This window comes from Demequina sediminicola (genome assembly GCF_000975055.1).
In the GTDB taxonomy this organism is placed as follows: Bacteria; Actinomycetota; Actinomycetes; order Actinomycetales; family Demequinaceae; genus Demequina; species Demequina sediminicola.
On sequence record NZ_BBRB01000003.1, the window covers coordinates 110854 to 168524 of the forward strand.

Sequence of the window (57671 nt, forward strand, 5' to 3'; positions counted from 1 at the left end):
GGCCCAGCCTGCGATCTCATCGTTCAATGCCACGTCGTCCGTCGCCGCCAACACAAACCATGCTCCGTCGAGGTCCTGAGGAACAATCCCCCGGCGCTCCACCGTGATGTCACCGTGGATAGCAAGGCGCTCGATGTCCTCACACACCTCCGGCGCGACAACGGTCACGAGGGCACCATCGCCCACAAAACGACGTACCCGCCGTGCGGCAACGGTGCCAGCTCCAACGATCAGGACAGGGCGTCCTTTGAGTTCGAGTCCGAACAGTACGGTCATTCGCCACCAGCCAGGTTGATCATCACCTGGCCATTGTCGATGCTGACCTGGTAAACCGCCAAGTCGGGTCCGCCTGCGACTGGTTCTTTGTCCATCGTCACTAAACACTTGCCAGTGAGAAGTGAGAACACCTGCTTGTAGATGGGTGAGGCGATGGTGGGTTCGTCTCCACGGTCCCCCGTGATGCCACGACTCATGACGTTGGCGCCGGAAAACGGGCACAAGTTCTGGACAGCATGCACAGAACCGTCGTCGAGCCGGAAGATCGCGACTTGAGTGTCGCCAACGAGGGCAGCGACGCCCAGGTCGGTGACCAAGTCATCGAGAGAACAGACAGGGACGAGGCCGTGACGGGTGCCGGGGACAGTGGCGGTCATGAGGGGGACTCCGTTTCTGAGGTGCTGGTTGATGAGGCGTGCACCAGTGCGGTGCGTTCCGCTGTGGTGGCGGGACGACGTTGGCCACGTTCGGTCACGTAGGCCAGCGAGGGGTCGGGCTCTTCAGGAGCGTTGACGAAGCTCGTGAACTGAGCGAGACGCTTGGGGTCGTTGAGCACGGCCTTCCACTCGTCTTCGTAGGTGTCGATGTGGTGGGTCATGTGCTCGTCGAGGTCCGCGCAGATGCCGAGGGAGTCGTTGAGGATGACGTCCTTGATGGCCTCAAGCCCGCCCTCATACTCCTCCTGCCAGGGCGCGGTGCGCTGCAGACGGTCGGCAGTGCGGATGTACAGCATGAGGTAGCGGTCGATGACCTGGAACACGGTCTCGTCGTCAACGTCTTCCACCAAGAGTTGTGCGTGCTTGGGGGTAAACCCGCCGTTGCCACCGACGTACACGTTCCAGCCCTTTTCCGTAGCGATGACGCCCACGTCCTTGCCACGAGCCTCAGCACATTCACGCGCACAGCCGGACACTCCGACCTTGAGCTTGTGGGGGCTGCGCAGACCGCGGTAACGCTCTTCGAGCGCAATCGCCATACTGGTGGAGTCTTGGACGCCGTAACGGCACCACGACGATCCCACGCACGACTTCACCGTGCGCAGCGACTTGCCGTAGGCGTGACCCGACTCCATTCCGGCGTCGACGAGGCGCTGCCAAATGTCAGGCAGTTGCTCGAGCCGCGCACCGAAGAGGTCGATCCGCTGTCCGCCGGTGATTTTTGTGTAGAGGTCGAATTCCTTGGCAACCTCAGCGATCACCAGCAGTTTGTCTGGGGTGATTTCGCCACCGGGGATGCGTGGAACTACCGAGTAGGTGCCGTCCTTTTGCATGTTCGCCATGTAGCGGTCATTGGTGTCCTGCAGCGCGGCACGATCGTCCGAGAGGACGTGGCCGTTGTAAATCGACGCGAGGATCGATCCCACCGTGGGCTTGCAAATGTCGCAGCCGTGACCCGAACCAAAGCGCTCAATGATCTCGGTGAAGGTCGTGAGCCCTGCCACCTGGATAGCGCTGAACAGTTGCGTGCGCGACATGGCGAAGTGCTCGCACAGTGCTTCCGAGACCTCGATACCGGACTTTTCAAGTTCGGTGTTAAGGATCTTCTTCACCAGCGGCAGGCACGAGCCACAGGCAGTTCCTGCCTTGGTGTGGGACTTGAGTTCTCCGAGATCGTGAATGCCGTCATCGTTCACTGCGCTGCGGATTGAGCCCGCGGTGACGTTGTTGCAGGAGCACACGTTGGCGGCGTCGGGCAGTTCCAGATCTGGGCGCTCGGCCTGACCTTCGGGAAGGATCCAGCTGCTCGGGTCACCTGGGAGTGCCGCTCCGACCATGGGCCGCAAGGTCGCATACGAGGAGGCGTCGCCCACGAACATTCCGCCGAGGAGGACCGAGGCGTCGTCCGTCATCACGAGCTTCTTGTAGGAGCCGGAGAATGGGTCGGAGTACACCACTTCGAGTGCGCCGGGCGTGGTGGCGAACGCGTCACCGAAGGACGCGACGTCGACACCAAGGAGCTTGAGTTTGGTTGCGGTATCAGCGCCAAGGTAGACCTCGTCGCCACCTAGCAACCGGTGTGCGGTCACGTCAGCCATGGTGTTGCCAGGAGCAATCAGGCCGATGGACATGCCCTGATCCGATTCCGAGGCCGCGCATTCACCGACGGCCGAGATGGACGGATCCTCGGTGCGGCACGCGCTGTCCACCAGGATTCCGCCGCGCTCACCGACGGGCAGGTCCGCCTCACGTGCAAGATCGTCCCGCGGCCGAATGCCGGTGGCGAAGACGACGACATCCACCAATTGCTCGCCGCCATTGGAGAACTTCAGTGTGCCCGCGTTGCCATCGGCATCGGGTGCCACCTCGGACGTGGCCACTCCGCACTTGACTTGGACTCCGAGGCGTTGGATGAGGGACTTCAGGGCCTCACCACCCGAGTCATCAACCTGCAGCGCCATGAGTCGATTGGCGAATTCGACGACGGTTGCTGTGGCGCCCATGCTCTGCAGTGCACCGGCGGCTTCGAGGCCCAACAGGCCGCCACCAATGACGGCACCGCGGACCGGACGGCCAACGATGGCTTGCCTAGCGCGAACCCAATCGCGAAGTTCCGCGACGTCATCGAGGGTGCGGTACATGAACACACCCGGCAGGTCGACACCGGGGACAGGTGGCGCCCAGGCGGAGGAGCCCGTGGCCAACACCAGGTGGTCATACGTGCGCTCGACATCGTTGTCGAGCGACACAGTCTGTGCCTTGCGGTCAATGCGCTGCACACGCGTGTCGCGGTGCAAAGTGACCAGCGGATCGTCCCAGAGTTCAGGTGCGCCCAGCAGGAGTTCCTCGGGGCCCGCCTTGGAGAAAAAGCTCGTCAGGGCGACCCGGTCGTAGGGGGCGTATTGCTCTTCGCCGTACACCTCGATCTCGAAGCGCCCTGCCTCATCCTGTTCGCGCAAAGACTGCACGAAGCGCTGGGCAACCATGCCCGCTCCGACGACGATCACGCGTTCCGCACCCATGGTGCGCCTCCTCCCCTGGAGTCCGCAGCATCGGCCGTCATGGCGTAGTGCGCCGCGCGGCCGTCGCGCGTTTCCAGGTGCCATAAGTCTAAAAACCGCCTGGCAGTTCAACCCGTGACTTTGTCCCTACAAAGTGACGTCCAGGCCGGGCCGATGCCGTCCCAGTCACGCTCGAACCTCCAGTTGGGCGGGGGCGATCAGCACTGCCCCGTTGGCGCGCTCCGCAGGGGTCGCAGGGCGACGTTGGCCGCGCTGTTCGACGTAAGCCAGGCTGGGATCGCCCTCGGCGGGTGCGTTCACAAAACTGGTGAACTGGGCCAGGCGCTTGGGGTCGTTGAGAACGGCCTTCCACTCGTCCTCGTAGGTGTCGACGTGACGGGCCATGTGCTCGTCGAGGTCAGCGCAAATCCCAAGGGAGTCGTGGAGGACGACCTCGCGGATCGCATCCAACCCGCCCTCGTACTCTTCTTGCCACGGCGCGGTCCGCTGCAAACGGTCCGCGGTGCGGATGTAGAACATCAGGTAGCGGTCGATCACTTGAAACACTGTCGCGTCGTCCACGTCCTCGACCAGCAACTGCGCGTGCTTGGGGGTAAAGCCGCCGTTGCCACCCACATAGACGTTCCAGCCCTTGTCTGTGGCGATGACGCCAACGTCCTTGCCGCGCGCCTCAGCGCATTCGCGGGCACATCCAGACACGCCCAGCTTGATCTTGTGGGGGCTCCGCAGCCCCCGGTAGCGCATCTCCAGCGCGATCGCCATGCCCACGGAGTCTTGGACACCAAAGCGGCACCAGTCGGAGCCGACGCACGACTTTACGGTGCGTAGGGACTTGCCGTAGGCGTGACCTGACTCCATCCCGGCGTCCACGAGTCGGGTCCAGATGCTGGGCAACTGATCCAAACGCGCACCGAACATATCAATACGCTGGCCACCCGTGATCTTCGTGTAGAGATCGAACTCCTTGGCGATCTCGCCGATGAGGATCAAGTGTTCGGGCTTGATTTCGCCGCCAGGGACACGAGGCACAACCGAGTACGTGCCGTCCTTCTGCATGTTCGCCATGACGCGATCGTTGGTGTCCTGCAAGGCGGCACGGTCAGCGGCGAGCACGTGTTCGTTGTAGAGGGACGCGAGGATAGAGCCGATGGTGGGCTTGCACAGGTCGCATCCGCGTCCCGTGCCGAAGCGCTCGATGATCTCCGAGAATGTCCGGAGTTCCGCGACTTTGATGGCGTCAAAGAGTTGGGCGCGGGAGAGATCGAAGTGTTCACAGAGCGCGTTGGACACCTCGATGCCGGATTTCTCCAGTTCGGTGCCCACAAGCTTCTTGACGAGCGGCAAGCACGAGCCGCACGATGTTCCGGCCTTGGTGCAAGCCTTCACGCCGGCAAGGTCCGTGCAGCCTTCCTCGGTCACGGCGCTGCGGATGGTTCCTGCCGACACGTTGTTGCAGGAGCAGATGTTGGCCTCGTCGGGAAGTTCAACGTTCGGGCGTTCGACTGAACCTTCGGGCAGCAGCCATCCAGCTGGGTCGCCGCCGAGTTCCCCGCCCACAAGCGGCCGCAGCGACGCATATTGCGACGCGTCTCCGACGAGGATTCCACCCAACAGCGTGCGTGCGTCATCGGTCACCACAAGCTTCTTGTAGACGCCAGCGACGGGATCCGCGTACGTCAGTTCAAGCGAGCCGGGCGTGGTGGCGAACGCGTCACCGAAGGAGGCGACATCGACTCCCAGCAACTTGAGTTTGGCGGCGGTGTCGGCGCCCGGGAACGTCGAGGTACCGCCCAGAAGGCGGTCCACCGCAATCTCCGCCATGGTGTTTCCCGGAGCGATCAGGCCGATGCAGGCTCCCTGAATGCAGGCCACCTCACCGATCGCTGAGACGTGCGGGTCATCCGTGAGGCACGTGTCATCGACCACGATCCCGCCACGCCCACCGATGGCGAGCCCTGATTCGCGCCCCAGCTCGTCGCGAGGTCGTACACCGGTCGCGAACACGACCACATCCGTCAGTTGTTCACCCTTGTCCGCGAAAACGAGGCGTCCGACGCGTCCAGTCTTGTCAGGCTTGATGGCCTGCGTGGCCGTGTCGCATTTGACTGAAACTCCCAGTTGTTCGATAAGCCGTGCCAAGGCCTGGCCGCCGCCCTCGTCGACCTGGAGATTCATCAGACGGTCAGCAAACTGGATGACCGTGGAGTGAGCGCCGAGTTCCTGCAGAGCACCCGCTGCCTCCAAGCCCAGCAGCCCACCGCCAATCACCGCACCGCGGACGGGACGGCCCAGCTCCTTGCGGCGTTCCTCGACAAAGATCCGCAGTGCTGCGACATCGTCAATGGTCCGGTAGACGAACACGCCGGAGAGATCTGCCCCCTCGGTGGGAGGCGTCCAAGCGTACGAACCCGTCGCCATGACCAGGTGGTCGTAGGGATACACCACATCGTGCGCATCGGTGACCGTCTGTGCTTCCCGGTCGATCGAGACCACGCGAGCGTCGCGCTCAAGTGTCACCAGCGGGTCCTCCCACAGCGACGGGTCCCCCAACGCAAGGTCCTCTGGGTCGCGCCCGGTGAAGTAGGACGTCAGCGCCACGCGGTCGTACGGCGCGCGGGGCTCTTCGGCGAGCACTGTCACGGAGAAAAGGGAGTCCTCATCCCGGGCACGCAACGCTTCAACAAATCGATGCGCCACCATGCCGCCGCCAACAACGACGATGCGAGTGGTATCCGTCATGATCATCCTTCCCCACGTCCCGCGAGCGCGGGAACTTTGTCGCCTGACCCCGCATCAGCGGTGCAGACCTGAATCAGTTCGCCGACCACGGAGCGGCAGTCGCCGCACCCGGTTCCAGCTCGGGTGGCGCGGGCGACGTCATCGACGCTTGCGCAGCCGTCGTGGATGGCAGCGGCGATGGCGCCCTTCGTCACGGTGTTGCAGTTGCACACGGTGTCCGCATCGTCCATGTCCGCCGGAGCTTTCGCGGTCGAGGACGTGCCCATCGACGCGAGCGGGCGAACAATGAGATGGGCCGGGTCCGCTGGCACCGGCAGCATGCGCGTGTACATCGCAGACAGCTCCGTCGCACACGCCTTGTCGCCCACGACGGTGGCCCCGACCAGGAGCCCGTGGGAGACCACCACCTCGACAAATCGGCCAACCGCAGGGTCGGAGATACGTACGGCGCGCAGGTCGCGCTCCCCGTGATCGAACTTCCCCGACAGCCCCATCGTCACAAGTTCCAACCCCGGGGCCTTCACGCGAACCACCTTGGTGAGGTCATCATCGGCCTCACGCCGAGCATCGGCGCGGCGCGAGCCATCACTGCCGCCGGAACCGTCAACAGCGCCAGCCCACGCGGCCACCACGCGGGATGCCTGATCCCAGCCTTGGGCGACCAGACCGGTGCCGCCCTCGGGTGGTTGTGCGCAGTCGCCGACCGCAAACACACGGGGGTCTGCGGGGCTCGCACAGGTCTCATCGACACAGATTCCGCGCTCACACGGCAGGCCAGCCCGGCGAGCGAGCGACGTCTCCGGCAGCGTGCCCGCACACATGACGAGCAAGTCGGTCAGTATCTGCCGGCCATCCGTGAGGCGCACCGCGTTGAGGTTGCCGCGCTTGTCCAACGCTTCAGCAATCGAGGTTTCCGTGATGACCGTGACCCCGAGTCGGTGCAGCGACCCAGACGCGATCTGCGACGCCGCATCGCCCAGTTGGCGTTCCATCAGGCGCGCCGCGTGATGCACCAAAGTGACCGATAGCCCACGTGCCGCAAGTCCCGTCGCCACTTCAAGGCCCAAGACTCCAGCCCCGAGCACCACCGCGCGCCGCGCCTTCGGCAGTCGCTCAACAATCCCCGTGGCATCCGACAGATCCTTCAGCACGCTCACTCCAGGGATGAGTCCCCGGTCAGTCGCGATGCCGTGAATATCTGGAATGCGCGCCCGCGAACCAGTCGCAAAGACGAGCCGGTCATAGCGGTGAAGTTCGCCCGCAGAGTCCGTGACCAGGCGCGCTTCCCGATCAACCTCGACTGCGGCGACACCTTCAAGAACACGCACGCGATCACCACTCGCGGCTGTCATGGCAAGCATCGACGGATCAGTCTTGCCCGCCACCACCGAGGACAGCAGCACCCTGTTGTAGGGCCCCGTCGCCTCACGCCCGAGCACAGTGACGCGAACGTAGGGGTCGGCAGCCACCAGGTCCTCCACGAATCGCGAGCCCACCATGCCGTGGCCGATCACAATGACATTCATGCTGTCGCTACCTCCTGGCCGCGCGAGACCGCAGCCGAGACATCGACGGCAGTCACCTTGAATTCCGGCATCCCACTGATGGGGTCGGTGACGTCGTTGGTCAGACGGTTCGCGCTTCCGACGCCAGACCAGTGGAACGGCATGAACACGGTGTCGGGCCGAATATCCTCAGTGACGCGCACCGCCGCAAGACCTTCGCCACGAGCCGTTGTCAGTGCAGCAATGTCTCCCGCCGCGAGCCCCAGTCGGTCTGCCAACAGCGGGTGCATCTCCACAAACGGCTCGGGCTGCGCCTCTGCGAGTTCCGCCACCCGCCGCGTCTGGGCGCCAGACTGGTAGTGCTGAAGGACGCGACCCGTGACGAGATACAGCGGCGCAGCCTCGCGAACATCGTCCGCGGGATCGTGATGGTTCACGGCGACCATGCGCGCCCGCCCATCGGGAGTGGGGAACCCGTCGAGAAAGACGCGAGGTGTCCCCGCGTGTTTGGAGCTCGGCACCGGCCAGAACAGTTCCTCACCAGCGTCGAGGCGCTCATACGTCACGCCCGAGTAGTCAGCCTTGCCCCCAGCCGATGCTCGCGCGAGTTCCGCAAACACCTCACCGGGGTCATCGGAGAACCCCTCGGTCACACCCAACCGTGAGGCAAGTTCGCCAAGAATCCACAGTTCGCTCCGGGCATCACCAGGTGCGGGCACTGCCGCGCGCCGACGAATAATGCGGCCTTCGAGGTTGGTCATCGTCCCCGACTCCTCCGCCCATTGCGTGACCGGCAGGATCACGTCAGCCTCAAGTGCCGTCTCGGAGGGCACCATGTCGCACACGACCAACAGGTCCAACCGCGCCAGGCTCTCGCGCACTCTGTCCGCGTTCGGCGCCGAGACCACCACATTCGATCCGTGAACCAGCAATGCACGCGGCCCACCGTCGGTACCGAGCGAATGCAGCAGTTCCATCGCGGGAACTCCCGGCCCTGGGAGGTCGTCGGCGTCGATACCCCACACGGCAGCGACATGCTCACGTGCCGCAGGGTCGGTGATCATGCGGTAGCCAGGGAGTTGGTCTGACTTCTGTCCGTGCTCGCGCCCACCTTGGCCGTTGCCCTGACCCGTGACCGGACCGAATCCCGAGCCTTCGCGCCCGATCAAACCCAGCAACAACGCCACGTTGATCGCAGCTGTCACACCATCGGCGCCCTGGCTCATCTGCTCGAGCCCTCGGCCAGTCAAGACATACACACCCCGCCCGCCGCGCGCAGGAGACGCGGCGGCCAACAGCCGGGCAGCGCGACGCAGTTCCTCTGCCGGGACACCGCAGACCGATTCAGCACGCTCGGGCCACCATGCGGCCACACTGCGCCGCACATCGTCCAGGCCAGTCACACGCTCAGCGAGATAGCCCGTGTCCGTGAGGCCCTCGGCGAGCAACACGTGGGCAATCGCGAGCAGCACCACCAGATCTGTGCCAGGAACGGGCGCCATATGAATGCCCTTGCCGTCCTGCGTGAGCTTTGCAGTCGCCGTCACCCGAGGGTCCGTCACGATCAGCCCGCCGCGCTCGCGGACACCCGCAAGGTGCTGAACAAAGGGCGGCATAGTTGCGGCCATGTTCGAGCCCACGATGAGCACCGCGTCGGCCCCATTGAGGTCGGCGAGCGGGAATCCCAGCCCTCGGTCCATCCCCAACGCCCGGTTCGAGGCCGCCGCAGCAGACGACATGCAAAAGCGCCCGTTGTAGTCGATGTAGGGGGTCTTCAGCGCTACTCGGGCAAACTTGCCGAGCGCGTACGCCTTCTCGTTGGTGAGCCCCCCGCCTCCAAAGACCGCCACCGCATCGTTCCCGTGGCTGCCCTGAATGCGCCGCAACTCCGTCGCGACCACGTCGAGGGCCTCGTCCCAGTCGGTTTCACGGAAGCCACCATCGGCCATGCGGATCAGCGGCGACACAATACGGTCACTCGCACGAAGCACCTCGGCGGACGTCCAGCCTTTCTGGCACAGCCCTCCCCTGTTGGTGGGGAAATCACGACCTGACACCTCCACGGGCAGAGCGCCCGTCGGTGTCGACTGCAGCGTTTGCGCGCACTGGAGCGCGCAATACGGGCAGTGAGTCGCGACCGTGCCGCCCGAGATGATGTCCGGCCCGGGCGATACGGTCCTAGGCGACACCACCCCAGACGGCACAGCGCCGTGCGATGCGGGCACGTTCACACCCCTGCCATGCGTGAGCCCTTGCGGACGTAGAAGACCCACGTCAGCAAAGCCATGACAAGGAACACTCCGACGTAGAGCTGGAGAGCAGGCACAATCGATCCGTCGAACATCTCGCGTGACCACTTGTAGACGAACGGGATCGCAAACCCGCCAAAGGCACCGATTGCGGAGATGATGCCGACTGCGCCTGCACTTTGACGCTTGTAGTCCAGGTCTGAGGCCTCGGTGCCGTCTCCCTCGGTGTCGCGCAGGCGGGTGAAGATCGACGGAATCATGCGGTACGTCGACCCATTGCCCAGGCCCGTAATGAGGAACAGCGCAAGGAATGACGCAAAGAACAGGCCCAGGTTCTCTTGCCGTACGCCCTGCACGGCCATGAGACCGGCTCCCGCCATGAGGATGAACGCCGCAATGGTGATGCGCGAACCGCCAAAGCGATCGGCGAGCTTCCCGCCGTAGGGACGCGCAAGAGATCCCAATAGCGCACCGAGGAAACCCCACGTCAGGGCGATGTCGGGACGGTCATAGACCACGGTGAGCAGCGTCGGAAAGGCCGCGGAGTAGCCGATGAATGATCCGAAGGTTCCGACGTAGAGGAACGCCATCATCCAGGTATGTCCGTGACGGAGCGACCGGGCGGTGGGCTTGGGATCTGCCTTGGCCTCGCGCAGGTTGTCCATGAACAGGAAGGCAAGCACCGCTGCCACCACAGCGAGCGGCAGATAGACCAGGCCCGCCATCGCGAGGCCGATGCCACCGATGCCGATGACGACCGGCACGAGCTTCTGGGCGACAGCAACACCGATGTTTCCGCCGGCCGCGTTGAGCCCGAGTGCCCACCCCTTTTCCTTGTCCGGGTAGAAGAAGGTGATGTTGGCCATCGACGAGGCGAAGTTTCCGCCACCAAAGCCCGCAGTGGCCGCGATCGCGAGCAGCACGCCAAAGGACGTATCCGGGCGTCCCACCACCCACGCGAGACCCAACGTGGGGATCACCAGTAGCAGCGCGGAGATAACGGTCCAGTTGCGGCCGCCGAAGATTGGCACGGCGAAGGTATAGGGAATGCGGAGGAACGCTCCGACACCTGAGGTGACGGCGAGGAGTGTGAGGCCCTCCTCTGCAGTGAGCGCCCAGCCGTTGGCGCCCGCCGAGACCAACACGCCAGCGTCATCGTAGGTGCCGTACATCCGGACCACGACGATGGACCACAGCATCCAGATGGAGAACCCGATGTGCTCGGCCACGATTGAAAAGATGAGGTTCCGGAAGGCGATGGCCTTGCCTTTGGCCTCCCAGAAAGCGGAGTCTTCCGGGGTCCAGCGCTCAATCCACCGGCCTGGGCCAACGACGCCGGGCTCCACGAGTCCCGATTCAGGCACTGCAGGCTCAGTTGATGCGGCGGCAACGGATACTTCGTGATCCTGAACGGCCATGACCCCTCCCGAGGGTTCCTTGAGTGACTGGATGTCCGGGCCATCGTTGGCTCAGGTGCGTCCCGCATCGACGCCCTTGCGGACAACTCTCAAGGTAGAGAGGGGGTGTTTCGCCTATCGGCGGTTTGTGTGAACCTCCTGCGAACTCTTTCTCACAGGCGAGCGCTCAGCTCTGTGAGAAGCATGACCTCAACTGCGCGCTAGCGGTGCGTGAGTGCCCATTCCGGCCAGCAATGGGCACTCAGACACCACTGCAGCGCAGCGTCGTGGCGCAGCGCGGGGTGAAACGGCGGAGCGCTACTGGCGCTGCGCCCAAGACGCGACAGCCGCGATCGTGGCGTCAATGTCGGCATCGCTATGGGCATCGGACACGAACCACGTCTCGAAGGCACTCGGCGGCAGGTACACACCATCCGCATTCAACGAGTGGAACAGGCGTGCAAAGGCGTTTGTGTCTTGCGCGGCTGCCTGCTCGAACGTCACGGGAGCCTCGGACAGCCCGAGGAAGAACGATGCCAGGGTGCCCGCACGACCGACCGCGTGGGTGATACCCGCGGAGGTGAGGGCACCGGAGACTCCCTCGGCCAACGCATCGGCCCGGCGAGAAATGCCTGTGTACACGTCATCAGTCAGCAGGCGCATGGTCGCCAGACCAGCGGCGACTGCGACGGGGTTACCGGACAGCGTTCCTGCCTGGTACACCGGACCCACGGGAGCCAGATAGTCCATCAGTTCGGTACGTCCGCCCAGTGCGGCCACCGGCATTCCACCACCGATGACCTTGCCGAAGGTCACCAGATCGGGCTGCCAAGGCTCGACTCCGGCCGCGAGGTCCAGGTCCCGCTCGACGCCCCAGTATCCGGAGGCGCTCGCACGGAAGCCCGTCAGGACTTCGTCGACGATGAAGACGGCGCCCTCGTTGCGGCACAGGGTTGCGATGAGCCGGTTGAATCCGCGCGGAGGCGTCACCGTGCCCATGTTGGCCGGTGCGGCCTCGGTGATCACGGCCGCGATGCTCTCGCCGTGTTCAGCGAATGCGGCGGTCAGAGCGTCCTCGTCGCCGTAGGGCAGCACCAGCGTGTCGACAGCTGCCCCGGCGGTGACACCTGCAGAGTCCGGCACTCCTGCGGTCGCGAGTCCGGATCCGGCGGCTACCAAGAGGGCGTCGGAGTGTCCGTGATAGCACCCCGCGAACTTGATGATCTTGTCGCGTCCAGTGGCGCCACGGGCCAACCGGATCGCGGTCATCGTTGCCTCGGTACCGGTGGACACCAAGCGGACCCGCTCGGCAGGCGCATAGCGGCCGCGGATCTCTTCGGCGAGCTCCACTTCGCGTTCAGTCGTGGCACCAAAAGACAATCCCCGTGCGGCCGCTTCTTGCACAGCCTGCACCACGGTGGGGTGCGCGTGCCCCAGAATCGCTGGCCCCCACGAGCCGACGTAATCGATGTACTCGCGGCCATCAGCGTCAGTGACGCGCGCTCCAGAGGCAGAAGCAATAGGTGTGGGCTCTCCCCCGACGCCATTCCATGCGCGTACCGGTGAGTTCACACCGCCAGGCAAGATCGCAGCTGCACGTTCACTTCGCACACTCATGAGTCCTCCTTCAACCACCGGGCGACTTCAATCGCCGCATACGTCAACACGATGTCTCCCCCGGCGCGCACAATCGAGGTCACGGCCTCCACGTGCGCTGCACGGCGATCAATCCAGCCACGCTCGGCGGCCGCTTCAATCTGTGAATACTCTCCAGAAACGTGGTACGCCGCCACGGGCACGGCCGATGCCGCGGCAACATCCGCGAGCACGTCCAGATACGGCAAGGCCGGCTTCACCATCAGGAAATCGGCACCTTCGGCCTCATCGATGTTTGCCTCGACAGAGCCCTCGCGACGGTTCGCGGGGTCCATTTGATAGGTCTTGCGGTCGCCATCGAGTTGGCTCTCGACTGCTTCACGGAATGGCCCGTACGCCGCAGAAGCGTACTTAGCGCTATACGCCAGGATGCTGGTGTCGATGAAGCCTTCACGGTCCAGCGCCGCACGCACTGCTGCGACCTGGCCATCCATCATTCCGCTCAGCCCCAGAACATCCGCACCGGCGCGAGCTTGGGCCACACCCATGCGCGCGTAGAGCTCCAAGGTCGCATCGTTGTCGACTGAGCCGTCATCCGTCAGCACACCGCAGTGGCCGTGGTCAGTGAATTCGTCCAGGCAGAGATCTGCCATGACCACCAGGCGCCCGGCAGCCGCTTCGACGGCGCACTCGATGGCGATGTTGAGGATCCCCTCGGGCTCACAAGCCTGGGAGCCCGTTGCGTCGCGAGTCTCCGGGATCGCAAACAGCATCACACCGCCGACGCCCGCTTCAACCGCGTCCTCGATCACCTGCGGCAACGTCTCGAGTGCGTGCTGCGAGACCCCGGGGAGTGAGTCGATCGGCCGCGACACTGTGAGGCCCTCTCGCACGAAGACTGGCAACACCAACTGTGCGGGCTGGGGACGTACCTCACGCACCAAACGGCGCATTGCTGGGCCCGTGCGCAAGCGGCGTGGGCGGCGCTGCATGGCGGTCATCGGCTCTCCGGGTCTACGGCGTCCTCGTCTTTGTCAGCGGGGCTCGCTGCACTGGCTGAACTGGCTACGCTGCCGGGGCTGGCGGGACTCACCACACTGCCGGGGCTGGCTGAGCTGGCAACGCTACGGGCGCTCGGCGCATCGGCTGCGGCGTCGTGGTTCGCGACGTTGTCCTCTGCGACGTTGTCGCTCTCGACGGACTCATCGGATTCACCTTCAGGCGCCAGCGCTTCAATCAACCCAGCCACAATGCCGTCATAGGACGGCGCCTGCGCCACGGCTGCAACCGTCAGGCCTGCGCCCCGTGCCGCAGCAGCTGTCATGTCACCGATCGCGATGATGGTGGTGTCAGGGTGCATCTCTGGGCACGTCACCGCGAGACGCTCTGCCACGGAGCCTGAGGTGAGCAACACCCCATCGAATTCTCCGTCGGCGAGCATTTCTCGAACGTCGGGGTCTGGGCCGTCACCGTCGACGGTGCGGTAGGCCTCAACCACGTCTACATGCCAACCCTTACGCTCCAGGCCACGCTCCACCACAGGCGAGGCAAGGTTGCCGAGCGGAGCCAGCACCCGACCTGTGCCTTCGGGGAAGTCCGCAACGATGCCGCGAGCATTCTGCTTGTCAGTGGGGACCAAGTCGATGGCGAGTCCCACTTCTTCGCAGACGGCTCGGGTGGCTTCTCCCACGGTGGCGACCTTGGCGTCCGGTTGGGGGTTGCTCAGCCGCATGCCGCGGGAGCGAGCAATCCTGTCCATGGCCAGCACTGCATTGCGGCTGGTGACCACCATCCAGGAGTAGTCACCTGAGCACCACGCGAGGGTGGCATCTTCCAAGTGCTCGGGCGAAGCGGGTCCGGAGATCGCGATGAACTCCACTTCCTCGACCAAGGCGCCCGCATCGGCAAGGCGTTGCGCGAGGTGACGACGCTGGGCCGTGACGGGAATGAGCAGGCGCTTGCCCTGCACGTGTGACAGGTCCATCAGTTAACTACCTCCCATGAGTCGCCCGGCACCGCGGCCAAGCAGCGTGAACCCGGTGCTCCGTCCGAGCGAAGCCGCTTCGGTGGCGGAACCGGTGGTGGTTTCGTTCAACGACAGTGTGCCGTTTCCGTTCACGACGCGCGCCTTCAAGGTCATCACACCGTTGGCAATCGTGGCGTATGCGGCCACAGGTGCCGCGCATCCGGCGTCAAGCACACCCAGGACGGCGCGTTCTGCATTGACAGCTCGACGGGTGTCGATGTGGTCGAGGCTACGCACTACGTCAGCCCACTCGGGGTCGGCGTCGGGCAGCACCTCGACGGCAAGAGCGCCTTGCCCGGGCGCGGGAAGCATTTGCGAAGGATCGAGAAGTGTCGTGGCCTCGTCACTACGGCCGATGCGGTTAAGGCCCGCAGCAGCGAGCACGACGCCGTCGAGGCCGTCGTGTAGTTTTCCGAGCCTCGTGTCGATGTTCCCGCGCAGTCCCTCGACTGTCAGGTCTGGACGCAGCGCGAGCAGTTGCGCCGCACGGCGCGGGGAGCCTGTGCCAATGCGCGCGCCCGCAGGCAAGTCGTTGAGTGAGTGGCCGAGCGTGCACAGTGCGTCACGCACGTCCTCACGTTCAGGAATCGCAGCAATCTCAAGGTCTGGATGAGGCTCGACGGGGATGTCCTTGAGCGAGTGGACCACGAGGTCACACACGTCGTTCTTGAGTGCGTCGCGCAGTGCATTCACGAACACACCGGTCTGACTCAAACCGACGAGCGAATCCCGCGAGACGTCCCCTTCGGTCCGGATGCGCACCAACTCGACGTCAAGGTCGATACCGCGTTCCTTGGCCGCATCGATGAGTTGACGGGCCACCATTGACGACTGCGTGCGAGCAAGTTGAGACGCACGAGTGCCCAGGCGAAGTTTCATGAGGACAACTCTTTCACAGAGCGGACATGGCGATAGCCCGGGCCAACGAGCGCAATGACAAATGCCACACCCGTGAGGACGAGTGCCGCCCAGGCAGGCGCTCTAAACCCGAGTCCCGCGCCAATGATGATCGCTCCCATACCGGCGCCAAGAGCGGACGCCGCATTGAGTGCGGCGTGGGACAACGCGGAGCCGAGGGAGGGAGATTCGCGCAACGTATCCATGAGGTGCACTTGCGAGGACTGCGAATAGATCTGCGTCGCGACTCCCAGCAAGAAGAGCGCTGGGATGGTCACGCCGGGCTGATCGCCGGCTGCACCGATGGCAATCAGCGCAATGGCAGTCAGGACTAAGCCGATTTTGCCAGCACCGAGGTGCGAACGGTCGGTGAGCTTTCCGCCCACGATAGCTCCGGTGGAGGTGGCGATACCCCACATCATCAGCACCCATGTCACCGTTGATGGAGTCAATCCGTTCTCGACCTCGAGGAGCGGCACGATGTAGGAGAACACCGCACCGAGGCCGGAGAATCCGACGGTGATGGCGACGATGGCTGTCCATACGGGGACCGAACGCATGGACTGCATCTCAATGCGCGCCGTGGTCGCCGCGTTGCCGGGTACTGCCGGCGTGAAGGCCCATACGGCAGCCAGTGCCATGACGGAGAGGACTGCCACCACCGCGTAGGACACGCGCCAGTCCGTGACGTTGGAGAGCCACTGCATGCTCGGCACGCCGACAATCTGCGAAAAAGTCAGGCCAAGCATGATGATCGCTACGCCGAGGCCACGACGCGATTTTCCAAGGACCGTCATCGCCACATACGAGGCAACGCCGAGCAGGGCACCGTGAGGAAGTCCCGCCAGGAATCGGATCGCCATGAGCGATTCGACGGTGGGGGCAACGACTGTCGCGATGCTCATGAGCGCGAACGTTCCGGCCAACACCACAAGCAACGGGCGCCGGCCCACACGCCCAAGGCCCACCATGATGAGCGGCGCACCCACAACGACTCCCATGGAGTACGCGACCATGGTGTAACCCAGGATGTCGACGGTGGTGTCGAGGTCGGCTATCTGGCTCTGGACAACTGCTGGAGCCGAGTTTTGGCTCAGGCCAATAACAAAGCCCACCAAGGCGAAGGCCGCCAGCACCATCCGTGCTCGCGGCGCGTGCGCAGTCCGCGGAAACTTCCACTGGGGGCGGCCAGCGGGAACGGTTGAGGGAAAGTCAGTCACTTTCGGCGCGACTGTGCAATCAATGCGGCACCGGCGGTACCGATCACCGCAATTGCGACAACAATCCAGACCCATGCCTGGATCCCGCCCTCCTCGTCGGATGCAGCAGGGCTTGCACTGGGTGACGGCGACGGGCTTGCCTCTGCGATCAGACCACCTGTGGTGACGGCCGATGCTGTGGGCTCGGGCGATGCGGAGGCGCCTCCCGCTGTAGGTGACGCCTCGGCTTCAGTCATCGCGGCATCGGCCGGGCTATAGGTGAAAGGGATGGTGCCTTCGATGGGGTGGCCGTCTTCAGCGACGATGCGCCACTGCAATGTCACTGCACCCGCTGTGAGGTTGCCGGGAACGGGCGCACTCACACTGTTGGTGGAGGGATACGTGGCCTCAAGCGCGTGGCTGGTGCCTTCTGCGTCGACAAGGGACAACTCGGTGCCAATGTCGAGGATGTCGGACGAAAACTCCAGGACGACCTCGTCAAGCACTTCGACCGTCGAGTCCGCGGCGGGTGTCGACGACCTCAACTCGGTGTGAGCAGAAGCACTGGGAGCAACGAGCGCAGTGGCAAGTGCGGCAAGGACCAATGCGCCCACGGCGCGCAACGAAGCAACACGAGTAATCACCATGCCCCCATTGTCACACTGCCGCGAGCCATCTCGACACTCCTTTGCTGTCTGGGGTTGCCGTCTACACATGTGCACACAACACATGTGCACACAACGCGGCAGGGCGCCCACGGCGTGAACCGTGGGCGCCCTGCCGTCAATGTACGTAGATCAGATGAGCCAGCGCTGCTTCTGAACGATGTCGAGGCGCTTCCACCAGCTGCCTAGACCGATGGCCTGGTAGCGGACCTCCAGCAACACGGCCGCTGCAATGGCAACAATCATGATGATGTGGTCGTCGACGAAGGGGTTGGTGGCGTTGCCACCCTGGTTGGGCCAGGAGTGCGAGATCCACATCATGGCCAGCATGGCGATTGCCGACCACATGCCGATGCGAGTTCCGATACCGAGCATGAGTGCCAGACCGATGCCGAGCAGACCAAGCATGAATGGCCAGTCAGTCCAGGCCTGGGTGCCCAGGTTGGCGAAGAAGTCAGCGAACGGTCCGGACGACGAACCCAGGTAGCCCTCGGTGATGCGGGCGCCATTGGCCCACGCACGTTCACACATCACCTCGATGGTGCCGTCGTCCTGGCGGCACGTCGAGAATCCGAGGCCGAACATCTTGTCGAGGAAGGCCCACAAGAAGTAGAACCCGATAGTGATACGGGTAATGCTGAGCATCACCCAACCGGCTTTAGATCCCACGGGGCCGGTCAGCTCCCGAGTCGTTGTGTCGTCGGCAGTCATTTGCGTCTCCTTTGATGATACTGACCCAAGGCATCCTTTTGGATAAATGCCTTGACACGACTGTACCGTGAAATGAGGCTCAAATGCCCGGTAGAACAGGGGTTTTTACAACGCACGTCACACCTCAATAACGACTTCACCGACCGGGACTGAAGGCCTACAAAAGCGATCAATGAGCACCGATACAGTGGGCACGGATTTGTACGAAAAACCAATTCATGCGCACCACGAGGACACCTCCATCTGCAATCCTCGGGCGAAGGATCTGAGATCCGGCTAACGACACGCAAACCCTCACCTTTGAATCGCGCGTCGTACCATCGGCACTATGGAAAAACTTACGCCCCTCGCACTCCCCGCTCATGACAGCCCCTCGTGGAGGGACTTCTGCGAGAACTACGTGGGCGAACGCTTGGATTCGGCGACTGTCGCGCTCGAGAGCATTCGCTCCGGCACATCTGGCGACGTGATCGAGGCGTGGAACGAGAGCGACATCGCGCTCGACTATGCCGGGGGGTTGATGGCCTCGCTGTCGGAGGTCCATCCTGAGGCGGACGTTCGCGACACCGCCTCGACACTGATGCAGCGCGTTGACGCGTTCAGGTCGGCGCGCAACGGTGACCCAGTGCTCTATCAGGCATTCCAGACCACGGTTGAGACGCCAGAGACCCGGTATCTACGCGAACTTGTGTTGCGGGACTTTCGCTTGGCGGGAGCACATCTCGACGACGAGACTCGGGGGCGCGTGGCCGAGCTCTCCGAGCAAATCACCGCGACCTCGACGGAGTTCTCGGACAACATTCGGGAGGATGTGGCATCCATCTCGGTGCCAGCACGCGCGCTCGCGTCCATGCCTGAGGACTACAGGGATGCTCACCCAGCGGATGCAGACGGCAACGTCACCATCACGACCGACTACCCCGACATGGTCCCGGTCTTGGATCTATGCTCGGACCGCGAGGTGCGCGAGGCTCTCATGAGGGCCGACTACGAACGTGCTCCCGCCAATGACGACGTCTTGAAGCGACTGCTCGCGTTGCGCCAGGAGAAGGCCCAACTCTTGGGGTTCGACACGTGGGCCGACTTCGCGACGGCCCCCATGATGATGTCGGATGGCCCAGGAATCGAGGCGTTTCTCGATGAGGTCACGGCCGCTGCACGTCCCGCAGGACGCGCGGACGCTGCCATGCTCCTGGGCCGAATGCGAAAAGACCACCCGGACGCCGATGAGCTCCTTGTCTCAGACTCCAGGTACTACCTCGAGGTACTCAAGGCCGAGCGCTTTGGCGTCGACGCACGCGAGATCCGCCAGTACCTCGATTACAGCCGTGTGCGCGATGGGATCTTGTCGTTGGCAGGTCACCTCTTCGGGCTCACGTTTGACGCGGTGTCCGATGCTCCGCGATGGCACGAGGACGTCGAGGTGTACGACGTCACTTCTGGCGACCAACGCATCGGCCGTATTCACCTCGATATGCACCCCAGGGCGGGCAAGTACGGCCACATGGCCTGCTTTGATGTCGCGGGAGGCATCGCAGGTCGTCACCTCGCGGAAAGCGCCCTTGTCTGCAACTTTTCCCGCGGCAAACTGACGTTCGATGATCTCGAAACGTTCTTGCACGAGTTCGGGCACTTGATGCACTCGATCTTGTCCGGAGACGCTCACTATGCACGCCTCGCAGGCCTGAGCATCTTTGGCGAGTGGGACTTCGTTGAGGCACCGTCACAACTCCTTGAGGAGTGGGCATACTCGCACGATGTCTTGAAGCGGTTCGCGGTCAACGACGCGGGCGAGGAGATTCCACGCGAGCTCGTCGCGGCCATTCGTGCTGGACGAGACCTCGGTGCCGGATTACTGACATGCCGCCAGCTCACTTACGCGAACCAGTCCTACCGGCTCCACCGCGACGTGCCCGACGACCTCGCTGAAGCATCGGCTGCAATTGAGCGAGAGTTCGATGTGCGTACACCGCTGACAGGGACTCACCAGTACCGGTCATTCGGCCACTTGACGACATATTCTGCCTGCTACTACACGTATCAATGGTCGCTTGCGATTGCGAAGGATCTCTTCACGGGCTTTGACCCCGATGACCTGCTGAATTCGAGTGCCACGATGCGCTACCGCGACGCTGTCTTGGTTCCAGGGGGTTCGAAGCCCGCAGCAGCCCTCATTGAAGACTTTCTCGGGCGGCCGTTCTCTCCGGATGCGTACGCGGCATGGCTGGCCTCGTTGTCTGAATAGCCAGTTGACGCTCGCAGGCCTTGGCGCCTGCGAGCGTCATCTGTGCGTCTAGTCCTCGACAACGAGGGGAACAGTCATCTGCGACTCGAAGTGCAGGCGCAGGACCTCGCTCATGGGGGTCGAGCGCACGCCAAGGAGCCACTGCACCTGTAGTCCATCCATGATGGCAACGGCTTGCTGTGCGGCAGCGGCGGCATCGATTTCAGGGCGCACGTCGCCGGCCTCTTGGCCCTTGCGGTAGGCGCTTTCAAGCTTTTTCACCAGCGCGTCGTAGCGATCGCGGAAGAAGTCATGGGCGGGGTGGCGCGACGAGGTCGCTTCCGCGGAGACGACGGCGAAAAGTTCCACGACACCTGGGCGGCCTTCGTTGACGCGTGCGCTCCGTACGAGGTTCGCCAGAGAGACGATGCCGCCCTCGGGAACCACAGGATTCACACTGGCGTCTTGCTCATCACGACGCTCGAGCACCGCCATCAGCAGCGCCTCTTTGGTCGGGAAGTGATAGAGCAGGCCGGGATGCGACATGCCCGCGCGCCCAGCGATATCGCGCAGGGAGCTACCGCGGTAGCCGTTCTCGGCGAAGGTCGTCATTGCGACGTCGAGGATGTGCCCCTTGGTGGCACGGCCGCGCGCGTAGGTGCGCTCGGCGCTTGCGTCGTCCGTTTCGCTGGGTGCGGGATTCTCGGGAGCGGCGTTCTGACCGGGGGAAAGTTTCTGGTTCACGCGACGAACCTACCACACGGTAAGAATCATGCTAGCGTCAATCCACCACATTCATCGAAAGGATTCGTGTGAGCACCGCAGCCTACCTCGACTCCCACCGGCCCACCGCCGAACGCGTGACCGACCTCATCGCCCGAATGACACTGCCTGAAAAGGTCGGTCAAATGATGCAGTTGACCGCAACGGACGGGGTCCGCCCGATTATCGAGGACTTCCACGCCGGGTCAATTCTGCATACGTCCCCAGAGCGCATGATCGAAGCCGCAGAACTAGTCAAGAACACCCGGCTAGGGATTCCGCTGCTCGTCGGAGAGGACTGCATCCACGGCCACTCGTTCTGGGAAGGCGCAGAGATCTATCCGACCCAGCTCGCCCTCGCAGCATCCTTCGACCCCGACCTGCTGCGTCGGGTGGCACGCGCCACCGCAGTTGAGGTAGCTGCGACCGGAATCCACTGGACCTTCTCCCCCGTCTTGTGTATCGCTCGAGACCTGCGCTGGGGGCGCGTATCCGAGACCTTCGGCGAAGACCCCTACCTCCTGGGAGAACTTGGTGCCGCCATGGTGGAGGGCTACCAAGGCAATGGGCTGAACGATCCTGACGCTATCCTCGCGACCTCAAAGCACTTCGCCGGATACTCCGAAACTCAGGGCGGCCGCGATGCTTCAGAAGCGGACATCTCCCCGCGCAAGCTGCGCTCCTGGTACTTGCCAGCGTTTGAACGTGTCGCCAAGGCGGGTTCCGCGACGTTCATGCTCGGATACCAAGCGACCGACGGCGTCCCCATCACCATCAACGACTGGTTGCTCAACGATGTTCTCCGTGGTGAGTGGGGCTACCGGGGCACGCTCATCACCGATTGGGACAACGTCGGAAACCTGGTGCGCGAGCAACGACTGTTCCCTGACTATGCCCAAGCGTCAGCTGCGGCAGTCAACGCCGGCAACGACATGATCATGACAACTCCAGCCTTCTTTGAGGGCGCACAGGAAGCGGTGCGCCAGGGGCTGCTGAGCGAGGCGCGCATTGATGAGGCAGTCGCGCGAATTCTCACACTCAAGTTCGACCTGGGCCTGTTCGAGGATCCGCGACTCCCCAATCCAGAGCGGCAACGGGAGGTCATTGCACAGCCCAGCCACCGGGATCTCGGCCTTGAAGCATCGCGCCGCTCGCTCGTACTTCTCCAAAACGACGGCGTCCTTCCGCTCGATCGCGAGCGCCCCACCACCATCGCTGTCGTGGGTCCGAATGCGGACGATGCGCAAACGCAGTTGGGTGACTGGGCAGGCTCCTCCGGTCAGGCGGACTGGCTTCCGCACGGCCAGCCACGCGACATGATCACCACAGTGCTCGATGGCGTCCGAGCAGTGGCACCTGCCGGCTCGGACGTTCGCTACGCCCGTGGCGCTGACATCATCACGACTGGCCCCGACCCACGCGGTGCTTTCTTTGCCGATGGCCAGCCACGCCCCCACGTTGCGGTCCCAGTTGATCCCGATGCGGACCAGATTGCCGAGGCAGTCCAGGCCGCACAGAGCGCCGATGCTGTGGTGGCGGTCGTGGGTGACCGCATTGAACTCATTGGCGAAGGACGCTCCACGGCCACGCTGGAGCTGTTGGGTGGCCAGAACGCACTCATTGAGGCACTCGTTGACTCTGGCACTCCAGTCATCGTGGTGGTACTGGCCTCGAAGCCTCACGTTCTGCCTGCCTGCGTTGAACGCGCAGCGGCGGTGATCTGGGCGGGCAACCCTGGCATGCCGGGCGGCCAGGCTGTTGCTGAACTGATGTATGGCGTGATCGAACCCTCGGGTCGCTTGCCGATCTCGTGGCCTCGCCACGTGGGTCAGCAACCCACGTTCTACAACCAGATCAACGCTCAGCACGGTGATCGGTACGCGGATCTCACTCAGGAGCCGCAGTGGGTCTTTGGCGATGGCCTGACGTACTCGACGGTCGAGTACAGCGACCTATCCATTGAGAGCCGCACGGTGCCCGCGAATGGCGTGGTGCGCGCCACCATCACGGTGTCGAACACTGGGGCCCGTCCGGTGCGCGAGACGGTACAGGCCTATGTTCGCGACAACGTCACGTCGGCAACGTGGGCTGACCGTGAGTTGAAGGCGTTCACCCATGTAGACCTTGAGCCGGGCGCCACGGCCTCCGTGTCGCTTGAGGTTCCGGCATCGGCATGTTCCATCGTCAATGCGCACGGCGTCCGCATTGTCGAGCCCGGCGAATTCACCCTCCTCGTAGGCCCCTCGTCGCGTCTTGCCGCACTACTCGACGCGCCGTTCACCATTGTCGGAGACTAACCCTGTGACTCAGTCCCCTCAGCGCGCGGTGTCGCGCGACCTGCGCCGGGCTCGCCTTGGCGTGTCCTTGATCTTTTTCACCAACGGCATCGTGCTGGGAGGTTTTGCCCCCCGCGTCCCCGAAATTCGCGACGGACTCGACCTGACGTACAGCGGCCTGGGTGTCGCGATGGCGATGTGGCCTGTGGGTGCACTGCTTCTTGGGCTCACCGCCGCTCCACTGATTCGCCGTCTGCGCTCCTCGCGTGTGGCGACCGTCGGAATGGTCGTGAGCGTGCTCGCCATGCTCGTCGCGGGCAGTGCCGACGGCGTATTGCTGTTTGGTGCCGCGCTCTTCTTGGTAGGCGCAACGGATGCCATTGTTGACGTTGCCCAAAACGCACATGGTCTGAGAGTCCAGCGCCGCTACGGGCGATCGATCTTCAACTCCTTTCACGCACTGTGGAGCGCGGGCGCCGTGACGGGAGGCCTCATCGGCGCGGCATGTGCAGGCACCGGCGTCAGTGTTCCACTGCAGTTCGGCATCCAAGCGGTCGTGGTGGTGGGCGTCAACGTAGCGGCGTACCCCATGTTGCTGCCCGGTCCCGAACCACGAAGCTCCGCCGAGGAGGGAGCCACCGAGGCCGCTGTTCCCCAGCACACTCCGCTACGCGCCATCCCGCTGCGCATCTGGGGAATCCTGTTAGCGCTCACCGTCATCGCGATCGGCGGTGGATGGGTGGAGGACGCCGCATCCACATGGTCAGCCAGTTACATGCGCGATGAAGTCGGAGCAGCGGCCGGTGTCGCAGCGTTGGCGTTTGTCGCCATGCAGGGCAGCCAGTTCGTTGGGCGCCTTCTTGGTGACCGCATGGTTGATCGCTGGGGTCAGCGCACTATCGCGCGGTGGGGCGGAGCGATGGTCGCCGTAGGAATGGGCTCGGCGCTCGCGTTCCCCACAGAGTGGGGCACTATCGTCGGCTTTGGTGTCGCAGGCTTTGGAGTGGCCACGCTCATTCCAGGGGCGATGCATGCCGCCGATGAACTTCCCGGCCTGCGTTCTGGCACGGGCCTCACAATTTTGTCGTGGCTGCTGCGGCTGGCTTTCCTGTTCTCGCCGCCCCTCGTCGGAGCAATCGCCGATGCGACAAGCCTCCGTGTGGGTCTGGCACTCGTGCCGATGTTCGGCGTCCTCATCATCCTGCTCGCAGGCACGATGGCCCCTCGCAAGGATTCCGACACCGTCGCTTCCTGATCTCTTGGCCGATGGCGCGCACACCACCCGCCACCACCAACCCGGCCCTCCCTCCCCCCTGCTCCCGCTCAGTACGAACCAAAGGTGAGGTCAACACGCCCAGGGTGAGCCCAGCATCGGCCGTCTGCACGGCGTGTCCCGTTCTGCTCCGGTTCGTACTGTCACGGGGAGGGAATGAATCGCGTGCGCGGACGTTATTACATGCATACGCATACAATAAGACGAGTGCAGGGTGCTCAGCCCCGCAACACGTCCCGCTCAATGACAGCCCCAGGAGGCCGCCATGCAGTTTGGCATCATGTCCGTCTCGGACATCACTCGCGATCCCGTCAACGACTACACCCCGTCAGAAGCGGAACGCATTAACAACCTCACGCGCATCGCCCTCAAAGCAGAAGAGGTCGGACTCGACGTGTTTGCCATCGGCGAGCACCACAACCCACCCTTCTTCTCATCCTCCCCCACCACTTTCCTCGCCCACGTCGCTGCGCAGACCCAGCACCTCACTGTCACGACGTCCACCACTCTCATCACCACCAACGACCCGGTGCGTATTGCTGAGGAGTACGCCATGCTCCAGCACCTCTCCAAGGGACGCATGGACCTCATGCTGGGCCGCGGCAACACAGCCCCGGTCTACCCATGGTTCGGGCAGGACATTCGCCAAGGGCTCCCGCTAGCGCTGGAGAACTACAACCTCCTCCACCGCCTGTGGCGCGAGGATGTCGTCGACTGGGAGGGTAACTTCCGCGGACCGCTCCAGGGCTTCACGTCCACGCCGCGTCCGCTCGATGACGTTCCGCCTTTTGTATGGCACGGCTCGATTCGCACTCCAGAGATCGCGGAGCAGGCCGCGTTCTATGGCAACGGCTTCTTTGCCAACCACATTTTCTGGCCCAAGGAACACACCCAGCGCATGGTGCAGTTCTACCGCCAGCGCTTCGAACACTACGGTCACGGCACAGCCCAGGAAGCCATCGTCGGACTCGGAGGCCAAACCTTCATCGGCAAGACCACGCAAGAGGCTCGGCGCAATTTCCAGCCGTACTTCAACGAGGCACCTGTGTACGGGCATGGACCATCGCTTGAGGACTTCTCCACTCAGACACCGCTCGCCGTAGGTTCGCCGCAAGAGGTCATCGACAAGGTCCTTGGCTACCGCGACTACGTAGGCGACTACCAACGCCAGCTGTTCCTCGTCGATCATGCGGGTCTGCCAATCGAAATGGTGTTGGACCAGCTCGAGCTGCTGGGAGGCGAGGTTGTTCCCACACTGCGCAAGGAGATGGCCGAGCGCCGCGACCCCGCAGCACCCGACGCCCCCACTCACGCGAGCCTCGTGAAGGCCAAGTACGGCGACGCGGAGCCCCGCCAGCCACGACCCAACGCCAACCGTGGAGACAACGTCACTGGCGACTCTCCCTACCAGGACTCTGACGGCAAGCACACCGTCTACCCGGAACTGTGAGAGCCCGATGACTGCCACCCGATCCAGCACCACACGCGCCATTGCCGCGTGGGAGGCCACGATGACCTCGCACGCCATATGGATGCGCATTTTTGGCGAACAAGACGTATGGGAGGGCTTGTCGCCACGGGAATATGACGTCCTCTACACACTGGCCAAGAACGCGCGTTCAGCAACGACCACAGGGCCGATGCGCCTGAATGACCTCAGCCGATCGGTGTTGCTCAGCCAACCGGCTCTGTCGCGCATGGTCGAACGTCTCGTCACGCGCGGTCTGGTGAGCCGTTGTGCAGACCCAGCCGATGCCCGCGCCTCCCATCTATCGCTCACACCGCAGGGGGAAGCGCTCCAACGCTCCGTCGGAAAGTCTCACGGCACCGCCGTGGCACAAGCGATGTCGGGCGCATTGAGTGACGACGAGATCGCCACGCTAGAAGCCCTACATCTCAAACTCATTACTCATGCTCAGGAGGAAAAATGACGCACGACACCCTCCGACTGGTCGTTGTCTCGGCCGGCGCCTCCAACCCCTCGTCGACTCGCATGCTGGCAGATCGCACCGTGCAACGGGTCACCACCAAGGCTGAGGCCCACGGCCATCGAGTCTCAGTGGACGTCATCGATGTTCGTGAACTCCTGCCGGAACTTCCGCAGGCTCTCTCCAGCCAGTTCATGGGCCCGGGATTCACCCGCGCCATCAAGGCACTTGCGCAGGCGGACGGGATCATTGCAGCAACTCCCGTCTACAAAGCCTCAGCCTCAGCGGCGTTCACAGGGTTCTTCCAAGTGCTCGACAACGACCTCATCATCGGCAAGCCCATGGTTCTGGCGGCGACGGCTGGGACTTCACGCCACGCGCTCGTCGTCGATCAGGAAGTCCGTTCGCTGTTCGCATACATGCGCGCATTGCCGGTACCGACGGGCGTGTTCGCTGCGCCAGAGGACATGAACGACGCCGCACTCGCGGCGCGCATCGATCGCGCTGCGCAAGAGCTCGTCACCCTCATGGAGGCGGGCTTTGCTAGCGCTGTGAGGGGTGACACCTGGGATTCGTACAGCCATGAGTTTGGGTCCGCGGGAGCCGTGGAATCAGCAGTGGATTTCAGTTCCGAGATGATGCGCCTCGCGGCCGGGGGTTCACTCCCTCGGGCTCACTCCACTGAGTGATAGATGCTGACCTAGCGAACACTCGGTGAGTGCGCAGACTCAGATGTATGAAGACTAGGTCACAAGTGTGTTGCAGTGGGTGCAACTTCACGGCGGTGCCCGTTAGCCTCAAAGACACACCATCTGGTGGAAGGGGATGCATGACTCAGGAGCACACGACGGTGGTGGCACGGAACGATGCCGCATCGCGTTACGAATACCTGTCCGATGGCGAACTCGCCGGCTTCATCGAGTTTCGCCAGGATGGTGCCGTCACGGTGCTGACACACACTGAGGTGGAACCCGGGCTGCACGGCACGGGCGCAGCGCGCGAACTCGCTGAGGGCGCCCTGGAGAATCTTGCGAAACTCGATGCCACGGTGCGCCCGGAATGCAGCTATCTTTCGCGCTTCATTCGACGAGAAGGCACGCACGGGGTGACCGTGGAGTGGCCTGAGGGCCACTAGCTCCACGGAGAAACCTGGAGGACGGCTCAGTTCCGGGCACGGCCGACGACGCGCCCGCGCTGAGAGTCCCAGAATCTCGCGAGGATTGCGATCAATTCTGCGGAGTCCGCATCCGCGCCAAACGCTTCCGTCAGCGGTTCGAACTTCACCCCGGCACTCAGATCTCCTGCCACGACGGGGTCGAAGCCGATCCGGTCCACCAGGGCACTCACCGTCTCGATATCGGCGTCGTTGTCCCCCGCCACGGCAACCGCGATCCGCTCCTCATCGCCCGGGGAGCGCGCCAGCTCTTCGAGCGCGTACCCGCTCAGGTGGTTCAGAGCCTTCACCACACGTGCCCCGGTCAGTTCACGTGCCACGACTTCCGATGAGCTCGTCGTGGGGTCTTCGAACTGCGCGAGGTGCCCATCGAGTTCCCACCAGTAGTTCATTGCGTCGATCACCAGGGCGCCCTCAAGGCGGGGAAGATTCCGGTACTGGCCGAGCGGGACGGCGAGCACGACGGCATCGGCCGTGAGCACCGGGGCGACGTCGCCTTTCGATCCCACCATCGCGACGTCCAGGCCCGCTGCTGTCGCCAAGTCACGGATAGCCCGGCCGATGCGTCCGGCACCAAGGATTCCCAACGTCTGTATCGAAGAAGTAGCCACGCTCGTACCCTAAGCGACGTTGCACCCTCAGCGACGTTGCACCCTCAGTGACGTTGCACCCCAAGTGACGTTGCACCCGAGGCAGCGCCGTCCTTCAAGCGACATCGCCAAAGATAGAGTGGTGCGGGTGACTTCCCCCAGCCTTGCACCGCACGCCGTGTTCCTCGATGTCGATGGTACCTACGCCGCACACGGAGTAGTGCCGGCGGCTCATGTCGATGCCGTCCGGAGAGCGCGAGCCAACGGCCACGCGGTCCTGCTCTGCACGGGCCGACCTGTGTGTGCAGTCTCGCCGCACCTCCATGAGGCCGGGTTCGACGGCCTCGTGACCTCGGCGGGCGCTCATGTCGAGGTACGGGGCACCGTCCTCGCGGATGTCCGTTTTCCTGCGGATGTCGCGCGGCGGACTGTGGAGGCGCTCGATGCGCAGGGCGCCCTGTACGCGCTCGAGGCTCCTGAGAGCATGTACGGCGCTCCCGAGGTCGACGCCAACATGCGCGCTAAGGCTCCCGACGCCGACGCTGCTCCCGAGCGGCGCAAGGCATTCGATGTGCTTCACTCAGCCCTCGTGGTGACTGACGAGCGTGCGAGCCGCTCGTTCTCCAAGGTTTTTGTGATCGACGGCGGCGGACCGGTCCAAAATGTGCTCGACAAGGTTGGCCCGGAGGTGTCCGTCGTCGCGGGATCAAACGAAGCTCTTGGTGAGCGCACGGGCGAGATCTACCTGTCTCACATCACCAAGGCCGTGGGTATGGAGATCGCACGACAAGCTCTCGACGTTCCGCACTCCCGTGTGGTCGCCGCCGGCGATGGCCCCAACGATCTGGAACTCCTGCGTGAGGCGGGCAAGTCCATCGTCATTTCAACCGCCATCCCGGCACTGACCGAGCTAGCAGACATCATTGCGGCACCACCCGAGGAACACGGACTCGTCGCTGCCTTCGAAACCTTGGGACTCATCTGACCCACGTCTTGGGTCTCAGGCCTTCCCGCATTGCTTCACTAGTGCAACAATAGGGACTTGTTCCCCGCCGATGCGCGCCGTCCGTGTAGCCACAGCCGCACCCTCGCATTGGCCAGAAAGGCATTCCCCGGCTATGTCTGCTCCTTCTGAGCGCGCCGCTGCGGCCACCACCCTTGAGGCCACCACAGCACGCAATAACCTCGTGATTCGCATTCTCATCATCTCCGCTTTTACGGTGATCCTGAACGAAACCATCATGGGCGTGGCAATCCCGCACCTGATGGAAGACCTGGGCATCACCGCGATCGACGCACAGTGGCTCACGACGGCGTTCCTCCTGACAATGGCCGTGGTCATCCCGATCACGGGCTACCTGTTGACTCGGTTCCCCACGCGCCCGCTCTACATCATCGCGATGTCGGTGTTTGTGCTCGGAACAGCTTTGGCCGCAGTCGCCCCCGGTTTTGAGGTGCTGCTGATCGCCCGCGTCATCCAGGCCTGTGGAACTGCTGTCATGCTCCCGCTGCTGATGACCACCGTCATCTCACTGGTCCCCGAGCATGAGCGTGGCCGCCGTATGGGCACCATCGGCATGGTGATCTCCGTCGCCCCCGCCATCGGCCCCACCATCTCAGGCATGATCCTCGCAGTCGCGTCGTGGCGATTCCTCTACGTTGCCGTGCTTCCTGTTGCGATCACGGTGCTGATCTTCGGCATCCTCCACATGCGCAGCACCAATGAGCCCAAGAAGACCCCACTGGATATCCTCTCGGTGGGTCTGTCCGCCGTGGGCTTCGGATCGCTCGTGTATGGACTAAGCCGCATCGGTGAGTCGGCTGAGGGCAACATAGTCTCTGCTCTGGGCTTCACACTCCTTGGCGCCGCAGTTCTCGCCATCTTCGTTCGCCGCCAGATAGTTTTGCAACGCGACGACAAGGCACTGCTGGATCTGCGGACGTTCCGTTCACGCACGTTTGCGGTCTCCGTGGCGCTCTTTGTCGTGTGCATGACGTCACTGTTCGGCACCATCATCTTGCTCCCGCTCTACACTCAGGATGTCTTGGGGCTGACAGTGCTTCAAGCTGGGCTGATCCTCCTCCCCGGAGGTCTCACGATGGGCCTGTTGGCCACGCCGGTGGGCCGTGCGTACGACCGCATTGGTCCGCGCGCCCTGCTGATCCCCGGAATGACTCTGGTGTCGCTCGCCCTGTGGGCGGCTGCTTTCCTTCTGCACGAGGCCACTCCGTGGTGGGTGGTGCTCGTGGTCCACGTGACCCTCAGCATCGGCCTGGCTCTAGTGTTTACGCCGTTGTTCACGGCGTCCCTTGGGTCCTTGCCACGCAGGTTCTACTCGCATGGCTCCGCGATTGTGTCGACTGTTCAGCAGGTGGCAGCCGCGGCAGGCACCGCGCTGTTCGTTGCAACGATGACGGCCGTCACCATCACCGCAGAGAGCGATGGGGCGTCACTTGTCTCCGCGCAGGCGTCGGGCATCCGAGCGTCGTTCATGGTGGGCGCCATCATTGCGACGGTGGGCATTGGCCTGGCAACCATGATCCGCAAGCCAGTGGCGGCGGAAGAAGAGCCGATGCCGGACAGCGCACCCTCGGAGCCGGCCCTAGGCCGGTGACATCCTGGTCCATTCGGGATACTTGGCGGCACGGCCGTCACCTGAGGACTTGCGGAGAATACGCCGCCCAAGCCATGGCAGCACGTAGGTCGCGTAGTACTGGGCCTCGACTCGTGCTCCCGTAGGGATCACGAGCTCATCGTCTGCGGTGGGCAGGTCAGTCTCGACGCCCATCGCAGTGAGGACTCGCGCTGCGATGCGCGAATGGCCCAACGTGTTGAGGTGGAGGCGGTCCTTTGACCAATATGGTGGTCGGCGCAGTTCCGCGTCACTCCAGTTGTCAACAAAGATGATCTCAGGGTGCTCCTCCACCACCGGGAGCATGGCCTCCATCAGCTCCGCTCCTCGTCGGCGCATGGTGGCTCCTCCTGGGAGCCGCTCCGTAGGGTCTCCGCCGGTCAGCAGCACCAGTTGCACCCCTTCTTCGGCACAACGGTCGATGACTCGCTTCGCGTACTCCACGGCTCGATCCGCACCAAAGCCGGGGCGCATCATGTCGTTGCCACCGCCGTTGAATGTGAGATGCGTAGGTGGAGGGTCGAGCGCTAGTACGGCTTCGAGTTGCTCGTTCACGATGGGTTCAATAAGACGCCCCCGAATCGCGACGTTGACATAGTCCACGGGCTCGTCGAGGCCAATTGCCAGTCCCGCGGCGAGCACATCGGCCCATCCGCGGACCCCTCCGCCGTCGACCTCGTCCCCTACACCTTCAGTAAAACTGTCACCAATTGCCGCAATACGCATACCCGCCACTCTAAACCTGCGAGTCCAGAACGCTGTGCGACGATAGAACCATGTCGACGATCACAGACTTCACCGCCACTACACTCACCGGCGAGGACCGCTCCCTCAACGATTACGCTGGACAAGTAGTTCTTGTGGTGAACACCGCCTCCAAATGTGGGTTCACGCCACAGTTCGCGGGGCTGGAAGAGCTTTACCAGCGCTATTCCAAGGACGGCTTCACTGTGCTCGGGTTCCCGTGCAACCAGTTTGGTTCCCAAGAACCGGGAGAAGCCGAGGAGATCGGTGAGTTTTGCCAAGCGAACTATGGGGTCACGTTCCCGATGTTTGCCAAGATCGACGTCAACGGCAAGCATGCAGACCCGCTGTTCACATGGCTCAAGTCCGAGGCCGGCGGAATGCTGGGATCAGCCATTAAGTGGAACTTCACCAAGTTCCTCGTGGGGCGTGATGGGCACGTGATTTCCCGCTACGGCTCCAACACCGAGCCTGAGCAAATCGCACAGGATATCGCTGCCGCGCTGGCCAACGAGGGCGACGCGTGAGCACCAAAGACCTCCGGGATCGCCGGTGGCAGTTGGCCGTCTCCGACACCAAGGTGAGCGTCTACCAGACAGGCAACAAGTGGGCTGCGTGGGTGCCACCCGTGCTGATCATCTTTGTCGCCATCAACACCTACCGCGAAGTCGTCACGACCGACAACATCCAGAACACCGCGCTTGCCTCGATCATTTGGGGTGTCCTCCTGCTCGTGCCCGCCGGAATCGTCTACTGGCTGTGGGGCATGAACCGCCGATCAAGGATAGTCCGGGTGATGAATCGCCGGGACACGGAGACCGGCGTGACACTCACGCTGCGCGACGCCAACGAGCGCCGCCACGACTTTGTTCTCGATGTTGACGACGCCGATCGCATTGAAGACATCATCACGACCGACCAAGGAAGGTAACCATGCCGGCTTCTGACACGCCATCACAGCTCACGTCTGTCTCAGAGGTCGAGCACGAGCTCTCCGCGCTTTCCGACCCCAAAACCCTCGCCGTCAATGAACGCCACGGCGACGACCACTCGGTCAATCTCACCAAGCTGCGAGGAGTCGCAAAAAAGGTCAAGACCAACCACGACCTCGCACGCGAACTCTGGGACACCGAGAACACCGAATCGCGCCTCGTAGCGTTGCTGGTGTGTAAGCCCAAGGACTTTAGCGCTGCGCAGCTCGACGCGATGCTCCGGGATGCGCGAGTCCCTAAGGTGCGTGACTGGCTCACGAACTATGTCCTAGCCAAGAGCCCCGAGCGCGAGGAATTGCGCCTGCAGTGGGTCGACGATGACGACGCCCATGTTGCCGCTGCAGGGTGGGCCCTGACAGCACTCCGCGTACGCAAGGACGCTCAAGGGCTGGACCTCGACACGCTGCTGGACATCATTGAGCGAGAGTTGGCTGGCGCGGCCGAGCCCTTGCAGTGGGAGATGAACAATACGCTCGCCTACATCGGCATTCATCACCCTGAGCATCGCGAACGTGCCGTTGCCATCGGCGAGTCGCTGGAGGTCCTCAAGGACTACCCCACTCCCCCGAACTGCACCTCGCCCTATGCGCCGGAGTGGATCGAGGCGATGGTCGCGCGACAGTAGGTCCGCGCTGCCGGTACATCACGGCACCACGTCGCCTGTAGCATCACGGCCTTTGTAGCACCACGGCGACTCTAGACAAATGCCTCAAGACGCAGGCTCCAAAAACGCTCCAGAAACAGCGAAAGCCGCCCCGAAGGGCGGCTTTCTTGATGCTGTCTCAACACATCGTGGAGCTGAGGGGACTCGAACCCCTGACCCCCTGCATGCCATGCAGGTGCGCTACCAGCTGCGCCACAGCCCCATGATCACAATGATCAGGTGCCCCTAAGGGCGAATGCAATATTAGCCCAGATCGAGATATATGCCTAATCCGCTACACGGCTCCGCGACCGTGCGCCACGAGGTGCCAAGCACCCGACTCGACCCTCATGACTTCAGACCATGCGGCGTGCGGAAGCCTGCCGAGGATCCGCGACTGAAGCGGCAATTCCAGCAGCCCAAACAGCCCTAACTGGATAGCTGAGCCGTGGCTGACCACCACAACAGTTCTGGACCGATCTGCCAGTTCCTCAAGGCCGCGCTTCACGCGCGCAGAAACATCTGCGGCCAGACCCCAGCCTTCAATAGCTGGGTCCTCTCCTCGTTGCCGCGCCGCGTACTGCTCCGGCCAACCCGCCGCTACCTCATCGTGCGTCAGGCCCTCCCATTCCCCGTAAGAGCGCTGGGTGAAGGCCTGGTCCACCGTGAGGTCCTGCTGTGTCAGAGCGGCGAGTTCGCGTGCCGACGACACAGCGCGCTGAAGTGGAGAGGAGACGATGTCCACATCAGTACCGTATTGGTCGACAAGGAGCCGCGCCGCATCCCGCGCTTGGGCTCGTCCCTCGTCACCTAGTGGCACATCAAGTGAGCCCTGGAGACGGCGTTCCCTGTTGAAGCCCGTAGCGCTGTGCCGCCATAGGACGAGCGAGCTCACGTCGTCACCACCGTTTCCACGGTCAGGTGGTGCCTTTCGAGTGTCCAGTCACCGCGCTCACGGCGCGTCAATCGGCTCCACGCGGCATTGCCTAGATTGCCGAGCGTGCGGTGGCTCAGTGGAATCCCAAGGATCCCCTGCAGCCCCACTCGGGAGGCGCTGCCGTGGGTGAAGACTGCAAGTGTTCCGTCAGCGTCTGCGCCGCGCGTGTTCTGCTCTCGCACCGCATCGGCCCAGTCTTCGAGCGCAGCAATCATGCGTTGGCGCACCAGGTTGTGCGACTCAAAACCGGGGATGTTCGGCTCGCCGTGGGTGTGCCACGCCTCAAGCTCCGCGGGCCACTTCGAGGCCCGCTCTTGTGGCGTGATTCCTTCCCACACACCGTATGCCCGCTCGCGCAAACGGTCATCCACGGCAACCTCGACACCCACACGGCGTGCGAGCGCCTGCGCGGTCTCGTTGGCGCGTGAGAGCGGAGAACTCACCACAGTGACATCCGGCCCCACTAGCGTAGCCATCGCCTCTGCGGTGGCCTCAGCTTGACGTAGTCCCTCCGGCGCAAGCGGAACTTCCGAGGCGCCTTGTAGTAAACCCAGGGCGTTCCACTCCGTTTGGCCGTGCCGAATCACGTAGACCTGCATCGATCCCTCCTCGGCGGACGCGCCTATGGCCCCTAGACGGTTGCGACGACCGGGCAGTCCTTGTAAAGACGCTCGAGGTCGTAGAACGCACGATCTTCGTCGTGCATGACGTGGACGACGACGTCGTTGAAGTTCAGCAAGATCCACCGTCCTTCACGGTGCCCCTCTCGCCCAATCGCCTTGACTCCTTGGCTGTGCATCGCTTCCTCAATGCCCTCTGCGATCGCGACAACCTGTCGCTCGTTCGAGGCCGACGCAATCAAGAACACATCAGTCAATGGCATGGTGCCCGTCACGTCGAGCGCAACGATGTTGCTTGCCAGCTTGTCTTCAGCAGCTCGGGTTGCTTCACGAGTGAGTTCTATTGCACGGTCTGTTGCGGTCACTCAACTACCCTTCATCACATTCCATACGATGACACCCAGCACAAATGCCACGGCGCCCATCACGGCCAACTGCGCCCACCCAAAGTGGTGGCGTCCTCCAGCCGGGTGAAGATCAGGCTTCTCCCGTTCCGGAATCTGAAAATTACCCGTGGGAACCGGTTCAACCATGGTGGTGGGCGAGAACGTTGACGTGCTCACACGGCTGAGGTCCGGGCGCGGAAGCTGTTTGCTGTCCACTTCATCCTCGTCCACGTCAAGGTCGCCGGCTGCGGCGGGCGTTTGCGCAGTCATCAGGGGATGGCTGTCCCACTGCGACGCTGAATCCGCAGGGGCGGACGTGGAGGCCGGAGTACCGGACGCGCTGCCCGGGAACACTGCGGAATCATCGCTGGCCACATAGCCTGCGGGATCGACTGCCGCATCCGCGTCGGTGTCCTCTTCGGCAAAAGTGTCGAAGTTTGGCGTCACTGCCGCGTCTTCATTCACGCCGCGGTGGGGCACGTCGTGTGCATCGTCGCTGGCAAATGACCACTGCGGGGTCGCAGAATCCCCATGCTCGTCCTGGTTGGCGGGGACCCAGGGTGCCAACGATGGCTCGTCAGGAGAGGTCGCTCCAGGGGCCGATGCCGCGAACGGGGCTGTGTAGCCACCCGCACCCCACTGATGGGCGGGTTCCTCGGCGGCGGGGAACTCGGCGCCGGAACGTGATTCGGGGGCAGATACTGAGGGCGCGCTCTGTGCAGGCGCTGCAGTCGACGCGGCACTCGGTCCGGGGGCCGATGCCGATACCGATGTCCGAGGAGCGCTGGGGGCCGAACCGGATGGCGGCGATACCGCTGAGGTGTGGGAAGCGTCCGCGCCCGACTCCGCAGCTTCCTTCTCCATGAGGGTGCGCTGGGCCGAACCCGGCGGGAAGAGCATGTCGAACATCTGCGGTGTCATACCAGCAGGCATGCCCAGCGGCCTCTCAGGCTCAGCGGGCGCCGGGGCCTGCGGTACTGGGGACTCCGACACTGGTGCCTGCGATGCTGACCGCGACGACGGCGGCTGTGCCACGGACCATGGAGATTGCGCACCAGTACCGGGCTGCGACGCCACGGTGTTGGGCTGCGAAACTTCAGTACTGGGCGGCGATGCTTGAGTTTCGGGCTGCGAACTCGCCGCGGGAACAGGCCAGCCTTCCGAGGGAGCAGCCGGCTGGGTCGGGGACGGTGCTGCAGTAACTTGGTCCTGCACAGTGTGGTCCTGCGTAGTTTGGTTCTGCGCAGTGTGGTCATGTGACTCGGGGATGAGGGTCTCGCGGCGCGGCGCTTCCTCGGCCGGAGAGGGCGTCGCTGCAGGAGCTGCTTGCGTGGGCCGGGCGAGTTGTGCCAGTTCCTCGGAGGCAGTGAGCGCTTCGCGCTGAGCTTCCTCAGCCTTGCGCCGTGCCAACGTTTCCTGTTCTGCGATCCGCTCAGGAGTCATCGCCGGGATTTGCCCAGTGGCGATCATTTCCTCTTCTGCGGTCCACGTCTCTACCGGATGCGTCACGCGGTCAATGCGGCGGCGCTCCTTGCGCGATAGAGGACGACCGTCGGGACTGTGGGTCGGAAAACCCTCAGTATCAAGGCCAGGCTCTAGGGGCGCGGTGTCATCGAGGCGTTGTGCCTCCCGCTGCTCCTGCGCGCGACGCTCACGACGTGAGGGCTTGCGCTCCTGGTCATTCATCCAATCCTCCTGCGTACAGGTTGTGCTCCCCGATGTAATCCGCGACAACATCCGGCACGAGTGACTTCACCGAGTCCCCCTCGTGAACCTTGCGCCTGACATCTGTCGAGGATACCGCCATGGCTGGTATTTCAACCACGGAGTGTGGGCTATCCAACTGTGCCAACGAATGACCGGGCCGAGCCACTCCCACAAATGTCGCCAATGTGCACAACTTCGCAGAGTCTTTCCACTCCCCTAGCCGCGACAGCGCATCCGCGCCTGCGATAAAGAAGAGTTGCGCATCAGGGAAGTCACGGGCGAGGTCCGTCAGGGTGTCAACGGTGTACGTGGTACCGCCGCGTTCAACATCGACGGTCGAAACTTCAAGGAAGTCGTGCTCAGCTGCAGCGAGTCTGCACATAGCGACCCGGTCGTCATCGGATGCGGTCACGGCCTCAGCTTTGAATGGTTGCCGATGTGTCGGGACGAGCAACACCACATCAAGCGCCAGCGCGGTGCGCACCTTTGACGCCATCGTGACGTGACCGTCATGGATGGGGTCAAAGGTGCCACCGAGGACACCGATGCGCTGCGGCGCGATGGGCACGCTAGTGGCGCGTGCCGATGCTCCGGAAGGCGAAGGTCACGAACAGCAACGCCATCAGGCCGGTGAAGGCCAGCAATCCATATGCCACGGGGGGAATAGGGAGTTCGTTCACGACGTGCGCTGCCTCAGCAGAAACCTGATTGATCACTTGGTGTTGTCCTTCCGTCTACGGTTAGTGAACAGTATTCCACGCTCAGCCTGAGGCTAAGGGCGAACCTGCCCGTCGCCGTACGCGATCCAGGTCGTCGTGGTGAGTTCCCCCAGGCCCATCGGCCCACGCGCATGCAACTTCTGCGTCGAGATTCCGATCTCCGCACCCAGGCCAAACATGGCTCCGTCGGTGAAACGCGTCGAGGCGTTGACGATCACCGCAGCGGTGTCGATCTCGCTTGAGAATCGATCCGCGGCACCGATGTCGTTGGTGACGATGGCCTCGGTGTGACCCGTCGAGTATTGGGTGACGTGTTCGATCGCCTGATCGATGTCATCGACGATGCGCACTGCGATGTCGAGGCTGAGGTATTCGTTCGCCCAGTCGTCTTCCGTGGGAGGAATGACGGTTGCCGATGCCGGCGCAAGGGCAGCGACGTCGTCGCCGGCATGGAATGTCACCCCTGCCTCGTGCAGCGCGGTCAGGACAGCGGGCAAGACGTTGGCGGCGGCATCGCGGTGTACCAGCAGCGTCTCCGCGGCATTGCAGACACCCACGCGGTGTGTCTTGGAGTTCACCACAATGTCCACGGCGCGGTCGACGGGCGCTGTGGCATCGAGGTAGACATGGCAGTTGCCCTCGCCTGTTTCGATGGCGGGCACAGTCGAGTCGCGCACGACCGCCTGAATGAGCGAGCGTCCACCGCGAGGAACCAGAACGTCAACAAGGCCGCGAGCGTTCATCAGAACCTTGGCGCCTTCCCGACCATAGGCGTCGATGGACTGGACTGCGTCGCGTGGGAGCCCGACGCCTTCAAGGGCGTCCTGCAGAACGGAGACAATGACCTCATTGGAACTCGCAGCGGCAGATCCGCCACGCAGGACCGCAGCATTACCGGACTTGAGCGCCAAGCCTGCGGCGTCCACGGTGACGTTGGGGCGCGCCTCGTAGATCATGCCTACCACTCCCATGGGCACGGCCTTTTGCACGAGGCGGATGCCGTTGGGCAAAGTGGACCCACGCTTGAGTTCACCAACGGGGTCCGGGAGGCCTGCGACGTAACGCAGAGCATCGGCGATGGCGGCGAGGCGCTCTTCCGTCAGTTCGAGGCGGTCAAGCAGGCCCTCCGACATGTCGTTCGCGCGGCCGCGCTTCAAGTCTTCAGCGTTGGCCTCGACGATTCGAGGGGCCTGTGCCACCAGCGCGTCTGCCATTGCTAGCAATGCTTCATCTTTTGTGGTGCTTGTCGCGGTGGCCAGCGCACGGCTAGCGACCTTAGCTCGTTGACAAGCATCGAGAACGGCGGTTGTGATGTCCGGGTTTTCAGCTGTGTCGTTCATACCGACCAGTCTAACGACCGTGCCGACCCCTCCCGTCGGCCGCTTCTTTGGGCCCCACAAACGTCGAACGGCACCTCGTAACTGTTCCCCGTAGGGAGATCAGTCTCAAGGTGCCATTCGCGGTTGGAGATGCCCGTATTAAGGAGCGATCACCACAAGGTCGTCGATGTGGACGATGGGGCGCGCGAAGTGTTCGCCCAATTCTTCGCGTAGCTGGTCAGTGGTTTGACCCAGCATCTGCGGAATTTCGTGGGAGGCAAACGCGGACAAGCCGCGCGCCACGACAACTCGGTCTGGTCCTACAAGCTCGATGGGGTCTCCGACGTCAAACTCGCCGCGAACGGCACGTACGCCAGCGGCCAGCAACGATGCGCGGCGTCCTTCCAGAGCAGCGACGGCACCGGCATCAAGAATCAGTTGGCCTTCAGTACGTGCGGCATGGGCGAGCCATGTCAGGCGCGCACCTTCGTGGCGTCCGGTAGGCATAAACAATGTGCCCACCGGCTCCCCTTCGAGCACTTGGGTGATGGAGTTGGCAGAGGTCAGGACCGTCAGCACTCCGGACGAAGTCGCGATGGTTGCAGCCTCGAGCTTGGTCACCATGCCGCCGGTGCCCAACGCTGAGCCGCGATGCGACACGTCGATCCCGCCGAGGTCTTCTGGTCCGTGGACCACGTCGATGCGACGGGCACCGGGCGTACCTGGTGCCGCGGTGTAAAGGCTGTCGACATCCGTCAACAGCACCAAGGCATCGGCTTTCACCACAGTGGCCACCAACGCCGCGAGACGGTCGTTGTCACCAAATCGAATCTCGTCCGTCGCCACCGTGTCGTTTTCATTCACGATGGGCACCACGTCGAGCGCCAGGAGCTGCTCTAGCGCACGTTCAGCATTGCCGTAGTGCCCACGACGAACCACATCATCCTCAGTCAGAAGCACCTGACCTACGTGAAGGCCGTGAGAGGCGAACTCGCGTGAGTACGCGGCAATGAGCATGCCCTGCCCGACCGATGCCGTGGCTTGGGCGGTCTTCAACGAACGTGGACGTGCTGGAAGGCCCAGAGGGCCGATGCCCGCAGCGATGGATCCCGACGTGACCAGAACGACTTGCTTACCCCTGGCGTGCCAAGCGGAGAGCGCCTCGACCAGGTTTCCCAATGCAGTCTCGTTGAGGTGGCCATCTTCACCCGTCAAAGACGACGAGCCAATCTTGACCACAATGCGTTGGGCCTGAGTTACTTGATCACGCGGTTCTGTCACTATTCGTCCTCCGTGGGATCCGTCCAATGTCCGGAATCTCGTTCAGTCCATAGTTCTTGTCGCGCAGCGGCCTTGCCGTCCATACGCTCCTTGTGCTCTGCTCGCTTCTCTGCGCGAGTGGCACGTCCGCCGTGGCGTTCGTGTTCTTCGACGCGTAGATCCGAGCCGCGCGAGCCTAGAAGTTCCGCACCTGCGGCCATCGTGGGTTCCCAATCGAACACCACGCCGCCATCCCGCGGCCCAATGACGACCTCGGATCCAGGCACAGCTCCTGCCTTGAACAGGTCGTCTTCAACCCCAGCCCGCGCCAATCGATCAGCAAGGTACCCCACTGCCTCGTCATTGGCGAAATTGGTCTGCTTGACCCAGCGCTCAACCTTGGTGCCTCGCACCTGGAAGTAGTCGAGCGCACCGTCCCTGACATGCTTCACGGTGAAGCCGGAGTCATCCACAGCCTTGGGGCGAATGGTGATGGGCGCCTTCTCCACTTCAGGCTCAGCGGCACGGTGCTCCGTCACCATCCGTGCGAGAGCAAAGCCCAACTCTCGCAGACCCTCATGGGACGCAGCACTGACCTCAAAGATCGGCATGCCGGTGCGTTCCAGGTCCTCGCGAACAATCTGTGCAAGCTCACGACCATCCGGAACGTCAATCTTGTTCAGAATGATGATCTGTGGGCGCTCCGCGAGCGGGACGCCGCTAATGGCTTCGTCACCCGTGTATGCGCGTAGTTCCTGCGAGATGACGTGCAGGTCATTGACCGGATCGCGATCCGATTCCAGTGTCGCAGTATCAAGAACGTGAGCGATGACCGAGCAGCGTTCGATGTGGCGGAGGAAGTGGTGTCCGAGGCCTTTGCCTTCAGATGCGCCTTCAATCAACCCTGGCACATCGGCCATGGTGAAGCGTGACTCGCCTGCTTGGACGACGCCGAGGTTGGGCACGAGCGTCGTGAAGGGGTAGTCCGCGATCTTGGGGCGCACCTTGCTCATTGCTGCGATCAGCGACGATTTGCCCGCGCTCGGGTAGCCCACAAGGGCCACGTCCGCGATGGACTTCAGTTCAAGGATGACAGTCTGTTCGTCACCCGGCTCGCCCAGCAGCGCGAAGCCGGGGGCCTTGCGCTTGTTGTTCGCCAGGGCGGCGTTTCCCAGTCCCCCGCGACCACCCGCGGCGATGATGAGCTCGGCGCCCTCACCCACGAGGTCCGCGATGACCTCGCCGTCTACAGTCTTGACGATGGTTCCACTGGGCACACCGAGGCGAAGGTCGTCGGCGTTGGCGCCGTGACGATGGTCTCCTGCCCCCTGTGACCCGCCCTCAGCGATGCGGTGTGGTGAGTGGTGATAGTCCAACAGGGTGGTCACCTGAGAGTCGACGACGAGCACGACAGAACCACCGCGCCCACCGTTACCGCCATCGGGTCCACCCAGTGGCTTGAACTTTTCACGGTGCACTGACGCTACGCCGTGCCCACCCTTGCCGCCCGCGGCGTGAAGTACGACGCGATCCACAAACGATGCCATGTTCGTGCTCCTTCCTCGGGAGCGCAATTCTAATGCGCACCGGCCCAGATATGCGTCAGGGGCGCCACCTATTGGCGGCGCCCCTGACGGAAAACTCTTGTGTGGTGAAGTTAGACAGCCACCACGTCGACGACCTTGCGGCCACGACGGTTCGTGAACTGCACCGTTCCTGCCTCGAGGGCGAAGAGGGTGTCGTCCTTACCGCGGCCAACGTTGTTGCCGGGGTGGTGGTGGGTTCCACGCTGGCGGATCAGGATCTCGCCTGCAGAAACAACCTCGCCACCGAAACGCTTCACGCCCAGGTACTGAGCGTTCGAATCGCGACCGTTGCGCGAGGAACTCGCGCCCTTCTTATGTGCCATGAGTCTCTCCTCAGCTTACTTAATGCCCGTGACCTTCAGGCGCGTAAGCTCCTGACGGTGGCCGATGCGCTTGCGGTAGCCGGTCTTGTTCTTGTACTTCAAGATGTCAATCTTGGTTCCGCGTTCGTCGCGAACGACCTCCGCGGTGACCTTGACCTTGGACAGGGACTTGACGTCCGAGGTGACCTTGTCACCATCAACGAGCAGCACGGGAGCGAGCTCGACAGTCGAGCCCTGCGCCGCCTTGAGACGGTCGACGACGATGATGTCGCCTTCGGACACCTTCTCCTGGCGGCCGCCCGCCTTCACAATCGCGTACACCATGAATTAATCCTTCAAAGCTTGTGGTTTTCCTGCCGCTGCCATGCACGGCGCAGGCAGGACTTGGCGCTTAAGCACCGACGAGCAAATATACGCTCCGCGACCCCTCTAGGTCAAACTGACCGGGGCCGCGGCCGCGTCTATTTCGAGGCCGAAGCCCCACCCTCGTCGCTTGCCGGAGCATCGTCGCTGGCGGCAGCAACTGCCGACGGCTCCGAATCTTTCTTCTCCGAGCCTTCCGCGGGCGCTCCATCAACGCTCGCGGCGGGTTCGGGGTTCGAGGCGGGGAGGTCGCTAGACGCGGCTCCTTCGCCCTCGTGATGTGCCTTCTCCGCTGCGGCAGCGATCGAGGCGAGCGTCGCCTTCACTGCCTCACGGGACTCTTCACGCTCGTCAAGGGCATGAGTATCAGAGTGACCGGCAGATGACACGTCCTCAGCAGCGGCATCCTTCTGCGGCTTCTTCTTCTGCTGTTGCTGTGGCTGCGAGTTGCCGCCGCTCTTGTTGCCACGGCCACTGCGACGACGTTCAGGCTGCTTCTCGCTTGCCTCCGGCACTGGTTCACCGTGGACAAGGAATCCGCGACCCTTGCAGTGTTCACAGGTTTCGGAGAACGCTTCTACGAGACCCTGGCCCACGCGCTTGCGAGTCATCTGGACCAGACCCAGGCTGGTGACCTCGGCCACCTGGTGCTTAGTGCGGTCTCGGCCCAGGCACTCAATAAGACGACGCAGAACTCGGTCACGGTTGGCTTCAAGGAGCATGTCAACGAAGTCAACGACGATGATCCCGCCGATGTCGCGCAGCCTCAACTGACGCACGATCTCTTCTGCCGCTTCAAGGTTGTTGAGCGTCATCGTCTCTTCGAGAGTGCCACCCTTGCCGACAAACTTGCCGGTGTTGACGTCGATGACCGTCATGGCCTCAGTGCGGTCGATCACGAGCGACCCACCCGAAGGGAGCCAGACCTTGCGATCCATTCCCTTGGTGAGCTGCTCGTCGACGCGCGATTCGGTAAACACGTCACTGTCGCCGTGGAAACGGTGGAGCCGCTCCATCAGATCAGGAGCCACCTGGCCCACATAGGCGCTCAATGAGTTCCAGGTATCTTCACCCTGAATCGTGAGTGAGTCGAAGTCTTCGTTGAAGATGTCGCGCACCACGCGGATAGCCATGTCGGGCTCGCCGCGGAGAAGCTTGGGCCCCTTGCCATTGGTCGACTCGGCCTGAATGTTCTCCCACTGACGCTTGAGGCGCTCCACGTCCGCGCGAAGCTCATCTTCCGACGCGCCCTCAGCTGCCGTACGAACGATCACGCCAGCATCGGAAGGGATCACTTCGCGCAACAACTTCTTCAGGCGCGCACGCTCGGTGTCGGGAAGCTTGCGGCTAATGCCTGTGACTCCACCGCCGGGAACGTACACAAGGAAGCGTCCCGCCAAGGAGATCTGTGACGTCACACGAGCGCCCTTGTGGCCGATGGGGTCTTTGGTGACCTGCACCATCACGGTGTCGCCAGGCTTGAGCGCCAACTCAATGCGGCGAGGCTTGCCTTCGAGGCCAGCGGCATCCCAGTTGACCTCACCGGCGTACAACACTGCATTGCGGCCACGGCCGACGTCGACGAACGCGGCTTCCATGCCAGGCAACACGTTCTGCACGCGGCCAAGGTAGACATTGCCCGCCATGGACTGCTGAGCCTGGTGGGAAACGTAGTGCTCGACGAGGACGTCATCCTCAAGGACAGCGATCTGGACGCGGTGGTCCTTTTCGCGCACCACCATCGACCGCTTGACCGACTCGCGACGCGCGAGGAATTCGGCCTCAGAAATCACGGGGCGCCGGCGCTGTCCATCACGGGAATCACGGCGACGCTGGCGCTTCGCCTGCAAACGAGTGGAGCCCTGGAGTTGATCGTCGGATGAACCGCCTCCGCCGTTGCTTCCGGAGTTGCCGCCCGAACGGGAGCCACGGCGACGGCGACGGCGACGCGATGAGCTGCCTCCCTCGCCACCATCTGCGCCCTCGTCCGAGCCATCGCGCTCATCAGACTTGGTGTCGTTGGCGCCGTCCGCGTCGGAGGAATCCTTGGCATCCGCAGGCTTGTCGTTGCGCTTTCCCTGCTGAGCCTTGTGGTCGTCAGAGTTGCCTCCATCGGCAACGTCTGGGGTCTCGGAGCCGGTGTCCGAACCGCCGTCTTGGCCGCCGCTCTTGCTACGGCCGCGCCCACGGCCGCCGCGGCGCCGGCGGCGCTTCGCGCTGTCACTTGAGCTGTCGCCCCCATCGCCCCCGTCACGCGGGCCTTGCGACGAATCAACGGAGTCACCCTGGGCATCGGCCTTCTTGCCCGAGCCACCCTCAGTGTCCTTCTTCGCATCGGCGGACTTCTTCGCATCGCCGGACTTGGAGCCCTGCTTGCCGCTGCCTTGCTTGGCGTTGCCCTTGCCTTCAGAGCCCGAGTCCGATGGGGAGTCAGGTGCCGACTTCTGGGAGTTCCCAGACTTCTTGGCACCGCCTGATTTCTTCTCGCTGGGCTCAGACTTCTTGCCAGAACTTGGAGGGCCTGCAGGGGCGGAAGCACGACGTGGCGCGGCCGGCTCTGGAGCCTGGAAAATCACGGCAGTTGTGGGTGCTTCGGGTGTGGTCTTGTCCTCGCTCAACGCGGGTACCTCAAATCGGCACGGACCACACTCCGCGCCGACACTGTTGTCGGTGGTGGCTCACAGGTTTGTGGCCACTTCAAGTCTTCAGGTCGCGGCGGACAGCGGCGCCTACTCTGAGAGCGCCTATCCCCGATGTCTCCGCTGATGGGCTGTAGCCCGGCGGGACCAGGACGGGACTGGCTGCTACGCAGTCGCTGCGTCTGTCGCGCGGTTGGCACCCGGTGTGGCTGGATGCGACCTGCCTCCCATTGTGACACACGCCCTCATATACCGACGAAAGTCCCTGTTTCCAGCGTGTCACGACGACTGCAACACAATTGTTACCTGCTGGATATGCGGAGCGGTCTCCCACCCCCTGATCAGTCGCGATAGGTTCATTCACATGATCTTGGAAGGGACATTCCATGGACGTGCTTGAACTGGCTCGCTGGCAATTCGGCCTTACTACCGTCTATCACTTCATCTTGGTGCCGCTCACTATTGGGCTTTCCACCCTTGTCGCGATAATGCAGACCGCCTGGGTGGTGACAGGCAAAGAGAAGTACCTGCGACTGACAAAGTTCTACGGCAAGTTGCTGCTGATTAACTTCGCCTTGGGTATCGCCACAGGCATCGTCCAAGAGTTTCAGTTCGGCATGAACTGGTCCGAGTACTCCCGCTTTGTCGGCGACGTCTTTGGCGCACCCCTTGCGATGGAGGCTCTGGCGGCGTTCTTCCTGGAGTCCACGTTCTTGGGACTGTGGATCTTCGGTTGGGACCGGCTCCCCAAGAAGGTTCACCTCGCCACTATCTGGGCATTCTCAATCGGGTCGATCCTCTCGGCCTACTTCATCATCGCCGCCAACTCATGGATGCAGCACCCGGTCGGTGCTGAGTACAACGAGGAAACAGGACGCGCAGAGATGACAGACATCTTTGCGGTGCTGACAAACAACACGACGCTTGCCGCGTTCCCCCACGTCATTGCCACCGCGTTCCTTGTGGCAGGCACGTTCGTCGCCGGAATCGCCGTCTACTGGATGGTACGAAAGTCGCGCCAAGACAAGAACGATGCAGACATCCCCATGTACCGCACCGCCGCGCGCTTTGGTGCCGTCACGATGCTGCTCGCTGGAATTGTGGTGATCGTCACTGGCGACATCCAGGCCAAGCTCATGTTCGACCAACAGCCCATCAAGATGGCGGCAGCGGAAGGCTTGTGTCATACCGAGCAACCTGCTGAGTTCTCGCTGCTAGCGATCGGAAACCTCGCCGGAGACGACTGTGATTCCGTCAAGCACGTCATCGTGATGCCCGGATTCCTCGGATACCTCGCGGACGGCGACTTCAACGCCGAAGTCACGGGCCTTGACGATCTCCAAGAGCACTACGCAGAGACCTACGGCGCCTATGACGAAGACGGCATACGAGATCATCTATGAGCCCAACCTGCTGGTGACGTACTGGTCGTTCAGGCTCATGATCGGGCTCGCCGCTTTCTCTGCCGCACTCTGCGTCACCATCTTCTGGCTCACGCGCAAGAACCGCGGCATCGACCAGGGGTGGATGCAGAAGCTCGCACTGATCTCGCTTCCCATGCCGTTCCTGGCTGCAAGCTTCGGTTGGATCTTCACTGAGATGGGCCGCCAGCCCTTCGTCGTGGCACCCAATCCCACGGGCTTCAACCAGGTCACGATGCTGACCCAGGCGGGAGTCTCGGAAGCGACGAGCGTCACCGAAGTGGTGATCTCTCTGTCCGTCTTCACCGTCGTCTACGCCGTGCTCGGTGTGTTCTGGTTCCGCCTGATGAAGCGCTACGCCTATGAAGGCGCGCCGCACGTCGAGTATGAGGAACCGAGCGATGACGCCGACAAGCCACTCTCGTTTGCGTACTAGGAGGAACTGACTCATGGATCTCGCACTCGTCTGGTTCATCCTGATTGCCGTCCTCTGGACTGGCTACCTCGTGCTCGAAGGCTTCGACTTCGGCGTCGGCATGCTGCTCGAAAAGGTCGGCAAGGGAGACAAGGGGCGCCGCGTGGTGCTCAACTCCATCGGCCCAATCTGGGACGGCAACGAAGTATGGCTCCTCACTGCGGGTGGCGCCATGTTCGCGGCATTCCCCGAGTGGTACGCCACACTGTTCTCCGGCTTCTACCTCCCGTTGCTCCTCATTCTTGTGGCGTTGATTGTTCGTGCCGTGGCCATCGAGTACCGCGGCAAGATCAACGACGACCTGTGGCGCAAGCGCTGGGACTGGGTCATCATGGGGTCCGCCTGGGTCCCCGCAATCCTGTGGGGTGTGGCCTTTGCGAACATCGTTCGTGGTGTCCCAATCGATGAGAACTTCACCTACACCGGCGGATTCTTCAACCTGCTTAACCCTTATGCCCTGCTCGGTGGTGCGACAACGCTCACGCTGTTCCTCGCCCACGGTGCGATCTTCCTCACGCTCAAGACATCGGGCGAGGTCCACGACCGGGCTGCCGCGGTCGCAAAAACGATGGCCCCCATCACCCTGGTGGTCGCCGCAGCATTCGCCATCTGGACCCAGATCGCGTACTCCGTGACGTGGACCTGGGCAGTTGTTGCGGTCGCGGCAGTGTCACTCCTGCTCACCTGGCTCTTTGTGAACAAGGAATCGTGGGGCAAGGCCTTCGCCACCAACGCCATCACGATTGCCGGCGCAGTGGTGCTGATCTTTGGTTCGCTTTACCCCGACGTCATGCCGTCGAGCACCAACCCGGCATACTCGCTCACCATCGACAACGCCTCATCCTCCGACTACACCTTGATGGTCATGACATGGGTGGCCGTGGTGCTCCTCCCGATCATCCTGATCTACCAGGCGTGGAGCTACTGGGTGTTCCGCCGTCGCCTGTCGTTGGACCACATTCCAGAGCACAACTCGCTCACCTTCATCAAGAAGAAGTAGCGAGTGCGCCCACTCGATCCACGCCTGGCGGGGCGGATAGGCCCTGCCAGGCGTTACATCGTGACGACTGCCCTGATGGGGCTTGCGACAGCAATCGTCATCGGAGTCCAAGCGCTGGTGTTGGCACGGGCTCTTGCGCCGGTGCTCGCCCCCGAACCCCTCAACGCCGACGGACTGGGACCTCTGGGGTTCCTCGTCCCGCTCGAAGTACGCCAACTTTCCGTGGCACTGGCGTGGCTCGCCGTCTTGGTACTCATTCGCGTGATGCTCACGTGGGTCCAGGAGCGCCTTGCTCACCGCGCCGGAGCTCAGGTCATCTCTGAGCTCCGCGAAAACGTGGTGGCCCACGCCGCCGCGCTTGGCCCCCGTTGGGTTGCATCGGGTGAAGGCGCTGCGGTCGCCACCACTGTGACACGCGGCCTCGAATCGTTGATGCCGTACTTCGTGCGCTACCTTCCTCAGCTGCTGCTGAGCGCGACCGTCACACCGATCATGCTTGTGGTGGTGCTCGGCCTCGACTGGATTTCCGCGCTGATCGTGATCGGCACACTCCCTCTGGTGCCGATATTCATGATCCTCATTGGGCTCGTCACGCGCGAACGTTCCGCCAAGCACCTCGACGCGATGCAACGACTAGCGGCCCGCACCCTCGATCTCATCGCTGGCCTGCCCACGTTGCGCGCGCTCGGTCGTGAACGGGGCCCGGCCACGCGTGTGCGTGAACTTGGCGATGCGCAGCGCCGGGCGACGATGGGTTCCCTCCGGATCGCGTTCATGTCCGGAATGGCACTGGAACTGCTCACCACACTCGCTGTCGCGCTGGTGGCAGTGACGCTGGGATTCCGCCTTGTGGAGGGACAAGTAAGCATCGAAACGGCGCTGGCAGTGCTCATTTTGGCGCCTGAGGTCTACTTGCCCCTCCGCATGGTCGGTACTCACTTTCACGCCTCCGCCGATGGTCTGGCTGCGGCTGATGCGGCGTTCGATGTACTGGAACGGCCACTCCCGGCCGCTGGTGGCACGGTGGCAGCGCCTGATTTGGACGGTGCCACGCTCGTGGTCGAGGACCTAGCGGTAGGGACTCCCGATGGTCGCCGTTTGGCCCCTGGACGGCTGTCCTTCATCGCGCGGCCTGGAACTGTCACTGCGCTGGTGGGCCCTAACGGTGACGGCAAGTCGACGGCGCTGGCCGCAGTCATGGGGCTGTTGCCGGCGGATTCTGGGTACGTTGCCGCGTTGGTGCCAACGGACCGCAGCGACACAGGCAGGGTCGATGCCGCAGACGTCGATGCGGAGGGATGGTCGACTCAGTTCGCGTGGGCACCGCAACGGCCCGATGTCACTCCGGAGACTCGCACGTTGAGCCTTGGGCAGCGTCAGCGCATTGCGCTGGATCGCGCGCTCGCCTCACAGCGACCGGTCCTCGTTCTTGACGAGCCCACTGCGCACCTGGACCGCGCGAGCCGCGAAGAGGTGGTCGCACAGATCGTTGCGGCCGCCCGTGCCGGAGCGACCGTGCTCGTCGCCACACATGAGCACGATGTCATCGACGCCGCCGATAGCGTTGTGGATGTGGTCGCACTGGAGGTCGCGCGATGAAGAACCTCCGTGAGCTCCTGGGTGAATCCGATCTGTCACGCCCGCGGATTGTGCTGGCGATCCTTACCGGCTCTGCGTCCCTCGGCTCTGCCGTGGGGCTTTCCGCAGTCGCCGCGTGGCTGATCGCGCGCGCCGCAGGAATGCCCTCCCCCGCTGACCTTGCACTCGCCGCGGTGGTTGTCCGCTTCTTTGGTATTGGACGCGGTCTTTTCCGGTATCTGGAACGCTTGGTGTCGCACGATGCTGCGCTCCGTGGGGTCGTCGCGCTCCGCGCCCGTATTTATGACCGTTTGGCGGCAGCGCGGGCCGACACTGTGTTGTCCCTGTCTCGCGGTGACACGTTGGCGCGTATTGGTGCCGACGTGGACGCCGTGGGCGACGCGGTGGTGCGAGGAGTGATTCCACTCGGGGTCGCCGTCGTGGTCTCGTGCATCGCAGTGGGCATCAATGGCTGGATGGATCCGCTTGCCGGCATCATCCTCGCGATCGCCCTTCTTGCTTCTGCGCTGGGAGCGGCAGGCCTCACGTGGCGTTCTGCGCGCTTGGCTGCGGAGTTCTCAGTGATGGCCGATGCCCGCGTGAGCGAGGCCGTCGTCTCAAACCTTGAATCTGCACCCGAGCACCGGGTCTGGGGCACCGAGGCTGCGGCTCGCACAGCACTCGCTGACGCTGACGCAGAATCGGTGATCGCTCAAGAGAGATCGGCTCGTCCGGCGGCCTTTGCGGCAGGGCTACAGACGTTGTGCGCTGGCGCGGCACTCATCGGGAGCCTCTGGGTCGCCGTCACTGGCGCGGCCGCGGGAGACTATGGACCGACCACTGCGGCGATCATCGCCCTCCTGCCTCTCGCCGCGTTCGAAGCAGTGAACGCCGTCCCTGGCGCCGTCACACAACTGTTCCGTTCGAACAAGGCAGCCACCCGTATCGTCGAGTTGGCGCCGCGGCCCAGAACGGACCTCCCAGCCGATGCACGGGTTCAGCAGAGCACCACGACCCCGGAAGTCGTCTTGGACGGAGTGAGTGCAGCATGGCCTGGCATGACACCGACGCGCCCCCTCGATGTCACGCTCAAGCCAGGTGAGTCGCTCGCTGTGGTCGGACGCTCCGGTGTGGGAAAGACCACGCTGTTGGCGACCATCGCGGGTGCCTTGAAGCCCGCGGCAGGTGGCGTACGCATCGGCGGCATCGAGGCATCACGAGACATGCTGGGCACCGTTGTGGCGATGACCGCTGAGGATGCGCATGTCTTTGGCACCTCGCTTGTCGAGAACCTGAGAGTCGCGCGCGGAGACCTGACCGATGAGCAAGCGCTCGATGCGCTGGACCTCGTCGGGTTGACCTCCTGGGTTCAGTCCTTGCCTGACGGTATCGAGACGCTCCTTGGCACTGGAGGCAACTCGGTATCCGGTGGCGAACGTCGCCGTCTACTGCTCGCTCGTGCCGTGCTGGGGTCCCAACGCATCGTGCTGATCGATGAGCCCGCCGAGCACCTCGACACTGCGGGCAGGCAGGCACTTGAAGCGGTTCTCGCTCACCTGCGTGCGGATGGCCGTACCGTAGTGATCGTGACCCACCATCTCGAGTTTTCCGCGCACACGGACCACGTGAGGACCCTCGATGACTGATCAACGCGACCTCTCCCTTGCGGATGCCATCACTGCGCTCAATCAGAACCTTGAACTCGACGACGTGCTTGACCTGCTTGTGGAGTCAGCGCGTCAACTCACCGGCGCGCAGTATGCCGCGCTCCACGTCCTGGATCCCAAGGGTGGGTCCGTGGCCTTCCACGTCAAAGGAATGGACGAGGAAGCTCAAGGCCTCATTGGACACCCACCCGGCCGAGTAGGCGTGTTGGCTCGTATTCCGGCTCAGGGAACACTCTCCGTGGACAATGTGCGCACTCACCCTGCCCACGAGGGCATGCCCGCCAACCACCCGCAGCTCGGCACCTTCCTTGGCACCGCATTGACCGTGCGCGGAGTCGTCTTTGGCTACCTCTACTTGGCGGACAAGTCGAGCTCATTCAACGATGACGATGAGCAAGTGATCTTGGCACTCGCCGCCGGCGCTGCAGTGGCGATTGACCACGCGAAACTCTACGACCTGGCAAAGGACCGCGAGCGGTGGCTCGAAGCCTCCCAGCGGCTCACGACCGAGATGCTGACCGGGACCGACGAGGAGGAAGTGCTGCAGGAGGTGGTGGATGCCGCACGCCGTCTTGGCCGAGCACAGACCGCCGCCATAGTCCTCCCTGGTGTCAGTGACGAATGGGTCATCGAGTTTGCCTCGGGTGCTGGGGCCGAGATGCTGTTAGGCCTGGTACTTCCCGATGAGGGCCATGGCATGCAGGTGGTACGCTCCGGTACCGGATTGGTGGCGCCAGCACCCCCAGGCACGCACGTGCTCAAGGAAGTCACTGACTACGGCCCCTCCATGTATGCACCCTTGAGCGCCGAGGGGAAGGCTGTAGGGCTCATGATGTTGTGGCGCGACACCGGGGACACTGAGTTCAGTGAAGACGATCTCGCGACGGCGCAAAGATTCGCTCACCAGGCAGCGCTCGTGTTGACGCTGACCGAACTGAGCCACGCGAGGAACCACACAGCTTTGTTGGAAGAGCGTGAACGCCTCGCTGACGATCTTCACGATTTTGTGTCGCAGGAACTGTTCGCCACGTCGATGCAGCTTGAGTCGATTGCGCAGGAGTGCAGCCCGGAAGTTCAGACTCGTTTGGCGGGCACGCTTGATCACGTCAAACGTGCGCAACATGAAGTACGAGGGGTGATGCGTTCGCTGTCGGGACAGCGCAGCGCCGAGCCCATCGCGGATCGGGCCCGCCGTGAACTCACGATGGCCGCCGCATCACTGGGCTTCTCCCCCGACGTCGACGTGGCCCAGTGGTCGGCTGTGTCCGACGCCGTGGCTGCGGACGCGACGCTCTCTGACGACATCATCGCCGTCATGCGCGAGTTGTTGTCCAACGTCGCGCGCCACGCGAAGGCGAGCGCGGTCAAGTTTTGGATTCATGTGGGCGACGGGCGTCTAGAGATTGGCGTCCAAGACAACGGCATCGGACCCTCGGGCGCCCACAAGCGGTACTCAGGCACCAGCAACCTTGCTAATCGGGCCCTGCGGCGGCACGGAAGCTTTGCTCTTGTCGCCGCCAACAAGGACGCAGAAATGCCGGGCTCGATCGCGACGTGGAACGTCGAAACTGCGATCTAGCCCGGCACTCTTGAGCGCGATCGCGCGCTCTACTCCTGCGTCGCGACTCCCTTTCTGCGGTAAAGCCACAGGGCTGCGATGCCCACCACTGCGGCAACCACAGCCGCGATCAGCCACCACACGCCTGACTCGGACCCTGTTTCATAGTCCGTTGCAGAGTCCGACGTCGAGGCCGTAGCGGATGGCGTAGCGTCACTGTTCTGCTGCGTGTCGCTCACCACCGCATCGCCCACGATCGCCGATGGTGCAACCGAAGGTTCCGCCGACGGAGCCTCTTCCAGTTCTTCGACCTCCATGGTCACGGTGGTCTCAGCCTCATCTGGAGTGGTCGTCACGACGGTGACGGTCCACGTTCCGGGGTCCAAGAATGGCTCCGGGGAGACCCAGAGCCCCTGTCCTTGAGAGGATGAAATCAGGGCAATCGGCCCCACGGTGTCACCGGTGGAGGACTCAGCAGTCACCACCGGATCCATGATCTCTTCGACACGGTGCCCATCCTGGACGTAATCCGCTGAGACGATGACGCCACCGGCAGCATCGCTACCCACGGACAGCTCATAGGGCCCGCCGTGGGCAGCGGCAGGCATGGCACCCACCACGGCCCAGACCATGAAGGCGACCAGAGCTACAACACTTGCGCCGAAGCGCCGGCGGACAGGCACACGCTGTCCGCCGACGCTCAGGCTCATGGGAGTAGTTCCCATCAACGCTCACCGCGCTCTCGCGCAGCACGGGTCTGGAAGGACCCGGTGAGCACTAGTGCACCGCCGAGAGCCACGAGGATGGCTGCAAGGTAGGCCCACAGCTGGGTCTGCTCCCGGTTGAGACCAGTGGCAGGCAACTGCGATGAACCGCCAGCGTCAGCGGATCCCGAGCCGGTGCCAGCATCGGTACTCGAGCTAGAACCGCTGCCCGATCCCGACCCACTGCCCGACCCCGAGCCCGCGCCGCTGTCCGTGCCTCCATTGTCGACATCGGCGGCACTGACGGTGATCGGCGTCCGAGCAATCTCTTCACCGTTCAGCAGCACCACGATGTTGTGGTCACCGGCATCCAGAGCACTGGGGATCTGGACGCTCGTTGAGAACGTGCCGTTCTGCTGAGACGTCACTGACACGAGCAGCTGTGGCTCGGAGTAGACCCACACGTCCAGTGAGGAACCGGCCGGGAAACCGGAGCCCATGACGGTGACCGTGTCGCCGGCACCGGGGCTCGTGTTCGATACAGCAACAGAAGCCACGGGATCAGTGGGATCCGTCTCGTCGATCTCTTCGACCGTCACTGAAGCAACGTCGCTCACGTGCCCGGCATTGTCGGTGGCTCGATACTCGAAAACAACTTGATCCTCACCGGGCACCGTCACCAGGCTGCCGTAGGGCGTCCAGGTCTCCGTGCCAACAACGCGGTACTCGACCAAGGCGATTCCAGAGGTCTCGTCCGTTGCCGAGAACGTGACATCCCGTCCATCGACACTGGCCGATGCCTGGGGTGCCACGGTGTCAACCATGACGGATACCTGCTCGCTTGCCGAGACGTACTCACCGTCGGAGGCGCGGAACCACAGGTGAGTGGCGCCTTCCTCATCAATGACCACGGCCTCGGTCAACGCCGCGAAGGTCACCCCGTCCGTGGAGTACTCCGCGGACGCTGCAGCCTCACCAGTGGTGGTGACCGTCGCATCGGCGGTCACCGCCTGTGTGTACCAACCGTTGGCACCGTCAGCCGTGTCTGGCGTCACCATCACGTCGACGGTAAAGGTCGGGGCTTCTTCCTCGACCTCTGGCAGCGAAGTACTCGCCGCTGCCGACTCAAGGCCAGCGGCATCGATGCTAAGGAAGTGCACGACCTGAGCATCGTCCGTGAGTTCAACGACGTCGGTGTACGCCGTCCACTCACCTTCGTTGATCCGGTACTCGGTTGCCGCAATGCCGCTGCCATCATCTGAAGCAGTGAGCGTGAGCGTGCGTGGCGACACCGTGTCATCAACTTCAGCGGTGATCGTTGGCACGGTGGCGTCAATCTTGAACGCCACCGAGTCCGAGACCTCCTCAGCCTCGGGACTCGATGCCCGATAGTGCACGGTGTACTCGCCGTCGTCAGACAGCACCACTGGGGCGGTGTACTCCGACCAGTCACCATCGTTGACCTTGACCTCGCGGTACACGGAGCTCTCACCACCACCAGTGGTGTCCACTGTGACCGTGACATCGTCGGTGTACCACTCGTTGGCGCCCTGCGGCGTCTCCGGGTTCACCGTGGCAGAGACTGTCAATGGTTCAACAGTGTCCTCTTCGACTACGTGGAAGTAGTCGAAGCGTGCGGTGCGGGACACCGTGTCCTGGGCGGGATTGCCCAGAGCGTAGAGCCCCACGCTGCCGTCTGCTGCAGTCGCGTTCGTCATTGCGACATCACCAAGAGCAGTCCAGTCTTCACCGTCGGTGCTGTAGTAACCGGTGAAATCGTCACCGTCACGCGTCAGTCGCAACCATGCCTCTGTTGCACCTTCAAGAGGCGCATTCGGCTGCGGGTTCTGTACGGCTGCGTTGATCTCTGAACGCATCTCCACGTTGCGAGTCACGTTCTGTCCAGCGCGGTTCGTCGAGATGACATCGATCTTGACGTAGTTGTCGTCATCGAACCGGGCGATGATGCCGCCCTGCTGGTAACGACGGTCGAGGGCCGAGGCATCCACCTTGGTTTCCACAGTCCACTCATCTCCTTCGACGTCCTGAACGATGAAGTTCGGAACGTCGCCAGCAGCGCTGGTGTAGATGTCGTGGGCGGTGGTGTCGATCTCGAGGTGGCCGTCCGCCACGCGGTACAGATCCGTGTCCTCGTTGATGACATTCCAACGGCAGGTGTCGAGCTGTGAACCGTCGAACTCATCATTGGGAGTATCCGCAGTGGCGGTGTCGTCCGGTGTGATGTGGAACCAGTCGAAGTGCGCGTCAATCAACTCCTCTGGCGCGGCCGCATTCGCCCACGCCGCGACACCAATGCGCGGGTTCTCCATGCCTGCGAGGGCCTTGGTCTCCGGCATCATCGTGAAGTCCACGCCGTCAGCCGAGTACCAAGCGTTCAGGTTCTCGCCATCACTGGTGAACCGCACAAAGTAGGTGTCGGGGAAATCGACTCCTAGGGTTGCCGTGTTCGAGGCCGACGGAATCTCGTTAGGTGCGCCGTCCTCCTCTCGCACGAACTGGAAGATGCGCTCCGCCGCGCTGTTGGCGCCACGTCCTTGCAGCACCATCTTTGCGTAGTTGTCGTCGTCACCGTAGATCAACAGACCGGCCTGCTGATACCGGTCACGTGCCTCGAACGTCACCTTGGCAGTCGCCGTCCACGGGCCCGCAGGGAGGTCCTGCAGTACCAGGTTCTGCGCGGTGTTCGTGTCCCGGTAGAGGTCGGTGCGGCTGGCCGGAATCACCAGATGACCGTCCTCGATCCGTGCAAACTGGTCGGGACGAACGATGCCGTCCCAGCGAGTGTCATTGAGGTGCTCATCGGTGAAGTCGTCCGAACGTCCCGAGAAGCACATCGTCTGTGCCGGCTCAGTCACATTGATGGACACGTACTCTTCGCCGTATGCGCCAGCCTCGTCCGTGCCGCGCACTTTGAGCAGGTACTGGCCGGGCTCGGTGTAGACGAACTGCTCCGACTCACCGCCGGCGACAAAGCCGCCGCCAGTGCCCTGATCCCAGGTGAGCGCGACATCCGTGCCCTCTGGATCAATCGCCGATGCCGTGGCGTCGACCACGAGCGGGGGCTGACCGGAGACCGGCGTGGCTTCCAACTCGACCACGGGAAGCTTATTGCCGTCGAGGCCGTCGCCTTCCCACGAGAAGTAATTGATGTTCACGCCGCCAGTCTCGTTCACCATGTACAGCGTGCCCGTGCCAGCTGGCAGGTTGGGCAGGTCAACGGGGACATCGACATAGGTTTGCCACGCACCGGTGCGGGCGTAGTCAAACGAAGCGAACTCAGCGGACTCATCGAGCGAGTTCCACCGCAAGGAGATGGTGCCTCCAGCAGCGTTGGGTGAGGCCACGCGTGCCGTCATTCCCGTGATGCCCTTGAAGTTCACTGGCTCGTAGGACCACCAGTCTCCGTCGCCAATGTGCGACAGGTTCTGGCCGCCGTCTCCGTCACCATTGTCCTCGGTCTGGACGCCACCGGCGTCACCTCCCGTGAGATCGAAGTACTCGGCTTCGAAGTGCTTGGGGTTGAGGATGTTGGTGCCATAGGCAGTCAACGGAACTCCGGCTTCGCCGCCGTCATCCGTGTAGCGCACGTCGACCACCCAGAAGATGTTCGCCGTGAGGCCGTGGCCCGAGTCACGCTGGGTGACGATTGTGCCTTCACAGCCGCTGAGGGAATCCATCGGGTGCTGGTGAGAATCGTGACCCAGAGCGGTCAAAACCTCGACGTTTTCGCACAGGATCTCCCCTGAGGCGTCGGGGTCGTTGATGACAACTTCGTAGTCGACGCCGTCGCCCCACTCAAAGAATCCGCCCTGCTCGGGGAAGATGATGTCCACTGTGGGCATCTCATTACCCACCACGATCGGCACAGTCGCCGTCGCACTGCGGTCATCGGGGTCGCGCACGGTCAGTGTCGCAGTGAACTCCCCGAGC

The 57671-nt window shown here is 63.2% G+C and carries 48 protein-coding genes, 1 tRNA gene and 1 pseudogene (2 of these 50 only partly in view); 18 read left to right on the top strand and 32 right to left on the bottom strand.

Annotated features, from left to right (window positions below; genetic code table 11):
• The 14 genes from cobA to AOP79_RS07730 form a co-directional block, all read right to left on the bottom strand.
• Positions 1 to 276, bottom strand: partial view of a uroporphyrinogen-III C-methyltransferase gene (cobA, locus tag AOP79_RS07665; RefSeq protein WP_062072260.1) — the start only. The gene continues 957 nt to the left of window position 1, outside the view; only the first 276 of its 1233 coding nucleotides appear in the window; it begins with the start codon at positions 274 to 276; the stop codon falls past the left edge of the window.
• On the bottom strand, positions 273 to 653 hold the full coding sequence (nirD, locus tag AOP79_RS07670) for a nitrite reductase small subunit NirD (protein ID WP_062072262.1): 381 nt from the start codon (positions 651 to 653) through the stop codon (positions 273 to 275). The genes cobA and nirD overlap by 4 nt, the downstream gene beginning before the upstream one ends.
• Positions 650 to 3235 carry a nitrite reductase large subunit NirB gene (gene nirB / locus AOP79_RS07675; protein WP_062072264.1) on the bottom strand — a complete coding sequence of 862 codons (2586 nt, stop codon included), beginning with the start codon at positions 3233 to 3235 and terminating at the stop codon, positions 650 to 652. The genes nirD and nirB (AOP79_RS07675) overlap by 4 nt, the downstream gene beginning before the upstream one ends.
• Positions 3236 to 3400: 165 nt before the next feature.
• Entirely contained in the window at positions 3401 to 5974 is a 2574-nt protein-coding gene (gene nirB / locus AOP79_RS07680) for a nitrite reductase large subunit NirB (RefSeq protein ID WP_062072576.1), read from the bottom strand.
• 2 nt (positions 5975 to 5976) lie between these two features.
• The gene (locus tag AOP79_RS07685; protein ID WP_062072266.1) at positions 5977 to 7500 is read right to left on the bottom strand and encodes an FAD-dependent oxidoreductase; all 1524 of its coding nucleotides are present in this window, start codon (positions 7498 to 7500) and stop codon (positions 5977 to 5979) included.
• A complete protein-coding gene (locus AOP79_RS07690; protein WP_439644682.1) occupies positions 7497 to 9671 on the bottom strand; it encodes a molybdopterin oxidoreductase family protein in 2175 nt (724 codons plus the stop codon). The genes AOP79_RS07685 and AOP79_RS07690 overlap by 4 nt, the downstream gene beginning before the upstream one ends.
• Before the next feature lie 35 nt (positions 9672 to 9706).
• Entirely contained in the window at positions 9707 to 11146 is a 1440-nt protein-coding gene (locus AOP79_RS07695) for an MFS transporter (RefSeq protein ID WP_062072268.1), read from the bottom strand.
• Positions 11147 to 11443: 297 nt separating this feature from the next.
• Positions 11444 to 12742, bottom strand: coding sequence for a glutamate-1-semialdehyde 2,1-aminomutase (hemL, locus tag AOP79_RS07700; protein WP_062072271.1), 1299 nt, complete (start codon positions 12740 to 12742; stop codon positions 11444 to 11446).
• Positions 12739 to 13722 (bottom strand): porphobilinogen synthase, encoded by a 984-nt coding sequence (gene hemB, locus AOP79_RS07705; RefSeq protein WP_062072273.1) that lies wholly within the window; start codon positions 13720 to 13722, stop codon positions 12739 to 12741. The genes hemL and hemB overlap by 4 nt, the downstream gene beginning before the upstream one ends.
• Entirely contained in the window at positions 13719 to 14705 is a 987-nt protein-coding gene (locus AOP79_RS07710; RefSeq protein WP_062072275.1) for a uroporphyrinogen-III synthase, read from the bottom strand. Before AOP79_RS07710 ends, hemB begins: the two co-directional genes overlap by 4 nt.
• 3 nt (positions 14706 to 14708) lie before the next feature.
• Positions 14709 to 15626: a hydroxymethylbilane synthase gene (gene hemC, locus AOP79_RS07715; protein WP_062072278.1), complete on the bottom strand. Its 918-nt coding sequence runs from the start codon at positions 15624 to 15626 to the stop codon at positions 14709 to 14711.
• On the bottom strand, positions 15623 to 16864 hold the full coding sequence (locus tag AOP79_RS07720) for an MFS transporter (RefSeq protein WP_161794243.1): 1242 nt from the start codon (positions 16862 to 16864) through the stop codon (positions 15623 to 15625). Before AOP79_RS07720 ends, hemC begins: the two co-directional genes overlap by 4 nt.
• Entirely contained in the window at positions 16861 to 17490 is a 630-nt protein-coding gene (locus AOP79_RS07725; protein ID WP_062072282.1) for a copper resistance CopC family protein, read from the bottom strand. Before AOP79_RS07725 ends, AOP79_RS07720 begins: the two co-directional genes overlap by 4 nt.
• A gap of 150 nt (positions 17491 to 17640) precedes the next feature.
• Entirely contained in the window at positions 17641 to 18219 is a 579-nt protein-coding gene (locus AOP79_RS07730) for a hypothetical protein (protein WP_062072284.1), read from the bottom strand.
• Positions 18220 to 18547: 328 nt separating this feature from the next.
• Between AOP79_RS07730 and AOP79_RS07735 the strand changes: the two genes are divergently transcribed.
• Positions 18548 to 20464: a M3 family metallopeptidase gene (locus AOP79_RS07735; RefSeq protein ID WP_082093463.1), complete on the top strand. Its 1917-nt coding sequence runs from the start codon at positions 18548 to 18550 to the stop codon at positions 20462 to 20464.
• 48 nt (positions 20465 to 20512) lie between these two features.
• Here AOP79_RS07735 and AOP79_RS07740 read toward each other — a convergent pair whose 3' ends face one another.
• Positions 20513 to 21187 (bottom strand): TetR/AcrR family transcriptional regulator, encoded by a 675-nt coding sequence (locus AOP79_RS07740; RefSeq protein ID WP_236683327.1) that lies wholly within the window; start codon positions 21185 to 21187, stop codon positions 20513 to 20515.
• Between the two features lie 68 nt (positions 21188 to 21255).
• On the opposite strand from AOP79_RS07740, the gene AOP79_RS07745 reads away from it, so the two are divergent.
• The 6 genes from AOP79_RS07745 (at position 21256) to AOP79_RS07770 (ending at position 27817) form a co-directional block, all read left to right on the top strand.
• The gene (locus AOP79_RS07745) at positions 21256 to 23502 is read left to right on the top strand and encodes a glycoside hydrolase family 3 N-terminal domain-containing protein (protein WP_062072288.1); all 2247 of its coding nucleotides are present in this window, start codon (positions 21256 to 21258) and stop codon (positions 23500 to 23502) included.
• Positions 23503 to 23506: 4 nt separating this feature from the next.
• Entirely contained in the window at positions 23507 to 24736 is a 1230-nt protein-coding gene (locus AOP79_RS07750) for an MFS transporter (protein ID WP_062072291.1), read from the top strand.
• Positions 24737 to 25019: 283 nt separating this feature from the next.
• Positions 25020 to 26204 carry a CE1758 family FMN-dependent luciferase-like monooxygenase gene (locus tag AOP79_RS07755; protein WP_062072293.1) on the top strand — a complete coding sequence of 395 codons (1185 nt, stop codon included), beginning with the start codon at positions 25020 to 25022 and terminating at the stop codon, positions 26202 to 26204.
• 7 nt (positions 26205 to 26211) lie between these two features.
• Positions 26212 to 26685, top strand: coding sequence for a MarR family winged helix-turn-helix transcriptional regulator (locus AOP79_RS07760; protein WP_062072295.1), 474 nt, complete (start codon positions 26212 to 26214; stop codon positions 26683 to 26685).
• Entirely contained in the window at positions 26682 to 27371 is a 690-nt protein-coding gene (locus tag AOP79_RS07765) for a CE1759 family FMN reductase (protein ID WP_062072298.1), read from the top strand. Before AOP79_RS07760 ends, AOP79_RS07765 begins: the two co-directional genes overlap by 4 nt.
• Before the next feature lie 140 nt (positions 27372 to 27511).
• A complete protein-coding gene (locus AOP79_RS07770; RefSeq protein WP_062072300.1) occupies positions 27512 to 27817 on the top strand; it encodes a GNAT family N-acetyltransferase in 306 nt (101 codons plus the stop codon).
• A 26-nt stretch (positions 27818 to 27843) separates the two neighbouring features.
• Here AOP79_RS07770 and AOP79_RS07775 read toward each other — a convergent pair whose 3' ends face one another.
• On the bottom strand, positions 27844 to 28467 hold the full coding sequence (locus AOP79_RS07775) for an NADPH-dependent F420 reductase (RefSeq protein ID WP_201774446.1): 624 nt from the start codon (positions 28465 to 28467) through the stop codon (positions 27844 to 27846).
• 127 nt (positions 28468 to 28594) lie between these two features.
• On the opposite strand from AOP79_RS07775, the gene AOP79_RS07780 reads away from it, so the two are divergent.
• Positions 28595 to 29431, top strand: coding sequence for an HAD hydrolase family protein (locus AOP79_RS07780; RefSeq protein ID WP_062072303.1), 837 nt, complete (start codon positions 28595 to 28597; stop codon positions 29429 to 29431).
• A 133-nt stretch (positions 29432 to 29564) separates the two neighbouring features.
• On the top strand, positions 29565 to 31061 hold the full coding sequence (locus AOP79_RS07785; RefSeq protein ID WP_062072304.1) for an MDR family MFS transporter: 1497 nt from the start codon (positions 29565 to 29567) through the stop codon (positions 31059 to 31061).
• Here AOP79_RS07785 and AOP79_RS07790 read toward each other — a convergent pair.
• Entirely contained in the window at positions 31050 to 31805 is a 756-nt protein-coding gene (locus tag AOP79_RS07790) for an SGNH/GDSL hydrolase family protein (RefSeq protein WP_062072305.1), read from the bottom strand. The genes AOP79_RS07785 and AOP79_RS07790 overlap by 12 nt on opposite strands.
• 50 nt (positions 31806 to 31855) lie before the next feature.
• Here AOP79_RS07790 and AOP79_RS07795 point away from each other — a divergent pair, with 50 nt between their 5' ends.
• The 3 genes from AOP79_RS07795 to AOP79_RS07805 are packed head-to-tail and all read left to right on the top strand — an operon-like array spanning position 31856 to position 33440.
• Entirely contained in the window at positions 31856 to 32350 is a 495-nt protein-coding gene (locus AOP79_RS07795) for a glutathione peroxidase (RefSeq protein WP_062072307.1), read from the top strand.
• Positions 32347 to 32754 (top strand): hypothetical protein, encoded by a 408-nt coding sequence (locus AOP79_RS07800; protein ID WP_062072309.1) that lies wholly within the window; start codon positions 32347 to 32349, stop codon positions 32752 to 32754. The genes AOP79_RS07795 and AOP79_RS07800 overlap by 4 nt, the downstream gene beginning before the upstream one ends.
• 2 nt (positions 32755 to 32756) lie before the next feature.
• Entirely contained in the window at positions 32757 to 33440 is a 684-nt protein-coding gene (locus AOP79_RS07805; RefSeq protein ID WP_062072311.1) for a DNA alkylation repair protein, read from the top strand.
• Between the two features lie 168 nt (positions 33441 to 33608).
• Here the strand turns inward: AOP79_RS07805 and AOP79_RS07810 are convergent.
• The 13 genes and pseudogenes from AOP79_RS07810 to AOP79_RS07865 all read right to left on the bottom strand — a co-directional run.
• Positions 33609 to 33681: transfer RNA gene (locus AOP79_RS07810), tRNA-Ala, on the bottom strand.
• A 72-nt stretch (positions 33682 to 33753) separates the two neighbouring features.
• Positions 33754 to 34353, bottom strand: coding sequence for a histidine phosphatase family protein (locus tag AOP79_RS07815; protein WP_062072313.1), 600 nt, complete (start codon positions 34351 to 34353; stop codon positions 33754 to 33756).
• Entirely contained in the window at positions 34350 to 34994 is a 645-nt protein-coding gene (locus AOP79_RS07820; RefSeq protein ID WP_062072315.1) for a histidine phosphatase family protein, read from the bottom strand. The genes AOP79_RS07815 and AOP79_RS07820 overlap by 4 nt, the downstream gene beginning before the upstream one ends.
• A gap of 32 nt (positions 34995 to 35026) precedes the next feature.
• Complete coding sequence (gene rsfS, locus AOP79_RS07825) at positions 35027 to 35380, bottom strand: ribosome silencing factor (RefSeq protein WP_062072317.1); 354 nt, start codon at positions 35378 to 35380, stop codon at positions 35027 to 35029.
• Positions 35381 to 37087 carry a hypothetical protein gene (locus tag AOP79_RS07830; RefSeq protein ID WP_062072319.1) on the bottom strand — a complete coding sequence of 569 codons (1707 nt, stop codon included), beginning with the start codon at positions 37085 to 37087 and terminating at the stop codon, positions 35381 to 35383.
• On the bottom strand, positions 37080 to 37676 hold the full coding sequence (gene nadD, locus AOP79_RS07835) for a nicotinate-nucleotide adenylyltransferase (protein ID WP_062072322.1): 597 nt from the start codon (positions 37674 to 37676) through the stop codon (positions 37080 to 37082). The genes AOP79_RS07830 and nadD overlap by 8 nt, the downstream gene beginning before the upstream one ends.
• 1 nt (position 37677) lies before the next feature.
• The gene (locus tag AOP79_RS11890) at positions 37678 to 37824 is read right to left on the bottom strand and encodes a hypothetical protein (RefSeq protein ID WP_162836187.1); all 147 of its coding nucleotides are present in this window, start codon (positions 37822 to 37824) and stop codon (positions 37678 to 37680) included.
• A gap of 56 nt (positions 37825 to 37880) precedes the next feature.
• On the bottom strand, positions 37881 to 39167 hold the full coding sequence (locus AOP79_RS07840; protein ID WP_062072325.1) for a glutamate-5-semialdehyde dehydrogenase: 1287 nt from the start codon (positions 39165 to 39167) through the stop codon (positions 37881 to 37883).
• Between the two features lie 138 nt (positions 39168 to 39305).
• A complete protein-coding gene (proB, locus tag AOP79_RS07845) occupies positions 39306 to 40427 on the bottom strand; it encodes a glutamate 5-kinase (RefSeq protein ID WP_236683328.1) in 1122 nt (373 codons plus the stop codon).
• Positions 40427 to 41953 (bottom strand): GTPase ObgE, encoded by a 1527-nt coding sequence (obgE, locus tag AOP79_RS07850; RefSeq protein WP_062072327.1) that lies wholly within the window; start codon positions 41951 to 41953, stop codon positions 40427 to 40429. Before obgE ends, proB begins: the two co-directional genes overlap by 1 nt.
• A gap of 110 nt (positions 41954 to 42063) precedes the next feature.
• The gene (rpmA, locus tag AOP79_RS07855) at positions 42064 to 42315 is read right to left on the bottom strand and encodes a 50S ribosomal protein L27 (protein ID WP_062072329.1); all 252 of its coding nucleotides are present in this window, start codon (positions 42313 to 42315) and stop codon (positions 42064 to 42066) included.
• Between the two features lie 15 nt (positions 42316 to 42330).
• A complete protein-coding gene (gene rplU, locus AOP79_RS07860; protein ID WP_062072332.1) occupies positions 42331 to 42639 on the bottom strand; it encodes a 50S ribosomal protein L21 in 309 nt (102 codons plus the stop codon).
• Between the two features lie 137 nt (positions 42640 to 42776).
• Positions 42777 to 44543, bottom strand: a pseudogene (locus AOP79_RS07865) (Rne/Rng family ribonuclease); the annotation flags it as partial.
• 1160 nt (positions 44544 to 45703) lie between these two features.
• On the opposite strand from AOP79_RS07865, the gene AOP79_RS07870 reads away from it, so the two are divergent.
• Genes AOP79_RS07870 through AOP79_RS07890 form a run of 6 tightly spaced genes read left to right on the top strand, consistent with a single transcriptional unit; the run spans position 45704 to position 53037 of the window.
• Positions 45704 to 46720: a cytochrome ubiquinol oxidase subunit I gene (locus AOP79_RS07870; protein WP_369401066.1), complete on the top strand. Its 1017-nt coding sequence runs from the start codon at positions 45704 to 45706 to the stop codon at positions 46718 to 46720.
• On the top strand, positions 46689 to 47174 hold the full coding sequence (locus AOP79_RS12080) for a cytochrome ubiquinol oxidase subunit I (protein ID WP_369401067.1): 486 nt from the start codon (positions 46689 to 46691) through the stop codon (positions 47172 to 47174). The genes AOP79_RS07870 and AOP79_RS12080 overlap by 32 nt, the downstream gene beginning before the upstream one ends.
• Before the next feature lie 13 nt (positions 47175 to 47187).
• A complete protein-coding gene (cydB, locus tag AOP79_RS07875; RefSeq protein ID WP_062072336.1) occupies positions 47188 to 48213 on the top strand; it encodes a cytochrome d ubiquinol oxidase subunit II in 1026 nt (341 codons plus the stop codon).
• A 60-nt stretch (positions 48214 to 48273) separates the two neighbouring features.
• A complete protein-coding gene (locus tag AOP79_RS07880) occupies positions 48274 to 49812 on the top strand; it encodes an ABC transporter ATP-binding protein/permease (RefSeq protein ID WP_236683329.1) in 1539 nt (512 codons plus the stop codon).
• Positions 49809 to 51437, top strand: coding sequence for a thiol reductant ABC exporter subunit CydC (gene cydC / locus AOP79_RS07885; protein ID WP_062072340.1), 1629 nt, complete (start codon positions 49809 to 49811; stop codon positions 51435 to 51437). Before AOP79_RS07880 ends, cydC begins: the two co-directional genes overlap by 4 nt.
• Entirely contained in the window at positions 51430 to 53037 is a 1608-nt protein-coding gene (locus tag AOP79_RS07890; RefSeq protein WP_062072342.1) for a sensor histidine kinase, read from the top strand. Before cydC ends, AOP79_RS07890 begins: the two co-directional genes overlap by 8 nt.
• A 29-nt stretch (positions 53038 to 53066) precedes the next feature.
• Here AOP79_RS07890 and AOP79_RS07895 read toward each other — a convergent pair whose 3' ends face one another.
• Complete coding sequence (locus tag AOP79_RS07895; RefSeq protein WP_062072344.1) at positions 53067 to 53726, bottom strand: LPXTG cell wall anchor domain-containing protein; 660 nt, start codon at positions 53724 to 53726, stop codon at positions 53067 to 53069.
• Between the two features lie 14 nt (positions 53727 to 53740).
• Positions 53741 to 57671, bottom strand: partial view of a ThuA domain-containing protein gene (locus AOP79_RS07900; protein WP_152648063.1) — the 3' portion only. 2399 nt of this gene lie beyond the right edge of the window; the window shows 3931 of its 6330 coding nt (coding positions 2400–6330); its start codon lies beyond the right edge, outside the window — the gene reads right to left on this strand; the stop codon is at positions 53741 to 53743.

Excerpts from the sequence above, each read along its gene's own strand:
- nirD (WP_062072262.1), bottom strand. The coding sequence starts at position 653 with ATGACCGCCACTGTCCCCGGCACCCGTCACGGCCTCGTCCCTGTCTGT.
- nirB (WP_062072264.1), bottom strand. The coding sequence starts at position 3,235 with ATGGGTGCGGAACGCGTGATCGTCGTCGGAGCGGGCATGGTTGCCCAG.
- nirB (WP_062072576.1), bottom strand. The coding sequence starts at position 5,974 with ATGACGGATACCACTCGCATCGTCGTTGTTGGCGGCGGCATGGTGGCG.
- AOP79_RS07685 (WP_062072266.1), bottom strand. The coding sequence starts at position 7,500 with ATGAATGTCATTGTGATCGGCCACGGCATGGTGGGCTCGCGATTCGTG.
- AOP79_RS07695 (WP_062072268.1), bottom strand. The coding sequence starts at position 11,146 with ATGGCCGTTCAGGATCACGAAGTATCCGTTGCCGCCGCATCAACTGAG.
- hemL (WP_062072271.1), bottom strand. The coding sequence starts at position 12,742 with ATGAGTGTGCGAAGTGAACGTGCAGCTGCGATCTTGCCTGGCGGTGTG.
- hemB (WP_062072273.1), bottom strand. The coding sequence starts at position 13,722 with ATGACCGCCATGCAGCGCCGCCCACGCCGCTTGCGCACGGGCCCAGCA.
- AOP79_RS07710 (WP_062072275.1), bottom strand. The coding sequence starts at position 14,705 with ATGGACCTGTCACACGTGCAGGGCAAGCGCCTGCTCATTCCCGTCACG.
- hemC (WP_062072278.1), bottom strand. The coding sequence starts at position 15,626 with ATGAAACTTCGCCTGGGCACTCGTGCGTCTCAACTTGCTCGCACGCAG.
- AOP79_RS07725 (WP_062072282.1), bottom strand. The coding sequence starts at position 17,490 with ATGGTGATTACTCGTGTTGCTTCGTTGCGCGCCGTGGGCGCATTGGTC.
- AOP79_RS07730 (WP_062072284.1), bottom strand. The coding sequence starts at position 18,219 with ATGACTGCCGACGACACAACGACTCGGGAGCTGACCGGCCCCGTGGGA.
- AOP79_RS07735 (WP_082093463.1), top strand. The coding sequence starts at position 18,548 with ATGGAAAAACTTACGCCCCTCGCACTCCCCGCTCATGACAGCCCCTCG.
- AOP79_RS07755 (WP_062072293.1), top strand. The coding sequence starts at position 25,020 with ATGCAGTTTGGCATCATGTCCGTCTCGGACATCACTCGCGATCCCGTC.
- AOP79_RS07760 (WP_062072295.1), top strand. The coding sequence starts at position 26,212 with ATGACTGCCACCCGATCCAGCACCACACGCGCCATTGCCGCGTGGGAG.
- AOP79_RS07765 (WP_062072298.1), top strand. The coding sequence starts at position 26,682 with ATGACGCACGACACCCTCCGACTGGTCGTTGTCTCGGCCGGCGCCTCC.
- AOP79_RS07770 (WP_062072300.1), top strand. The coding sequence starts at position 27,512 with ATGACTCAGGAGCACACGACGGTGGTGGCACGGAACGATGCCGCATCG.
- AOP79_RS07785 (WP_062072304.1), top strand. The coding sequence starts at position 29,565 with ATGTCTGCTCCTTCTGAGCGCGCCGCTGCGGCCACCACCCTTGAGGCC.
- AOP79_RS07790 (WP_062072305.1), bottom strand. The coding sequence starts at position 31,805 with ATGCGTATTGCGGCAATTGGTGACAGTTTTACTGAAGGTGTAGGGGAC.
- AOP79_RS07795 (WP_062072307.1), top strand. The coding sequence starts at position 31,856 with ATGTCGACGATCACAGACTTCACCGCCACTACACTCACCGGCGAGGAC.
- AOP79_RS07805 (WP_062072311.1), top strand. The coding sequence starts at position 32,757 with ATGCCGGCTTCTGACACGCCATCACAGCTCACGTCTGTCTCAGAGGTC.
- AOP79_RS07820 (WP_062072315.1), bottom strand. The coding sequence starts at position 34,994 with ATGCAGGTCTACGTGATTCGGCACGGCCAAACGGAGTGGAACGCCCTG.
- AOP79_RS07830 (WP_062072319.1), bottom strand. The coding sequence starts at position 37,087 with ATGAATGACCAGGAGCGCAAGCCCTCACGTCGTGAGCGTCGCGCGCAG.
- AOP79_RS07840 (WP_062072325.1), bottom strand. The coding sequence starts at position 39,167 with ATGAACGACACAGCTGAAAACCCGGACATCACAACCGCCGTTCTCGAT.
- obgE (WP_062072327.1), bottom strand. The coding sequence starts at position 41,953 with ATGGCATCGTTTGTGGATCGCGTCGTACTTCACGCCGCGGGCGGCAAG.
- rpmA (WP_062072329.1), bottom strand. The coding sequence starts at position 42,315 with ATGGCACATAAGAAGGGCGCGAGTTCCTCGCGCAACGGTCGCGATTCG.
- rplU (WP_062072332.1), bottom strand. The coding sequence starts at position 42,639 with ATGGTGTACGCGATTGTGAAGGCGGGCGGCCGCCAGGAGAAGGTGTCC.
- AOP79_RS07870 (WP_369401066.1), top strand. The coding sequence starts at position 45,704 with ATGGACGTGCTTGAACTGGCTCGCTGGCAATTCGGCCTTACTACCGTC.
- AOP79_RS12080 (WP_369401067.1), top strand. The coding sequence starts at position 46,689 with ATGACGAAGACGGCATACGAGATCATCTATGAGCCCAACCTGCTGGTG.
- cydB (WP_062072336.1), top strand. The coding sequence starts at position 47,188 with ATGGATCTCGCACTCGTCTGGTTCATCCTGATTGCCGTCCTCTGGACT.
- cydC (WP_062072340.1), top strand. The coding sequence starts at position 49,809 with ATGAAGAACCTCCGTGAGCTCCTGGGTGAATCCGATCTGTCACGCCCG.
- AOP79_RS07890 (WP_062072342.1), top strand. The coding sequence starts at position 51,430 with ATGACTGATCAACGCGACCTCTCCCTTGCGGATGCCATCACTGCGCTC.
- AOP79_RS07895 (WP_062072344.1), bottom strand. The coding sequence starts at position 53,726 with ATGAGCCTGAGCGTCGGCGGACAGCGTGTGCCTGTCCGCCGGCGCTTC.